Source organism: Paenibacillus swuensis (assembly GCF_001644605.1).
In the GTDB taxonomy this organism is placed as follows: domain Bacteria; phylum Bacillota; class Bacilli; order Paenibacillales; family DY6; genus Paenibacillus_N; species Paenibacillus_N swuensis.
Map to the genome: position 1 here is coordinate 1,535,001 of NZ_CP011388.1, position 57,671 is coordinate 1,592,671.

At 47.2% G+C, this 57,671-nt stretch carries 54 protein-coding genes, 1 tRNA gene and 1 pseudogene (2 of these 56 cut by a window edge); 39 read left to right on the forward strand and 17 right to left on the reverse strand.

Annotated features, from left to right (window positions below; all coding sequences use genetic code 11):
- The 8 genes from SY83_RS06640 to dnaA all read right to left on the reverse strand — a co-directional run.
- A protein-coding gene (locus SY83_RS06640) for an HD-GYP domain-containing protein (protein WP_068605386.1) crosses the window boundary here: on the reverse strand, positions 1–991 show its 5' portion. The gene continues 89 nt to the left of window position 1, outside the view; only the first 991 of its 1,080 coding nucleotides appear in the window; its start codon is at positions 989–991; the stop codon falls past the left edge of the window.
- 71 nt (positions 992–1,062) lie between these two features.
- Complete coding sequence (gene gyrA / locus SY83_RS06645) at positions 1,063–3,534, reverse strand: DNA gyrase subunit A (RefSeq protein ID WP_068605388.1); 2,472 nt, start codon at positions 3,532–3,534, stop codon at positions 1,063–1,065.
- A 61-nt stretch (positions 3,535–3,595) separates the two neighbouring features.
- Positions 3,596–5,515, reverse strand: coding sequence for a DNA topoisomerase (ATP-hydrolyzing) subunit B (gene gyrB, locus SY83_RS06650; RefSeq protein ID WP_068605389.1), 1,920 nt, complete (start codon positions 5,513–5,515; stop codon positions 3,596–3,598).
- Between the two features lie 33 nt (positions 5,516–5,548).
- Positions 5,549–5,797, reverse strand: a complete 249-nt coding sequence (gene remB / locus SY83_RS06655; protein WP_068605391.1) for an extracellular matrix regulator RemB — start codon at positions 5,795–5,797, stop codon at positions 5,549–5,551.
- A 29-nt stretch (positions 5,798–5,826) separates the two neighbouring features.
- Positions 5,827–6,939 (reverse strand): DNA replication/repair protein RecF, encoded by a 1,113-nt coding sequence (gene recF / locus SY83_RS06660; RefSeq protein ID WP_068605394.1) that lies wholly within the window; start codon positions 6,937–6,939, stop codon positions 5,827–5,829.
- Entirely contained in the window at positions 6,939–7,154 is a 216-nt protein-coding gene (yaaA, locus tag SY83_RS06665; RefSeq protein ID WP_068605396.1) for a S4 domain-containing protein YaaA, read from the reverse strand. The genes recF and yaaA overlap by 1 nt, the downstream gene beginning before the upstream one ends.
- 20 nt (positions 7,155–7,174) lie before the next feature.
- Positions 7,175–8,317 (reverse strand): DNA polymerase III subunit beta, encoded by a 1,143-nt coding sequence (gene dnaN, locus SY83_RS06670; RefSeq protein WP_068605398.1) that lies wholly within the window; start codon positions 8,315–8,317, stop codon positions 7,175–7,177.
- Positions 8,318–8,521: 204 nt separating this feature from the next.
- Positions 8,522–9,877 carry a chromosomal replication initiator protein DnaA gene (dnaA, locus tag SY83_RS06675; RefSeq protein ID WP_068605400.1) on the reverse strand — a complete coding sequence of 452 codons (1,356 nt, stop codon included), beginning with the start codon at positions 9,875–9,877 and terminating at the stop codon, positions 8,522–8,524.
- Between the two features lie 531 nt (positions 9,878–10,408).
- Between dnaA and rpmH the strand changes: the two genes are divergently transcribed.
- The 12 genes from rpmH (at position 10,409) to SY83_RS06735 (ending at position 21,197) form a co-directional block, all read left to right on the forward strand.
- Positions 10,409–10,543 carry a 50S ribosomal protein L34 gene (gene rpmH, locus SY83_RS06680; RefSeq protein WP_068605402.1) on the forward strand — a complete coding sequence of 45 codons (135 nt, stop codon included), beginning with the start codon at positions 10,409–10,411 and terminating at the stop codon, positions 10,541–10,543.
- A gap of 155 nt (positions 10,544–10,698) precedes the next feature.
- The gene (gene rnpA, locus SY83_RS06685) at positions 10,699–11,055 is read left to right on the forward strand and encodes a ribonuclease P protein component (RefSeq protein ID WP_068605404.1); all 357 of its coding nucleotides are present in this window, start codon (positions 10,699–10,701) and stop codon (positions 11,053–11,055) included.
- Between the two features lie 125 nt (positions 11,056–11,180).
- Positions 11,181–11,936 (forward strand): membrane protein insertase YidC, encoded by a 756-nt coding sequence (yidC, locus tag SY83_RS06690; protein ID WP_068610959.1) that lies wholly within the window; start codon positions 11,181–11,183, stop codon positions 11,934–11,936.
- The gene (gene jag / locus SY83_RS06695) at positions 11,933–12,553 is read left to right on the forward strand and encodes an RNA-binding cell elongation regulator Jag/EloR (RefSeq protein ID WP_068605406.1); all 621 of its coding nucleotides are present in this window, start codon (positions 11,933–11,935) and stop codon (positions 12,551–12,553) included. Before yidC ends, jag begins: the two co-directional genes overlap by 4 nt.
- 127 nt (positions 12,554–12,680) lie before the next feature.
- The gene (mnmE, locus tag SY83_RS06700; RefSeq protein WP_068605409.1) at positions 12,681–14,057 is read left to right on the forward strand and encodes a tRNA uridine-5-carboxymethylaminomethyl(34) synthesis GTPase MnmE; all 1,377 of its coding nucleotides are present in this window, start codon (positions 12,681–12,683) and stop codon (positions 14,055–14,057) included.
- A gap of 40 nt (positions 14,058–14,097) precedes the next feature.
- Positions 14,098–15,996 carry a tRNA uridine-5-carboxymethylaminomethyl(34) synthesis enzyme MnmG gene (gene mnmG, locus SY83_RS06705; RefSeq protein WP_068605411.1) on the forward strand — a complete coding sequence of 633 codons (1,899 nt, stop codon included), beginning with the start codon at positions 14,098–14,100 and terminating at the stop codon, positions 15,994–15,996.
- Positions 15,997–16,007: 11 nt separating this feature from the next.
- Positions 16,008–16,730: a 16S rRNA (guanine(527)-N(7))-methyltransferase RsmG gene (gene rsmG / locus SY83_RS06710; protein ID WP_068605413.1), complete on the forward strand. Its 723-nt coding sequence runs from the start codon at positions 16,008–16,010 to the stop codon at positions 16,728–16,730.
- Between the two features lie 138 nt (positions 16,731–16,868).
- A complete protein-coding gene (noc, locus tag SY83_RS06715) occupies positions 16,869–17,687 on the forward strand; it encodes a nucleoid occlusion protein (RefSeq protein ID WP_068610960.1) in 819 nt (272 codons plus the stop codon).
- 133 nt (positions 17,688–17,820) lie between these two features.
- Positions 17,821–18,582: a ParA family protein gene (locus tag SY83_RS06720; RefSeq protein ID WP_068605415.1), complete on the forward strand. Its 762-nt coding sequence runs from the start codon at positions 17,821–17,823 to the stop codon at positions 18,580–18,582.
- Positions 18,575–19,429: a ParB/RepB/Spo0J family partition protein gene (locus SY83_RS06725; protein WP_068605416.1), complete on the forward strand. Its 855-nt coding sequence runs from the start codon at positions 18,575–18,577 to the stop codon at positions 19,427–19,429. The genes SY83_RS06720 and SY83_RS06725 overlap by 8 nt, the downstream gene beginning before the upstream one ends.
- 90 nt (positions 19,430–19,519) lie before the next feature.
- Entirely contained in the window at positions 19,520–20,677 is a 1,158-nt protein-coding gene (locus SY83_RS06730) for an aminotransferase class V-fold PLP-dependent enzyme (protein ID WP_068605417.1), read from the forward strand.
- A gap of 7 nt (positions 20,678–20,684) precedes the next feature.
- The gene (locus SY83_RS06735; RefSeq protein ID WP_068605418.1) at positions 20,685–21,197 is read left to right on the forward strand and encodes a DUF4446 family protein; all 513 of its coding nucleotides are present in this window, start codon (positions 20,685–20,687) and stop codon (positions 21,195–21,197) included.
- Here SY83_RS06735 and yyaC read toward each other — a convergent pair.
- On the reverse strand, positions 21,172–21,783 hold the full coding sequence (yyaC, locus tag SY83_RS06740) for a spore protease YyaC (RefSeq protein WP_068605419.1): 612 nt from the start codon (positions 21,781–21,783) through the stop codon (positions 21,172–21,174). The genes SY83_RS06735 and yyaC overlap by 26 nt on opposite strands.
- A gap of 99 nt (positions 21,784–21,882) precedes the next feature.
- Here yyaC and SY83_RS06745 point away from each other — a divergent pair, with 99 nt between their 5' ends.
- From SY83_RS06745 to SY83_RS06760, 4 genes are all read left to right on the forward strand, one after another.
- Positions 21,883–22,134 carry a putative Se/S carrier protein gene (locus SY83_RS06745; RefSeq protein WP_068605420.1) on the forward strand — a complete coding sequence of 84 codons (252 nt, stop codon included), beginning with the start codon at positions 21,883–21,885 and terminating at the stop codon, positions 22,132–22,134.
- Positions 22,135–22,145: 11 nt separating this feature from the next.
- Positions 22,146–23,009, forward strand: coding sequence for a mechanosensitive ion channel family protein (locus SY83_RS06750; protein ID WP_068605421.1), 864 nt, complete (start codon positions 22,146–22,148; stop codon positions 23,007–23,009).
- A 26-nt stretch (positions 23,010–23,035) separates the two neighbouring features.
- A complete protein-coding gene (locus tag SY83_RS06755; protein ID WP_068605422.1) occupies positions 23,036–23,242 on the forward strand; it encodes a DUF951 domain-containing protein in 207 nt (68 codons plus the stop codon).
- A 100-nt stretch (positions 23,243–23,342) separates the two neighbouring features.
- A tRNA-Ser gene (locus SY83_RS06760) sits at positions 23,343–23,430 on the forward strand.
- Positions 23,431–23,802: 372 nt separating this feature from the next.
- Here the strand turns inward: SY83_RS06760 and SY83_RS06765 are convergent.
- A complete protein-coding gene (locus SY83_RS06765; RefSeq protein ID WP_068605423.1) occupies positions 23,803–23,988 on the reverse strand; it encodes a YjzC family protein in 186 nt (61 codons plus the stop codon).
- 207 nt (positions 23,989–24,195) lie between these two features.
- Here SY83_RS06765 and rpsF point away from each other — a divergent pair, with 207 nt between their 5' ends.
- From rpsF to SY83_RS06815, 10 genes are all read left to right on the forward strand, one after another.
- Positions 24,196–24,486: a 30S ribosomal protein S6 gene (gene rpsF / locus SY83_RS06770; RefSeq protein WP_068605424.1), complete on the forward strand. Its 291-nt coding sequence runs from the start codon at positions 24,196–24,198 to the stop codon at positions 24,484–24,486.
- Positions 24,487–24,527: 41 nt separating this feature from the next.
- Positions 24,528–25,001 carry a single-stranded DNA-binding protein gene (ssb, locus tag SY83_RS06775; RefSeq protein ID WP_068605425.1) on the forward strand — a complete coding sequence of 158 codons (474 nt, stop codon included), beginning with the start codon at positions 24,528–24,530 and terminating at the stop codon, positions 24,999–25,001.
- Positions 25,002–25,054: 53 nt separating this feature from the next.
- The gene (gene rpsR, locus SY83_RS06780) at positions 25,055–25,339 is read left to right on the forward strand and encodes a 30S ribosomal protein S18 (RefSeq protein WP_068605426.1); all 285 of its coding nucleotides are present in this window, start codon (positions 25,055–25,057) and stop codon (positions 25,337–25,339) included.
- Between the two features lie 204 nt (positions 25,340–25,543).
- Entirely contained in the window at positions 25,544–28,288 is a 2,745-nt protein-coding gene (locus tag SY83_RS06785; RefSeq protein ID WP_082882366.1) for a CHASE3 domain-containing protein, read from the forward strand.
- Between the two features lie 118 nt (positions 28,289–28,406).
- Positions 28,407–28,829, forward strand: coding sequence for a CBS domain-containing protein (locus tag SY83_RS06790; RefSeq protein ID WP_068610962.1), 423 nt, complete (start codon positions 28,407–28,409; stop codon positions 28,827–28,829).
- Positions 28,830–28,998: 169 nt separating this feature from the next.
- On the forward strand, positions 28,999–29,895 hold the full coding sequence (locus SY83_RS06795) for a DUF2232 domain-containing protein (protein WP_068605427.1): 897 nt from the start codon (positions 28,999–29,001) through the stop codon (positions 29,893–29,895).
- Positions 29,896–29,917: 22 nt separating this feature from the next.
- Positions 29,918–31,879, forward strand: coding sequence for a DHH family phosphoesterase (locus SY83_RS06800; protein WP_068605428.1), 1,962 nt, complete (start codon positions 29,918–29,920; stop codon positions 31,877–31,879).
- A complete protein-coding gene (rplI, locus tag SY83_RS06805; protein ID WP_068605429.1) occupies positions 31,876–32,322 on the forward strand; it encodes a 50S ribosomal protein L9 in 447 nt (148 codons plus the stop codon). Before SY83_RS06800 ends, rplI begins: the two co-directional genes overlap by 4 nt.
- A 15-nt stretch (positions 32,323–32,337) precedes the next feature.
- On the forward strand, positions 32,338–33,696 hold the full coding sequence (dnaB, locus tag SY83_RS06810; RefSeq protein ID WP_068605430.1) for a replicative DNA helicase: 1,359 nt from the start codon (positions 32,338–32,340) through the stop codon (positions 33,694–33,696).
- Between the two features lie 142 nt (positions 33,697–33,838).
- The gene (locus SY83_RS06815) at positions 33,839–35,125 is read left to right on the forward strand and encodes an adenylosuccinate synthase (protein WP_068605431.1); all 1,287 of its coding nucleotides are present in this window, start codon (positions 33,839–33,841) and stop codon (positions 35,123–35,125) included.
- A gap of 72 nt (positions 35,126–35,197) precedes the next feature.
- Here the strand turns inward: SY83_RS06815 and SY83_RS22630 are convergent, their stop codons facing one another.
- Entirely contained in the window at positions 35,198–37,420 is a 2,223-nt protein-coding gene (locus tag SY83_RS22630; protein ID WP_157279806.1) for a carbohydrate-binding protein, read from the reverse strand.
- Between the two features lie 186 nt (positions 37,421–37,606).
- Between SY83_RS22630 and SY83_RS06825 the strand changes: the two genes are divergently transcribed.
- The 7 genes from SY83_RS06825 (at position 37,607) to SY83_RS06855 (ending at position 45,550) form a co-directional block, all read left to right on the forward strand.
- A complete protein-coding gene (locus tag SY83_RS06825; RefSeq protein WP_068605432.1) occupies positions 37,607–38,329 on the forward strand; it encodes a hypothetical protein in 723 nt (240 codons plus the stop codon).
- A gap of 177 nt (positions 38,330–38,506) precedes the next feature.
- Positions 38,507–40,024, forward strand: coding sequence for a M23 family metallopeptidase (locus SY83_RS06830; protein ID WP_068605433.1), 1,518 nt, complete (start codon positions 38,507–38,509; stop codon positions 40,022–40,024).
- 105 nt (positions 40,025–40,129) lie between these two features.
- Positions 40,130–40,855, forward strand: coding sequence for a response regulator YycF (gene yycF, locus SY83_RS06835; RefSeq protein WP_068605434.1), 726 nt, complete (start codon positions 40,130–40,132; stop codon positions 40,853–40,855).
- A complete protein-coding gene (walK, locus tag SY83_RS06840) occupies positions 40,855–42,702 on the forward strand; it encodes a cell wall metabolism sensor histidine kinase WalK (protein ID WP_068605435.1) in 1,848 nt (615 codons plus the stop codon). The genes yycF and walK overlap by 1 nt, the downstream gene beginning before the upstream one ends.
- Positions 42,699–43,988 (forward strand): YycH family regulatory protein, encoded by a 1,290-nt coding sequence (locus tag SY83_RS06845; protein ID WP_068605436.1) that lies wholly within the window; start codon positions 42,699–42,701, stop codon positions 43,986–43,988. Before walK ends, SY83_RS06845 begins: the two co-directional genes overlap by 4 nt.
- Before the next feature lie 12 nt (positions 43,989–44,000).
- Complete coding sequence (gene yycI, locus SY83_RS06850) at positions 44,001–44,753, forward strand: two-component system regulatory protein YycI (RefSeq protein ID WP_068605437.1); 753 nt, start codon at positions 44,001–44,003, stop codon at positions 44,751–44,753.
- Positions 44,744–45,550: an MBL fold metallo-hydrolase gene (locus tag SY83_RS06855; protein ID WP_068605438.1), complete on the forward strand. Its 807-nt coding sequence runs from the start codon at positions 44,744–44,746 to the stop codon at positions 45,548–45,550. The genes yycI and SY83_RS06855 overlap by 10 nt, the downstream gene beginning before the upstream one ends.
- Here the strand turns inward: SY83_RS06855 and SY83_RS06860 are convergent.
- Positions 45,519–45,725 (reverse strand): hypothetical protein, encoded by a 207-nt coding sequence (locus tag SY83_RS06860; protein ID WP_068605439.1) that lies wholly within the window; start codon positions 45,723–45,725, stop codon positions 45,519–45,521. The genes SY83_RS06855 and SY83_RS06860 overlap by 32 nt on opposite strands.
- Positions 45,726–45,910: 185 nt before the next feature.
- Between SY83_RS06860 and SY83_RS06865 the strand changes: the two genes are divergently transcribed.
- Entirely contained in the window at positions 45,911–47,137 is a 1,227-nt protein-coding gene (locus SY83_RS06865) for a S1C family serine protease (RefSeq protein WP_068610964.1), read from the forward strand.
- Positions 47,138–47,256: 119 nt separating this feature from the next.
- Complete coding sequence (locus tag SY83_RS06870; RefSeq protein WP_068605440.1) at positions 47,257–47,424, forward strand: CxxH/CxxC protein; 168 nt, start codon at positions 47,257–47,259, stop codon at positions 47,422–47,424.
- A 703-nt stretch (positions 47,425–48,127) separates the two neighbouring features.
- Here SY83_RS06870 and SY83_RS06875 read toward each other — a convergent pair.
- Positions 48,128–49,408 (reverse strand): IS110 family RNA-guided transposase, encoded by a 1,281-nt coding sequence (locus tag SY83_RS06875; protein ID WP_068604190.1) that lies wholly within the window; start codon positions 49,406–49,408, stop codon positions 48,128–48,130.
- A gap of 311 nt (positions 49,409–49,719) precedes the next feature.
- Here SY83_RS06875 and rlmH point away from each other — a divergent pair, with 311 nt between their 5' ends.
- Positions 49,720–50,199, forward strand: a complete 480-nt coding sequence (gene rlmH / locus SY83_RS06880) for a 23S rRNA (pseudouridine(1915)-N(3))-methyltransferase RlmH (RefSeq protein WP_068605441.1) — start codon at positions 49,720–49,722, stop codon at positions 50,197–50,199.
- Positions 50,200–50,433: 234 nt separating this feature from the next.
- On the opposite strand, the gene SY83_RS06885 is transcribed toward rlmH, so the two are convergent.
- Positions 50,434–51,534, reverse strand: a complete 1,101-nt coding sequence (locus SY83_RS06885) for an Abi family protein (protein WP_068605442.1) — start codon at positions 51,532–51,534, stop codon at positions 50,434–50,436.
- A 432-nt stretch (positions 51,535–51,966) separates the two neighbouring features.
- Here SY83_RS06885 and SY83_RS06890 point away from each other — a divergent pair, with 432 nt between their 5' ends.
- The 3 genes and pseudogenes from SY83_RS06890 to SY83_RS23030 form a co-directional block, all read left to right on the forward strand.
- Positions 51,967–52,596 (forward strand): TetR/AcrR family transcriptional regulator, encoded by a 630-nt coding sequence (locus SY83_RS06890; protein WP_068605443.1) that lies wholly within the window; start codon positions 51,967–51,969, stop codon positions 52,594–52,596.
- A 31-nt stretch (positions 52,597–52,627) separates the two neighbouring features.
- Complete coding sequence (locus SY83_RS06895; RefSeq protein WP_068605445.1) at positions 52,628–53,509, forward strand: alpha/beta fold hydrolase; 882 nt, start codon at positions 52,628–52,630, stop codon at positions 53,507–53,509.
- A gap of 687 nt (positions 53,510–54,196) precedes the next feature.
- Positions 54,197–54,490, forward strand: a pseudogene (locus SY83_RS23030) (serine hydrolase); the annotation flags it as partial.
- 659 nt (positions 54,491–55,149) lie between these two features.
- On the opposite strand, the gene SY83_RS06905 reads toward SY83_RS23030, so the two are convergent.
- The 3 genes from SY83_RS06905 to SY83_RS06915 form a co-directional block, all read right to left on the reverse strand.
- The gene (locus tag SY83_RS06905) at positions 55,150–56,004 is read right to left on the reverse strand and encodes a glycosyltransferase family 2 protein (RefSeq protein ID WP_068605446.1); all 855 of its coding nucleotides are present in this window, start codon (positions 56,002–56,004) and stop codon (positions 55,150–55,152) included.
- A gap of 80 nt (positions 56,005–56,084) precedes the next feature.
- On the reverse strand, positions 56,085–57,281 hold the full coding sequence (locus SY83_RS06910; protein ID WP_082882370.1) for an MFS transporter: 1,197 nt from the start codon (positions 57,279–57,281) through the stop codon (positions 56,085–56,087).
- A 12-nt stretch (positions 57,282–57,293) separates the two neighbouring features.
- Positions 57,294–57,671, reverse strand: partial view of a TrkA C-terminal domain-containing protein gene (locus tag SY83_RS06915; protein WP_068605450.1) — the 3' portion only. It continues 324 nt past the right edge of the window; 378 of the gene's 702 nt are visible here — the last part of the coding sequence; its start codon lies off the right edge, out of view — the gene reads right to left on this strand; it ends in the stop codon at positions 57,294–57,296.

The window sequence follows — 57,671 nt, forward strand, 5'->3', positions numbered from 1 at the left end:
GATGCGTCCTGTCAGAAAACACAATTTCTCCAACCCGGTTATCATTCAACCTTACCAAAGTGCCGTTCCCAAACTGAGTTACCTTGTAAATAAACGTTTGGACTAGCGCCGGATCCAATTTCCCGAATGACTCTGAAAACAACTGCTCCAGGACCAAGTAAGGCGAGATGGCTTCCTGATGAGCCCTCCTGCTTGTCATGGCATGGAATATATCAGCTATTGCTACTATCCTGGCATACATATGAATTTTCTCATCACGTAGCCCTTGAGGATACCCTGAGCCGTCGATCTTCTCATGATGCTGCAATGCCGCAAGTTTAACACCATCGTTAATCGCAGCCACGCTTCTAAGGATCTGATATCCGTTCACTGTGTGTTTCTTCATCTCTTCGAGCTCATCGGATGTTAACTTTGAAGGTTTATTTAGAATACTTTCATCGAGCTTAATATTCCCTATATCATGAAAAAGCCCCGCTAAGGCCACCTGCATTAAGTCTTTTTGTTGCAGCCCGTGCCATTTGGCCAGTTGATATGAAGTTAGAGCAACCATAATCGCGTTATGATACATATATTCCGTTAGAACTGTAGTTTTAGGCGGGACATAGGTAAGGATATTATAATGTTCTATGTAGCGAATGATCGTTTCTAGTTGATTCCGAATATCCAAAATAGGGATACCTACGCCGCCATTAGCCTTGTTAATCGATTTCTTTAACAGATTGATCATTATTCCATACTCTTCATTGAACTTGAGCGTTGGATTTAGCGGTTGATGCGCCGTGTTCTGGGTTATTTCTGTTCTGGATGAAGCTCGCTCCTCTTTGCCATCGATAGAAACTGAAACTGAAGGAATCAAGAAAGCCTTAAGAATTTCTAGATCGCGTAGCGTAAGCACTTTTCCTTTATACAAAAGAGTTCCACCCAGAGCTGTCAACACATTCTGATTTAACTTTTCCCCGGATTTCAGCAGGTTCACCGCAACAACAGCCAATGATCTCTCCCCCTCTATAAACTAATTTAAAAAAAAGGATTGGAGTATAACCTCCAATCCTTCAGTTCTTCTTAATCTTCAAACTCTTCTTCCATACCGTCTTCATTCAAATCCAACTCTTCACTCTTCTCGACTCGAGTCAATGTTGCTACTTCATCATCTTCTTTAATGTTAATCAGGCGGACACCTTGAGTGTTACGGCCCATAGTGGAGATTCCAGCCATGTCCATACGAATCAAGGTTCCTGAAGCGGTGATAATCATAAGATCCTCATCGTTCTTCACAACTTTAAGACTTACGACAAGACCGTTCTTTGTGGTAACATTCAGGGTTTTGATCCCTTTACCGCCGCGGGATTGGGTTCTGTACTCCGAAATCGGTGTGCGCTTGCCGTATCCCTTGGTTGTCACAATAAGAATATCATTAGTTTCCTCGATAATATCCATATCGATTACTATATCATTCTCACTTAAGGTAATACCTTTAACGCCGGTTGCGGAACGTCCCATGGCGCGAACATCCGTTTCAGGAAAGCGAATGGACATTCCGTCGCTCGTACCCATGACGATTTCCTTAGTCCCGTCGGTCAACTTCACGCCCACCAAGGAATCCTCTTCGCGCAAATTAATGGCAATCAGACCGCCTTTGCGAATGTTGGAGTAATCGTCCAATGGTGTCTTCTTCACAATACCGCATTGTGTGGCGAAGAAAAGATACAAATCCTCTGACATCTTATCTACAGGAATGACGGCGCTGACTTTTTCGCCCTGCTCGATTTCAATCAGGTTGATAATCGGAGTTCCCCTTGCCGTACGGCTTAAATCAGGAATCTCATAAGCTTTAATGCGGTATACTTTACCTTTATCGGTAAAGAACAATAAATAGTTATGAGAATTGGTAACGAACAGATGTTCGACGAAATCATTCTCTTTAGTATCCATTCCTACAACACCGCGACCTCCGCGTCTTTGGCTGCGATAGGTAGTAACCGGCAGACGTTTAACATATCCGCTATGTGTTACTGTAACGACAACCTCTTCTTGCGGAATAAGATCCTCGTCAAGAATGCTTTCTTCACCGACCGTAATCTCGGAACGGCGCGGATCCGCGAATTTCTCCCGAATTTCATTCATTTCTGTTGAGATGATATCCAATACCAATTGCTCATCTCCCAGAATGGCTTTAAATTCAGCGATTTTCTTCAATAACTCGGCATACTCCGCCTCAATCTTCTCGCGCTCCAAACCGGTAAGACGTTGCAGCCGCATATCCAGTATGGCTTGAGCTTGCTCCAGGCTTAACTGGAACCGAGAAATTAATCCCTCGCGGGCTTGCTCTGTAGTTTGCGATGCGCGAATCAAGGCGATGACTTCATCCAAATGATCAAGGGCTATACGCAATCCCTCGAGAATATGGGCACGGGCTTCCGCTTTACGCAGTTCAAATTCGGTACGTCGCCGAATAACTTCAATCTGATGTTGTAAATAATAGTACAGAGCATCTTTCAGATTCAATACACGCGGTTCGCGATTGACTAGAGCCAGCATGTTGATACCGAAATTCGATTGCATTGACGTTTGTTTATACAAATTATTGAGGACTACATTAGGATTTACATCCCGTCTTAGCTCAATAACGATACGCATACCGTTACGGTCAGACTCATCACGCAGATCTGTAATACCATCGATTTTCTTCTCACGAACCAGTTCAGCAATCTTCTCAACGAGACGAGCTTTGATAACTTGATATGGCAATTCGTGGACAACGATGCGAGCCTTGGTGTTACCTTCTTCAATCTCAGCCTTGGCGCGCATCGTAACAGATCCGCGTCCTGTTTGGTACGCCTGACGAATACCTTCGCGACCAAGAATATAACCCGCTGTCGGGAAATCCGGACCTTTGATATACTCCATCAACTCAAGAGGAGTAATGTCCGGATTCTTAATTAAAGCTTGTACACCGTCAATGACTTCACCCAGGTTATGCGGAGGAATGTTCGTTGCCATTCCCACCGCGATGCCGGATACACCGTTTACTAACAGGTTGGGATAACGCGCCGGCAATACAGCAGGCTCGGATTCTTCTCCGTCATAGTTCGGGTTGAAATCAATCGTTTCTTTGTTAATGTCACGAAGCAGCTCCATGGCAATCTTGGACAACCTTGCTTCTGTATAACGCATGGCTGCCGCAAAGTCTCCGTCAATGGAACCAAAGTTCCCGTGACCATCTATCAGCATATAACGCATCGAGAAATCCTGCGCCATCCGAACCATAGATTCATATACGGCTGAATCACCGTGCGGATGGTATTTACCGATAACTTCGCCTACAATCCTTGCGGATTTCTTATAAGGTTTATCCGGAGACATACCGAGTTCCGACATAGCGAACAGAATTCTTCTATGAACGGGCTTCAAACCATCTCTGACATCCGGCAGGGCACGGCTTACAATGATGCTCATCGCGTAGTCCATGAACGAATCGCGCATTTCTGTGCTGATATCTCTATCTCTAATCGAGGAATGTATTTCTTCCGCCATGCTGAACCTCCTGAGTCATTTCTTGCGAAAAACCGTCCTTTACGGACGGTCTTTCTCTTAATTAAATATCCAAGTATTTCACATATTTAGCATGCTGCTGTATAAATTCACGTCGCGGTTCAACGTTGTCACCCATTAAAGTGTCGAAGATCAAATCCGCGTCTATTGCATCCTGGATCGAAACCTGCAACATGGTCCGGCTTTCCGGGTCCATTGTAGTTTCCCACAACTGTGTCGCGTTCATCTCGCCCAGTCCTTTGTAGCGCTGGACATTAACTTTAGCGCCTTCTCCAAATTCAGCAATGATTGAATCGCGCATCTTCTCGCTATCCGCATAACGGATCGTCTTGTTCCGCTCAATCTTAAACAGGGGAGGTTGAGCGATATATACATAACCTGCTTCAATAATCTTCTTCATGTAGCGGTAGAAGAACGTCAATATCAAAGTGCGAATATGAGCTCCATCCACATCCGCATCTGTCATAATAACGATCTTGTGATAACGCGCTTTGTTAATGTCGAAATCATCACCAATTCCCGTACCGAGCGCTGTAATCATCGCACGTATCTCAAGATTAGACAGTATCTTGTCCAATCTGGCCTTCTCTACATTCAGGATTTTCCCTTTCAAGGGTAGAATTGCCTGGAAGTGACGATCACGGCCTTGCTTGGCGGAACCGCCGGCCGAATCACCTTCGACGATAAAGATTTCGCTGACCGAAGCGTCCTTGGAAGAACAATCGGCAAGTTTACCAGGTAAGGAACTGACTTCCAGCGCGCTCTTGCGTCGAGTTAATTCGCGGGCTTTGCGGGCAGCTTCCCGTGCCCGGGAGGCCTGTAAACCTTTCTCGATAATCTTCTTGGATACGGCCGGGTTCTCGTCCAGGAACTCCTGGAACTTCTCGGCGAAGAAGGATTCTACAATCCCGCGGACTTCACTGTTACCCAGCTTCGTCTTCGTCTGTCCTTCAAACTGAGGTTCCGGGATCTTGACGGATATGATAGCCGTAATCCCCTCACGGACATCATCGCCGGAAAGATTGGAGTTACTGTCTTTAATGACGCCCTGTTTCCGGGCGTAATCATTGATAATCCGTGTTAAAGCGCTCTTGAATCCGGATTCATGCGTTCCGCCTTCATGTGTGTTGATATTATTGGCGAAGGAGTAAATGTTCTCGCTGTAACCGTCGTTATATTGCAAAGCAACCTCTACGTGAATGTGATCTTTCTTACCTTGCACGTAAATCGGGGTTTGGTGGACCGCTTCACGGTTACGGTTCAAATATTCAACGAAAGAAACAATTCCTCCGTCGTACTTAAACGTATTGCTCACATCAGTACGTTCATCGGTCAATGTAATCTCAATACCGCCGTTTAAGAAAGCAAGCTCACGAATTCTGGATTGCAAAATATCATAATCATACTCTGTCGTCTCTGTGAAAATTTCGGAATCCGGTACGAAAGTAATGGATGTTCCGGTATCAGCGGTCTCTCCGATTACCTTCAAATCATATTGCGGCGCTCCGCGGCGATATTCCTGTTGATGAATTTTCCCTTCGCGTTTAACGATAACGTTAAGATTCGAAGACAAAGCGTTAACAACAGAGACACCTACCCCGTGAAGACCACCGGAAACCTTATATCCTGACTCTTCACCGCCGAATTTCCCCCCCGCATGCAGAACGGTCAGAACAACTTCTAACGCTGGTCGTTTCATTTTCGCATGCTCACCCACGGGAATACCGCGGCCGTTATCGGTGACGGTGACGCTGTTATCTTGATGTACAGTAACATCAATCTTGGTGCAATACCCAGCCAAGGCCTCATCGATACTGTTATCCACGACTTCCCATACCAGATGATGAAGACCTCTTCCGCTGGTAGAACCGATATACATACCCGGTCTCTTCCGAACGGCCTCAAGACCCTCCAGGACCTGGATCTGACTCTCATCGTACGAATTCTGTTGTTCCAAAGACATGAACTTCACCTACTTGTTTATATTCGAATGCGTCTACATCGTAATGAATTGATTGGCTCGCTTCTTCAGCGTAGTGGATGAAATAGGTGAGTAATACACTCTGTCATGCGTAACCACGATTGACTTCGCTTCCTCTTCACCGATGGTTTCCATCTGTTTGTTGCTTTCGGCAAAATCAATAAACTGCTTGGAGATTTTCGAGGAACTCTCGATCATAATGTCAAAAATAGCGATTAGTTCCGAAGAACGAATGATCTTTTCGCCGCCCAAATGGATAAACACCCTCTTCTCCCCTCCAAGACCGCCCAATATTATTGCATAATGCTTCCGTCGCGAACTTGAAATATCTTCGCGGCTTTCAGCTTGTTCAGGTTTACGCTCTCAATTCCGGTTGTGGTAATGAACGTCTGTACTTTGTTCTGGAATGTCTCAATCAATTGAGTCTGTCTAGACTGATCCAGTTCCGAAAGCACATCGTCAAGAAGCAGAATCGGATATTCTCCCACTTCCTCGCGGATTAATTCGATCTCTGCCAATTTAAGCGATAATGCGGTTGTTCGCTGCTGTCCCTGAGAACCGAAGGTCTGCACGTCTTTTCCGTTAATCGAGAAGACGAGATCGTCCCGGTGCGGACCCACAAGAGTCATACCGCGCCTGAATTCCTGATCTTTCACTTGTGATAATTTTAACATAAATTGTTCAAAAACAATAGTTTCGTCTCCAATGTCCTTACTTCCGAAGGAGGGCGCGTAGTCAATGCGGATTTGTTCTGTTCCTCCGGTTATTCCTGAATGAATTCGTTCTGCCCATATCTGCAGCTTATTTATAAAGTTTTGACGCTTTTTCATAATTTTAGTACCGTAGGACACCAATTGTTCATTCCACACGTCCATAAGCGCCTGATTAGAAGCTCCGCCGGGATTCATGGCTTTAAGCGCATTGTTGCGCTGCAACAAAATCTTATGATATTGCGACAGATCATGGAGATAGGCAGGCTGAACTTGTCCGATTTCCATATCAAGAAAGCGTCTCCGGATACCGGGGGCGCCTTTGACAATCTCTAAATCTTCCGGAGCAAACATAACCACATTCAAAGCTCCGATAAAATTGCTCAATTTTCTCTGTTCCAACCCGTTAATCTTGGCTTTCTTCCCCAGAGCGGATATGGATAAATCCAACGTAACAGCTCCATACTTCTTCTCTATTTCACTGTGCAGCTGCGCAGCGGAACCGTTCCAGGAAATGAGTTCCTTATCCTTGGAGGTGCGGTGGGATTTTGTTAAAGCCATCACGAAAATAGCTTCGAGAAGGTTTGTTTTCCCCTGCGCGTTAGGCCCGATAAATATATTCACATTCGCGTCTGTTTCAATCTGCACGTTATCATAATTGCGATAATGCTGTAAGGCCATTCGTTTAAGAAACATTAGCCTCGTGTCACCTTGTACTGGCCATGCCCCTCAACAACAACGGTATCCTCGGGATAAAGCTTCCGGCCCCGGCGATTCTCAGCCTCTCCATTCACATGGATAGTTTCTTCCTGAACAAAAAATTTAGCTTGTCCACCTGTGGATATCACATCAGCCAGCTTTAGAAATTGTCCAAGGGTAATATATTCGTCTTTAATGCCAACGCTCTTCATACTTCACGGATCCTCTCGGTTTAGTTCGTTGTCCGGTATGGAAGGATTAGGTAGAGACTGTTTACATGGTCATTCGGTTTAATAATGATCGGACTCATGGCGCCGGTAAATCCGATGTGTATAAATTCGCTGTCGATTACTTTTAATACATCCAGCATATATTTAGAGTTAAACGAGATTTTTAGTTCCTCGCCTGTCATGGTTTCCACTTCAAGCTGCTCTGTAAACTTGCCTAGTTCGGATGAGCTTGATGAAATCTCAACATTCTTCTCGTCTTGGGTAATGAGCTTAACAATATTGGTTTTCTCTTCTCTGGACAGCAAGTAAGCACGGTCAATGGCATCCGTGAACGCTTTAGTTCTTAAGACGAGTTCTGTTTTGTACACTTGCGGAATAATCTTGGAAGTATCCGGATAGGTTCCGTCAAGAATACGGGAATAGAACAGAACGTTGTCTATTTTGAACAGAACCTGGTTGTCTGCAACGACGATATCTACTAACGTATTTTGATCCGGGATAATTTTACTGAGCTCATTCAAAGTTTTCCCTGAAATAACAATGTTATTAAAGTTAAGGTCTGAATCGGCTTCGATAGCAGCTTCACGAGTAGCTAAACGGTGACGGTCTGTAGCCAAAAGTTTAAGGGAGCCTTCAGCCATTTTCCACAGGATACCAGTCAGTACAGGTGTGGATTCATTAGTTGAGACGGCAAATCCGGTTTGTCTGACCATCGTTTTTAGTAAATCACCAGGAACGCTTAACACATGGTTTTCTTCAATACGCGGAAGAATCGGAAACTCTTCGGGATCCATGCCGACCATTTGGATATCAGAGGAACCGGACCGAATGGAGATTTGGAAAGAGTCGTTTACCTCGATCTCAATATTTTGGGAAGGCAGTTTTTTGATGATTTCAATGAAAAATTTAGCAGGAAGAACAATGCTGCCCGCTTTAGTAACTTGAATAATGGTTTCGTTATCTTTATCTATCGGAATAAAACTCTGGATGGATATGTCGGTATCGCTTGCGGTTAAGGTTAAGCCTTGATATGTTGCCTCAATCTTAATTCCTGTAAGAATGGGTATCGTGGTACGGCTAGAAATCGCTTTGGATACATGCCCGATGGCATCGTTTAATTCATTTTTTAATATCGTCAATTTCATAATAAGTCACTCCTAAGAAATTCATAACGGGCATAGCCGTACATCACGCCGCATACCCTATTATATACTTTTATTTTATTAGTAATAGTAGTAGGGGCACTGAATATGTGGATAAGTGAAAAAAACATATATGAGATAAGCCTATCCACATGTGAATAGATTGTGCATAGGCTTATACGTATTTCTATTCAGCTGTGTATAGATTTAAGAAGAATTTTTGATCTTCTCGGTAATGTTGTTAATAATTTTGAACAGTTCCTGATCCTGCTTCATCGCCATAGCAATTTTGTCATGAGCATGGATGACCGTAGTGTGATCCCGGCCACCGAATGCTTCACCAATCCGCGGTAAAGAAAAATCGGTAAGTTCCCTCGAAAGATACATGGCTACTTGACGGGGAAAAGCTACGGCTTTCGTACGTTTCCGTGCTTTAAATTCCTCAAGTTTCATACCGTAAAACTCAGAAACCTTTTGTTGGATATCAAGAATAGTAATAGCTTTAGGACGGCTGGAAGGAATAATATCTTTCAAGGCTTCCGCAGCCAGGTGAGACGTTACATCCTCATTAATCAGAGAAGAGTAAGCTACAACCCGAATCAACGCGCCTTCCAACTCGCGAATATTGGAATCAATCTGATTGGCGATATACATCATCGCTTCATTCGGAATGTCCAGATTCTCCGCTTTGGCTTTCTTCCGAAGAATAGCGATCCGTGTTTCCAAATCAGGGGGTTGAATATCGGTAATCAGGCCCCATTCAAACCTGGATCTCAGCCGTTCCTCGAGTGTGGGAATTTCTTTAGGAGGCCGGTCGCTTGAAATAATAATCTGTTTGCGTTCTTCATGGAGAGCATTAAAAGTATGAAAGAATTCCTCTTGCGTCTGCTCTTTGCCGGCCAGGAATTGAATATCATCGATGAGCAAAATATCAATATTTCGGTATTTATTACGGAAGCTTTCCCCGCGGTTATCTCGAATGGCATTGATAAATTCGTTGGTGAATTTCTCTGAGGAGATATATAAAACCCGGCTCTTCGGGTTATTGTCGATAATGTAATGTCCGATCGCATGCATTAAATGAGTCTTTCCAAGACCTACACCCCCATATAGAAATAAAGGGTTGTAGGCTTTAGCCGGTGCCTCCGCAACAGCCAGCGAAGCGGCATGGGCAAAACGGTTGCCGGAGCCGATGACGAAAGTGTCGAATGTGTATTTGGGATTCAACATATGGTTGAAGCCTTCCTCATGAACGATCGGCGAAGTCGGCTGTATGACCGGAGGCATGGAGGTTTCCACATCCTCGGGACTGTTCTCTTCTATAACAAACTTCACGTCTACCTTATAACCCATGTATTCCTGGACGGTAGATTTCACAAGCTTCGTATATCGGCTTTCTAGCCACTCTCTCGCAAAAGTATTCGGCGCACAAATAATAAGCGTCGTTTCGTTAAATACCTTTGCTTTTGTTGATTTCAACCATGTATCAAAGCTGGGTTTGCTAAGCTTTGTCTGGATGACAGACAACACCTGCTGCCATAAGTCATTCTTCTGGCCTTCCACAGAATGTATCCTCCTTTAAGAAATTGCGATGTGGCTAGAGCCATGAAAATACAGTATAGGACAAAAAACGAAAAATGTCGAATGTTATCCACATAGTTAATAGATTACAAATGGAATGATACAGAACCGGACACAGTGTTCGTAAAGTTATCCACAGACTGTTAATAGTTTGGGGAGAACTTTAAGATATCCACATTAAAATCAATCTAATAATATCAAAATGAGGCTTGATTATCAACGAACTTCCTTGTTTTATCCACAATTCCTATAGGTTGTGTATAATAATTATGAACAACACAAGATATTGTTTATAATTTGTTAAAAAAGCTAAAATGCTGGCGAATTTTGTTGAAAAGTTGTGCACAGGCGATCTGCTGTGAATAATTATTAGGATGTGAATAATTTTTTAAAGAGGCTGTTGATAATTTTTAGCGAAGGATAGCAAGTGGGTTGACTTTTGCGGCGTAGGATGTTTTAATGTATAAAGGCATTTTATGCGAAAAACGTAATTCCTTGAGGGGGTGCAAATAAATGAGACCTACTTTTAAACCGAATGTAAGCAAACGCGCTAAGGTTCATGGTTTCCGTAAAAGAATGAGCACGAAGAATGGCCGTAAGGTTCTTGCTGCTCGTCGTCAAAAAGGCAGAAAAGTTATCAGCGCTTAAGTCATGATTCGGGCCACTCCAGGTGGCCTTTTTGTTTTTCTTCTTCTATATAGGCTTCTTGATGGAAGCTTATTTGGCATGCCTTCAGGTTTATAATGAAGCGCGAATGCCCAAGCTATAATTAACAATGAATACAGTTGCCGGTGGAGATTAATGTGCAGAAAGAAATGCGTCTGACCCGTAAAGAAGATTTCAACAAAGTGTACCGATACGGAACTTCCTTTGCGAATCACCAACTAGTGGTCTATATGTTGCCGCAGAAGTCGGTTGAAACCGTCAGAGTTGGGATCTCGGTTAGTAAGAAGATCGGCAATGCCGTCATCCGTAATCGCATGCGCCGTTTAATTAAAGAAATAACAAGACATCATGAAGAAGCATTAAAACCGCATTATGATCTTGTTTTCATCGTCCGAAAACCGGCGGTGGACATGGAATATGCACAGTTGGAGAAAAGTCTGCTTCACGTCCTTCGGAAAGCATCCCTTCTTAAACCTCGGGGTCGAACTACATAAGGAAGAAAGCCCTTTCGAGTCATTTCCATTGTGTGCTATTCTATGCTATATTTTAAGGGATAGTATAAGAGAGGAGTTTTTGTGTGTCTCGTCGTAAATGGCTTATATTTGCTCTAATTTCTGTAATGCTCCTGCTTTCGGGGTGCGGTAATCCCGCCAACAAGCCAATTAATCCGGATGGCGGCATTTGGGACAAATATTTCGTGTATCCGTTATCTCAATCTCTTGATTGGTTCGCCAGCGTGTTTGGCGGAGAATACGGATTATCTATTCTAATAGTAACAATTATTATTCGGTTGATTATTCTGCCGCTTACGCTGAAACAGTATAAGAGCTCCAAACGGATGCAAGAGATTCAACCTGAATTAAAGAAAATTAAAGAGCAACACAAGGATAATCCGCAGAAACAGCAAGAAGAAACGATGAAGTTGTTCCAAGCGCAAGGCGTTAATCCGTTGGCGGGCTGCTTGCCGATCTTCATTCAGATGCCGATTCTGATCGCATTATATAATGCGATTGTCCGTAACGGCGAAATCAGCAGTCATAGCTTTCTATGGATGGAATTAGGCGAGAAGGATCCGTATTATATCCTGCCATTACTGGCCGCGTTAACTACATTCATCCAACAGAAGATGATGTCATCCCAGATGACACCGCAAATGCAGAGCTTAATGTTTATTTTCCCTGTTCTGATCTTCGTGATGGCGATGAACTTCGCTTCCGCGTTGCCGTTGTATTGGGTATACAGCAATATCTTCACAATTGTTCAGACGTACTTTATTTATGGAAAGCCAGGAAAGTCTAATCCGGAAGTTGTCGTAAGTGACAATTCGAAAGGCAAACCTAAAAAAGGGAAACCTAATGGAGCGCGAAATAAATGATAATTGTCGTTCAAGGAAAGACGATTGAAGCTGCGAAACTCGCGGGAATCCAACAATTGAACGTTACCGAGGATCGGGTAACCGTCCGTGTGCTGGAGCAACCCACCAAGGGTTTCCTTGGTTTCGGCGCCAAGGCCGCGAAGGTGGAGCTTACGCTTCTGCCTGAGCCTCCGGATCCTGTTCATGAAGCGATGACATTCCTTCAGAATGTCACTCGCGCCATGCAACTGGACGTTTCCTTAGAACGACAAGAATCTAAAGAAGGCATCACGTTGAATGTAGTCGGTCAAGATTTGGGCATGCTAATCGGCCGCAGAGGGCAGACGCTGGATGCGCTGCAGTACCTGGTCAACATTGTGGGCAACCGATATGCCGCGAAGCATTTCCGCATTACATTGGACGCGGAGAATTTTCGTGACCGGCGTAAGCAAACATTGGAAGAGCTGTCGCAGCGGTTAGCCAACAGGGTCATTAAATCGAGGCGCGAGGTCGTGCTTGAACCGATGCCGTCCCAGGAACGCAAGATTATTCATGCGCAGCTCCAGAATCATTCTAAAGTGAAAACATACAGCAAAGGCGACGAACCTAATCGCCGGGTTGTAATCGCAATACGATAAGATGAATGCAATGACTTCCCGTGTCTGGATGCGAAGTCATTGCTTTTTTTGTAGAGACCCAAGAAATGGTCGATCTTGTTTTAGGGTATTCTAAAGCAAGACTGGCCGCGAGGAAATGAGGTGCACCATGATTTCTGACACAATTGCCGCCATCGCCACCGCGGTAGGCGAAGCCGGGATCGCGATTATTCGAGTAAGCGGACCGGATGCCGTGCAGGAAACGGCGAAACTGTTTCAATCCAAGATCCCGCTTACCGAGGTTTCATCCCATACGGTAAATTACGGTCATATTATAGATCCGCTTGACGGGAGTCGGGTGGAAGAAGTATTGGTATCCGTCATGAGGGCGCCGCGATCTTTCACGGTGGAAGATGTCGTGGAGATTCATTGCCATGGCGGGGTAGTATCCGTGCGAAAAGTCATGGATTTACTCTTGCAACGGAATATACGCCTGGCGGAACCCGGTGAATTTACGAAACGGGCATTCATTAACGGCAGGCTGGATCTATCCCAGGCTGAGGCCGTCATTGATTTGATTCGTTCCAAGTCGGACCGCGCGTTTAACATTGCGCTTAAACAGGTGGACGGGGCTTTGTCCAAACGAATCAAGGCCATGCGTTACGACTTGGTGGAGTTGATGGCTCACATTGAAGTGAATATCGACTATCCGGAGCATGATGTACAGGAAATGACGAGCACATTAATTCAAAATAAATGTTCAGCTGCTTTGCAAGAAATCGAACAACTGCTGAAAACAGCAAGCGAAGGCAAGATTCTGCGAGAAGGCATCACAACTGCGATTGTCGGCAGGCCGAATGTAGGTAAATCGTCATTGCTTAACGCTCTGGCTCAAGAGAATAAAGCGATTGTAACGGACATACCCGGCACAACACGCGATGTCATTGAGGAGTTCGTGACCATTAACGGGATTCCGTTGAAACTGCTCGATACTGCGGGGTTGCGGGAAACAACGGATTTAGTAGAACAAATCGGTGTGGAGAAATCGCGTAACGCGTTGGAACAGGCTGATCTTATTTTGTTTGTGGTAAACTATAATGAGAAACTTCATGACGATGAACTGTTACTCCTTGAGAAGCTGAAAGAGAAACAGACCATCATCATTGCCAATAAGACTGATTTACCGCAGGAGCTGGACTTGAAATCCATTTACACTCATTTCCCCGCGCAACAGATTGTTACGATGTCGGTGAGGGAGCAAGAAGGATTAGATCAGCTGGAGAAATCAATATCCAGTCTGTTCTTCAGCGGAGAGTTGGAGAGCAATGATCTCACCTACGTAAGCAACGTGCGACATATTGCCTTGTTGAAACAAGCTAAAGTCTCTTTGGAAGAAGGCAGAGACGCCGCGGAGGCTTTTGTACCCATTGATATGATTCAGATTGATATCCGGTTGGCATGGGAAAGACTCGGTGAAATTATCGGAGACAGTGTGAGCGAGTCACTGATTGATCAAATTTTCTCCCAATTCTGTTTGGGTAAATAGTCTATAGAGGATTAAGGAAGGTAAGAAGGAGGTAATGGTTATGAGTTATGCCGGCGGTCAATATGAAGTGATCGTGATTGGAGCAGGGCATGCCGGATGTGAGGCCGCATTGGCATCCGCCAGAATGGGCTGCAATACACTGTTGGTGACCATTAATTTGGATATGGTCGCGTTTATGCCTTGTAATCCTTCCATCGGCGGACCTGCTAAAGGTCATGTCGTCAGAGAAATCGATGCTTTGGGCGGCGAAATGGGTAGAAATATTGATAAAACCTATATTCAAATGCGAATGCTGAATACAGGTAAAGGTCCTGCCGTGCACGCATTACGCGCTCAAGCGGATAAATTTCTATATCAGCATATGATGAAGGAAACGATTGAAAAGCAGGACAATCTTACGTTGCGTCAAGGCATGGTGGAGCAACTGATTGTTGAAGACGGTGTATGTGTGGGTGTCGTCACGAAGACGGGCGCGGAATACCGAGCGCAAGCGGTCGTGCTTACAACCGGTACCTATCTGCGCGGAAAAGTGATTATGGGAGAGCTGATGTATGAGAGCGGACCTAATAATCAGCAGCCTTCCATTAAACTATCCGAGCATCTCAAAGATCTGGGGCTGGAGTTGGTTCGGTTCAAAACTGGGACGCCTCCTCGTGTGCACAAAGATACCATAGACTTTTCAAAGACCGAAATTCAACCGGGGGATGCGGAGCCGAAGTTTTTCTCTTACGAGACTACAGAAGGCCCTACAGCGGAGCAATTGCCATGCTGGTTGACCTATACTTCCGGCGAGACCCATCAAATTATCAACGATAACTTACATCGGGCGCCTATGTTTTCGGGTGCGATTGAAGGAACGGGACCCCGATATTGTCCTTCGATTGAAGATAAGATTGTTCGCTTTAGCGACAAGCCAAAGCACCAAATTTTCTTGGAACCGGAAGGCCGGAATACGGCTGAATACTATGTCCAAGGCTTATCTACGTCTATGCCTGAGGATGTTCAATTGGGAATCTTGCGTTCCATTCCCGGTCTCGAAAAGGTAGAAATGATGCGAACAGGCTACGCTATTGAATATGATGCTGTAGTACCTACGCAACTATGGCCTTCTCTGGAAACAAAGCATGTCAGCGGGTTGTTTACGGCAGGACAAATTAACGGTACCTCAGGTTATGAGGAAGCCGCCGGCCAAGGTGTTATGGCTGGTATTAACGCGGCGCGAAAAGTTCAAGGGAAAGAAGCTGTAGTCATTGAGCGCTCTCAGGGTTATATCGGCGTTCTGATTGATGATTTGGTTACCAAAGGTACCAGTGAGCCTTACCGCTTGCTTACTTCCCGAGCGGAATATCGGCTGTTGCTTCGCCATGATAATGCGGATTTAAGGTTAACGCCTATTGGGTATGATATTGGCTTAATTTCGCAGGATCGGTACGACCGTTTTGCGGACAAAAGAGAGCGTGTAAACGCGGAGATCGAGCGCTTGAAAACCGTTAAAGTAAAACCGGAGGAACGCGTCTTATCCGTATTGGAAGAAGCGGGAACCGTTGCAATCACCCAGGGAACTGATGTTCTCTCCTTGCTTCGTCGTCCTGAAATTACTTATCAACATGTGGAAAAGATGATTTTGCCTGAAGAATATGCACAGTTAACAGATGAAATGAAGGAACAAGTAGAAATACAAGTGAAATACGCAGGGTACATCGAAAAGCAACAATTACAGGTGGAGCGCATGCGTAAAATGGAAAAGAAGCGAATCCCTGAGGATATTGTCTACGAAGAGGTACACGGGCTTGCAATGGAAGCCAAGCAAAAGCTGGCCAAAATACGTCCAATCTCCATCGGTCAGGCTACAAGAATTTCGGGTGTAACCCCTGCAGACATTTCCATATTGCTTGTATATTTAGAACATTATAATCGAGTTATTGCGGCAAGAGGGTAGAGGAACTGAGTATGGATAACGTTAAAGAACAATTTACATCATTACTTGCTGAACGCGGATTAATCCTTAGCGAAACCCAATGGAATCAATTCGAAATCTATTTGCGTGAGCTAGTATCCTGGAATGAGAAAATGAATTTGACCGGAATTACGGAACGGAGTCAGGTTTATCTTAAACACTTCTATGATTCAATCTCACTAGCTTTTTATGTCCCGATGGATGCCGTGAAGAATCTGGCTGATATTGGATCGGGTGCGGGGTTTCCCAGCATTCCCCTAAAAATTATGTTTCCTCATGTACAAGTTACCATTGTGGACTCGCTAAATAAGCGTATTCAGTTTCTAAAACATTTAGTCAGCGAAATCGGCTTGGATGGGGTACAATGTGTACATGGGCGTGCAGAGGATCTAGCTCGCAAACCTGAGCTAAGAGACGCTTTTGATTTAGTTACAGCCAGGGCTGTAGCGAGAATGAATGTGCTGAATGAATTCTGTCTTCCTTTTGTATCTAAACATGGTCTGTTTGTTGCTATGAAAGGTTCGGATCCATCAGAGGAAGTTGCTGAGTCCAAGGGTAGTTTGATTAAACTTAATAGCCGATTGAAAGAAGTTCATTCATTTAAGCTTCCTATTGAGGAATCGGACCGACATATTATAATTGTCGATAAGCTGGATCGTACACCTAAAGCCTATCCTCGTAAGGCGGGTACGCCGCTGAAAGAACCTTTAATGTAAACTTAAATGTTCCACGTGAAACAAATAAGAATTATTTGAATGTTTTTACGCGTCAAAGCAGGAAACGACCTCTGTTCTGGAGAATTATTGTGGATACGGAGTTCGATGTTTACTATAGAGCGGGTGGTATGGATCGCTATGAAAGATCAAATTTCAAAGCTATTTGGCTTAAATGAGAAAACAACAACTAACGATGAAGTGCGAAATTTGCCAGTTGATGAAATTGTCCCTAGTCCGTATCAACCCCGTACGATCTTTGACGATGATCGCCTGGAGGAGCTATGCCAGACGATTCGGACTCATGGTGTTATTCAACCCATTGTTGTAAGGGTTCGTAACGGTGGGTTTGAATTAATTGCGGGCGAACGCCGATTGCGTGCAGTGAAGAAATTAGGTTTAGAAACAATTCCGGCTATTGTAAGAGACTTTAATGATTCTCAAACCGCATCCATCGCATTAATTGAAAACCTTCAAAGAGAAGGGTTAACTTCTATTGAAGAAGCCAGCGCGTACCAACAATTAATTGAGATGCACAGTCTGACCCAAGAGAGTCTTGCTCAACGATTGGGGAAGAGTCAATCTACCATTGCCAATAAAATTCGTTTACTTCACTTAAGCGAACCGGTCAAGGCTGCATTGCTAGAACGTAAAATTTCCGAGCGTCACGCCAGGGCTCTGTTATCACTGGATAGCGAAGAGTTACAAGTTCGAATCCTTGAAGAAATCATAACCAAGGAGCTCAACGTTAAACAAACTGAAATGCGCGTTAACTTTTTGAAAGAATCAACTAAGATTAAAAAAGCTAAACGTATTTCCTTCTCTAAAGATGTGCGTCTTGCTTTAAATACGATACGTCAATCTGTTGAAATGGTCGTAGGGTCCGGTCTAGAAATTAAGACGGATGAGAAAGACTACGAAGATCATTACGAAATTGTTATTAAGATTCCCAAGAAATAAGCTCATGAATCGCTAAGGGGCGGCGGAGAGCCGCTTTTTCTGTTTTTACGCATGCTTCCTATCTTTTGAATCATAGATTATCTTCATAGTTTCATAGGTATGTATTGCGAACAATGATTGAGGTGAACTCCGATTGTCTAAGATTATAGCTATAACAAACCAGAAGGGCGGCGTTGGGAAGACGACGACTTCTGTTAATTTAGGGGCTTCTCTTGCCGCCTTGGGGAAGAGAGTGCTGTTGGTTGATATTGACCCTCAGGGAAATACTACAAGCGGAATCGGGATCAACAAAGCCGATGTGACTTATTGTATTTACGATATCATTATTAATGATGTGCATCCGAAGGATGCAATTTGTGATACGAATATCGAGAACCTCAAAGTAATTCCGGCAACCATTCAGCTGGCGGGAGCTGAGATTGAGTTAGTTCCGACCATCTCCAGAGAGGTCCGGTTGAAGAAGTCGCTCTCCTTAGTGAAGCATATGTTTGACTACATACTCATTGATTGTCCGCCGTCTTTAGGTATACTGACCGTAAACTCGCTGACTGCAGCCGATTCCGTTATTATTCCGATTCAATGTGAATACTACGCTTTAGAGGGCTTGAGTCAGTTACTGAACACAGTTCGATTGGTTCAAAAGCATTTAAACACTTCGCTGCAAATCGAGGGTGTTCTGTTGACGATGTTCGATGCCCGGACAAATTTGGGAATTCAAGTTATTGAAGAAGTGAAGAAATACTTCCAACAAAAGGTGTATCAAACCATCATTCCACGTAATGTGCGTTTAAGCGAAGCGCCGAGCCACGGTCAATCCATCATAACTTATGATTCCAGATCAAAGGGCGCTGAAGTGTATATGGAACTTGCCAAGGAAGTGATAACTTATGAGTAAGCGATTGGGAAGAGGACTAGACGCTCTTATTCCGTCATTAAACGTAAATGAAGATGATAAAGTAGTGGAAATCCCTATGAATCAACTTCGCGCCAATCCTTATCAGCCTCGCAAAACATTTAACGATGAAAGCATTCAGGAATTGGCCGCATCCATCAAGGAACACGGGGTGATTCAGCCCATCATCGTGCGAACGGTACTGCGCGGTTATGAAATCATTGCAGGAGAACGCAGATTTCGTGCGTCTCAAGCATGCGGAAAGACCACTGTCCCCGCGGTTATTCGGAAGTTTACAGATCAGCAAGTCATGGAAATCGCACTCATTGAGAATCTTCAAAGAGAAGATCTCAATGCGATTGAAGTAGCTATAGCCTATCAGTCGCTGATTGACCAATTTACATTAACGCAAGAAGAACTATCTGTTAAAGTGGGGAAGTCCAGATCACATATCGCCAACTTTCTACGGTTACTGCAATTGCCCGAAGAAATCAAAAACTATGTTTCACGTGGAACATTATCCATGGGTCATGCCCGAGCGATTGCCGGCCTTAAAGACGATAAAGCCAAGAAGGATATCGCTGAGTTAGCCATCCGCAATCAATGGAGCGTGCGAGATCTGGAAGAAGCCATCCAGCGTAAAGAGGAAGATGCTTCCAGTCCCAAGGAGAAAGCAATCCAAAACAAAATGAAAAACAAAGATCCGTATATCAATGAAGTGGAAGACGGGCTGCGTGATAAATTTAAAACAACGGTGAAGATTAAACACGCTAAGGATAAAGGAAAGATAGAAATTCTATATTTTTCCAAAGATGACTTAGAGAGATTGCTTCATATTTTGCAACAATAAGTGGTGATTGCTCGTCAACATGAAAGAAAGCATGCCGTTAGGTATGCTTTTTTGTTCGAAAAGAACCCGTAAGCGGAAGGAGAGCATACAATGCAACACGTATACTTTGATAACGCGGCCACCTCATGGCCCAAGCCGCCTGGCGTAGCGGAAGCGATGTTGGAATGCGTGAAGGATTATTCTGCCAATCCGGGCCGAGGCAGTCACACGATGGCGGTGAGGGCGAGCAGGGTTCTTTTTGAAACGCGAAAAAGCTTGGCAAAATTGTTCCATGTACGCAATCCGGTGGATATTTCCTTTGCTTTAAACACTACAATGGCGTTGAATCAAGCGATAAAAGGGTGGGTACGACCCGGAGATCATGTAGTTTGTACCGCGCTTGAACATAACTCGGTGCGAAGGCCTCTGGAGTTTTTAAAAGCAACGCAAGGAGTTAAAGTGAGTTACATCGAAACCGACCTTGCCGGAAGATTAATGCTGAGCACTCTTGAGGATACCCTTCAACCAGAGACCCGATTGGTCGTATGTAACCATAGCTCGAACTTGCTGGGATCTATTTTGCCTATGGAAGAAATTTCAGAATTGATTAAACGAAAATCTCCGCATGCGAAACTGTTGGTGGATGCAGCTCAGAGCGCAGGTGTGATTCCGATTGATGTGGAAGCGATGGGCATAGATATGCTTGCGTTTCCGGGGCATAAAGGGTTGTTAGGGCCACAGGGCACGGGAGGCCTGTACTTGCATCCGGAAATCATTATGGAGCCGCTCATGCATGGAGGGACAGGCAGTCAATCGGAAGCGATTGAACAACCGACGGTAAGACCGGATCGCTATGAAGCGGGTACGCTAAACACGCCAGGAATCGCAGGATTAAATGCAGGTGTAAAGTTTGTGTTGGAGCAGTCCGTGGAACAGATTCACACCCATGAGTGGGGTCTTACGCAGCGGTTCATGGAGGGCTTAAGCCGATTGGACAAGGTTCAGTTGCTTGGTCCTGAATTAGGGCAGGTGCGTACAGGGATTGTGGCATTTAATTTGCCGGGAAAAGATTCATCAGAGGTAGCCTTTATGCTGGATAGACAGTACAATATAGCAGTAAGGGCCGGTTACCATTGTACGCCATTGGCGCATCAGAGCGCGGGTACACTGGGGGCAGGAGCAGTACGTGCCGGGATGGGGTATTTCAATACCGCAGAAGAGGTGGATTACGTCCTGGAATCCATAAGAGATATTCAACAAAAGGGTTAAGCACATCATGAGTAAGGAGCTAGCGGGTATGGAAACGATTTTGAATGTAGAGGCGGATTTATTAGTAGGTGCAGTGCTTCTGTTCGTGGCATTATTGTTTGTTCTTTGGATTTCCAACGCGATACGGATTTCAAGAATGAAGAAGAGATACAAGAAGATGATGGGTGAGAGCGGTATGCCCAACCTTGAGGTGCTCATGACTGAGATTCAGGAAGAAGTCCATAAACTCCGTCTTGAAAATGAACAACAGAGGAATAAAGTGAACGTGATGGAGCGCAAACTGAAGAGTATGAAAGGGCATGTCGGCGTACATCGCTACAATGCATTCGCGGATCGGGGAAGCGACCTTAGTTTCTCTGTCGCCATAGTAGATGACGAGCTGAATGGGGTTGTACTTAGCGGTCTGCATAGCAGGGAAGATACCTATGTATACAGCAAACCGCTCACGAACGGAGATTCCGCCTATCCTTTAACACCGGAAGAGAAACAAGCCATCAATCAAGCGATACATAAGGCTTAGCCGAATATCCGCGATGAGCCCGATGGAGAGTGACCTCGATCGTACGCGAAATGATATCCGCCATCTTCATAACCAGGCTTAACCGGGTGTTCTGCAGGACAAAATACTCCATAAATCCGCCTACGTTTACGATTCCGGTAATATGGATGTTTCCGACAGGAGGCAGTTCCTTGTTTACGCCCGCACCGGGCTTTACAGGTCCATGACCCAGCTGGATGCAACCGACACTGGCGAGTTGTCCGAGACACGCGTCTACGGCGATCACGAACGGGTTATTGTAACGATCTTGAATGACTTGCAAGATTTCATTGAGGTTCATCGCATGAACAGGGTCTTCCAGCGTTCCATATACGGAAAAGGGTTTCCCTTCGGAGCGGGACAAGTTCGTACCTACCAAGGGCCCCAAAGAATCCCCGGTGGAACGGTCCGTGCCCACACAGACGACCACAAGTTCCTGACCCGGACGTACGCCTGACAACAGTTGCTTGAGCTGTTCCGTCAGAATGCCCAACACATTGGGTTCTGTATATGAAACTTTTACTGACGTAGGTTCTTTTCTATTAGGCATTTTAAATGGGAAGGTCATTGAGGTTCCTCCATATACGGACGAATTGATATTACAGTATACGGACAATCTAGCAGTTTTATACGTAGAAATATTTTGAGAGATAGGGGGTAGGTAGAGATGGCTTGGGATATGCTCATTGCATTCGATTCCACACAGCAAGCGTTGCGCACCGAAATGTTGTTGGAGTATGCCGAGATCGACATCGATACTTGCCCGACACCTAAGGAGATTACGGCAGGCTGCGCGCTCTCTATTCAATTTCCTAAAGAAGATTTGGACCAGGTGGTCCGCATTATTCGTTCCGAACAGGTTGAGGTCCGCGGGGTTTACACAAAATCGGACAATGGGTATGATAACATTCATATGTAAGGGAGGTTGTCATGGTGAACAATGTAGGCAAATGGACGCCCCAGCAATTCTGGACAAGTTTAACCGACATCGGCACATGGACTCTGATCGGATGGGTCGCGTTAAAGATTATTCTGATGATCGTGCTGGGACGCATTCTCGTCGGTATCGTCTTTAAAATTCTGGATCAAGCCATGAAAGAACGCGATGTAAAGCGAATCAAGATCGACACGAGGCGAACCCAAACCATCGTTAAGTTGGTCAAAAATGTCGTGTCATCCACGGTATATTTCATTATTATTCTCATGGTACTAGCGGAGATTGGATTGGACCTGGCTCCATTATTGGCAGGAGCGGGTGTGCTCGGTTTAGCGATCGGATTCGGGGCGCAGACGTTGGTGAAAGATATTATAACCGGCTTCTTCATTATTTTTGAGGATCAGTTCGCGGTGGGGGACACGATTCAAGCCGGAACTTATAAAGGCACGGTAGAGATGATCGGATTACGCACAACGAGATTGAAGAGCTGGACAGGCGAGGTTCATTTTATCCCGAACGGTTCGATTGTGCAGGTTACGAATTATTCTCTGAACAACTCCATCGCTGTGGTGGACGTGACGGTACCGATCGATCTGGATGTGGATACGTCGATTGAGTCCATAAAGACTACGGTGCAAAGAGAGTTTGATAAAAGTGAAGACATGGTGAAACCGCCGGAGGTATTGGGCATTCAATCCGTAGGTACGGCCGATGTGGTCATCCGGGTTACCGCCGAGTGCAAAACAAATACGCACCTTGCCGTATCCCGATTGTTAAACGCGGAGATCAAGCGTGCGCTGGATGATGTCAAAGCTAATGCGGCCGCATCCGCAGCAAACAAAGGCGATGTGTATTAAAGCTTGAAACCGGGGAGGTCATGGGAATGGAACCGAAGCAATTCCAACTGGGCGATGTAGTGATGATGAAGAAGCCTCATCCTTGCGGCACGAACGAAATGGAGATCATCCGCATGGGAATGGATATCCGGGTTAAGTGTGTAGGCTGCAAGCATAGCGTGATGATTCCCAGAGCCCAATTCGAGAAGAAGATGAAGAAAGTGCTTCGATCGGCGCCGCCTAAGGAGCAGTAAAATCAGCTAGAAAATCCTAATAAAAACAATTGCACACCGAGTCGGCGCTGTGGTACAATATCCTTTGTCCACTGTTTAAAGGGACGGGCCGTTTTAACTCGGAAAGGTACCCAAGAGGCCCAAGGGGGCTGACTCGAAATCAGCTAGGCGTCGCAAGGCGTGCGTGGGTTCGAATCCCACTCTTTCCGTAATACATACCTATTAAAGCATCCCTCGGGATGCTTTTGTTGTATAAGGATTGAAGAGTGGGATGAGAGGTTCGTCGGAGCATCATCATCGGAAGCATAAACTTCGCAGTCTCGCCGTAAGGCGAGTACCCCACCCGACTTTCCGTAATACATACCTATTAAGGCATCCCTCGGGATGCTTTTGTTGTATAAGGATTGAAGAGTGGGATGAGAGGTTCGTCGGAGCATAAACTTCGGAAGCATAAGCTTCGCAGTCTCGCCGGAGGCGAGTACCCCACCCGACTTTCCGCCATACATAACGAATCAGAGCATCCTCCGGGATGCTCTTTGTTGTATAAGGATTGAAGAGTGGGATGAGAGGTTCGTCGGATCTTAATGTGTGCCTTTGCGGCGCCACTTGCGGTTATGGTTGGTCAGCTCCGGAAACTTGTCGCCTTTGCTGAGCTCCACTTGCTTGGGGTTGTTAATATTCATATGAAAATCGTCTTCACCGACTTCATAGTAAATGCCGTTGTTCGGCGCTTTTTGCCCAGGTTCAAACAGGGATTGTTCACCCATCGGTACTTCACCTCAACTATATAAAGTTATGTTGCACGCTATAGTATGTCCGTTAATGAACATTCCTTATGTACGGTCAAAAGTAAAATGTTGGATTCCCCTTGTGTCGGGTGGGCGGATTTGATATAATACTCGGGTATGCGAGTTAACACTCGCTCCTTGCTCCCTTGAGTGGGGGCCGTTTAGTCCAAGAGGAGGTGAAAATCAATGCGCAAATATGAAGTCATGTACATTATCCGTACGGATATTGAACAGGAAGCTATTCAATCCACAGTTGAAAAATTCCAAGGCATCATCACCAACAACGGTGGCGAAATTACCAAGCACGATGTAATGGGTAAGCGCCGTCTTGCGTATGAGATCGAGAAGTTCCGTGACGGAGTTTATGTTCTGGTTAATTTTACAGCAGAACCATCCGTTGTCGCTGAACTTGAGCGTGTAATGAAGATTTCCGACGAAATCATTCGTTACCTGATCACTCAAGACGTTACTGCTTAATAGCCTATGTGCTGTAATTCCATGCTGAGGAGGGGAATCACTTGTTGAATCGTGTTATTCTAATCGGTAGATTAACGAAAGATCCGGAACTGCGTTACACGCCGGCTGGCGTTGCCGTAACCCAGTTTTCGCTTGCGGTTGACCGTAACTTTAAAGATCAGAACGGTGAAAGAGAAGCCGATTTTATTAATATTGTTACTTGGAGACAACTTGCGGAGACTTGCGCGAACTATCTGCGTAAAGGCCGTTTAACCGCGGTTGAAGGCAGAATTCAGACGCGCAACTACGACAACAACGAAGGTAAACGCGTTTACGTAACTGAAGTCGTAGCTGATAATGTTCGCTTCCTGGAATCGAATAAGTCAGAAGGCGGCAACAGTAACAGTGGCGGATTTAATCGCGAAGAAGGATCAGGCGGAAGCTACGGAAAAGGAAACAATTCGCGAGGCAATCAGGATCCGTTCTCCGACGATGGCAAACCGATTGATATATCGGATGATGATCTGCCATTCTAGCACCGCTGGAATGCAGAACTTGAAATTTATAAACAGAAAGGACTGAATAAACGATGGCTTTCCAAAAAAGAGAAAACAACAATGAAGAGCGCGGCGAGCGTAAGTTCGGCGGTCGTAAAGGCGGACGTAACAAGCGTCGCAAAGTTTGCTTCTTCACTGTAAACAAAATCAAGCACATTGACTATAAAGATACAGACTTGCTCAAGAAGTTTATCAGCGAACGCGGAAAAATTCTTCCTCGCCGTGTAACCGGAACAAGTGCTAAATATCAACGTGCGTTGACGATCGCGATTAAGCGCTCCCGTCAAATCGCTTTGCTGCCTTACACAACTGAGTAATCAGTTCTATAGAAACAGTCGGATGCTATCCGGCTGTTTTTTTATACCCACCATTCTTATATCTGGAATAATTTTTCATTTTTACCCTCCAAAATGGGGATTGCTCACGAATGTATAGATATAGATATGTTATAATTAAGGAATAGAGAATATAAAGAATGATCGCACGCGAGAACCTATAAAGCGATAAACGGAGGACACCTTTTGAAAAACTTAAGAATGAGCCTGCGTGCCAAAATTATAACGAGTTATTTATTACTCATTGTCTGTCTATCGGGGTCTGTCATTTATATTGGGTCCCAAATGCAACATTTAAGCAAACAAGCAGAATCGTTAGAGAATCATTTGAAATATACAACCCAGCTTACCTACAACTTGGAGAAACACTTGCTAGAAATTGAAACGGGCATGAGAGGTTACTTGCTTTCAGGGGATATGGCTTATCTGGAGCCTTATAACGACGGAAAATCCCTATGGAGCGGCGATTATAATGCTTTGGTCAGCGAACTATCCGAAAACCCGGAACAACAGCGAAATTTGGAAGAATTGAAGAAGGACGCCGATGCATGGATCAACGACGTTGTGGATCCTCTGATTTTGCTTAGACAAGAGGGCAACTCAACAGAAACATTGAAAAAATTCAGAACAAATAGCGGACTCCAAGAATTCGAGCAATTACGGATCCAACTTCAATCTTTTAAAGAAAACGAAGAGGCAATAACAGGTCAACAGGTAGATGACTTAAACAAGGCAAACCAAGCGATGGTTCTCGCTTTTTATGCCAGCTGGTTCGGTATCATTATCTTAGTACTGATTGTTGCTTATATCACATCCAGAACGGTGGTAGGAACGATTGGTCAAGTAACCCAGTTAATTAACGACATGACAACCTCAGACGGTGGAAGACGAGCAAGGTTAACTTTGAAAACCAACGACGAGATCGGTGATTTGGTTCAAGCGACCAACCGGCTATTCGATAAATATGAACAAGAGAATTGGGTAGAGAAGAAGAGCAATGAGTTCGCCATGATGTATTTTGAAATGAAAGACACCACAGAACTAACAGACGCCTTTATCCGCACGCTATCGGCTGAACTCAAGCTGCCTTATGGGGCGGTCTATCTCTCCACTGTCACAGACGGACATGAATATGTAAGGACTGCAACTTATGCGGGTATCCAGCCGTTGATCGATAAAGATACCGTTGCGTTCACACTTGGTGAAGGGCTTGTAGGACAGTGTGCGCGAAACCGACAGGTAATCAAGGTAGAGGGTAATCTTACAGACACGAAAATCGTCTCCGGACTAGGACATACTACGCCCAGAAGTTTGTTATTATCTCCGATCGAATTCGATGGAAGTATTCTGGGCGTGGTAGAGCTCGCCAGTTTACAAGAGTTCACTGAGATGGAGCAGGAAATGGTTCAGCGTGTGGTAACGGCTCTGGGAATTACACTGCATAACGTACAAAGAGGCATGGAATTAACTTCACTCTATAGTGAGTCACAGACGATGAATGAAGAGCTCATGACCCATACAGAGGAGCTTCAAGCGCAATCGGAGGAGCTTCAGGTGCAAGCGGACCAATTGCAGACGATGGTGAATCAGCTGGAAAACCAAAAGCAGCTGCTGGAAACGCAATCCGCGGAAGTCGAAGAATCAAAAATGGAAATCGAGAAATACGCAGAGCAGCTAGAGGAAAGTTCCCGATATAAATCGGAATTTCTGGCGAACATGTCACATGAGCTGCGCACTCCGTTGAATTCCATGCTGATTCTGGCGCAATTTCTATCGGATAATTCAAACGGCACGCTCACTGAAGATGAGCTTGATTACGCCAAGCATATTCATTCGTCGGGAACGGATTTAATGATTCTAATCAGCGATATACTGGATATATCCAAAGTAGAGGCGGGGAAGCTGTCTATGCAGATTGCTCCAGCCCTGCTGGTTGAAACGATGGAAAGCTTGGAGCGTGACTTCAGACCGGTTGCTGATAAGAAGAAACTGCAATTTCATGTTCAAACGCAAGCCGATTTGCCGGAGACGATTCAGACCGATCCGATGCGATTGCAACAAATCTTGAAAAACTTCCTCTCCAACGCTATGAAGTTTACTGAACAAGGGAGCGTTACCCTGAACCTTCGTGAAGCTCACTCACATGAGCTGGAGATATATGCCTTGTCAGCCGAAACACAACCTTACCTGGCCTTCGATGTCATTGATACCGGTATCGGTATCAAGGCAAGTGAGCAAGGTGCGGTATTCAATGCTTTTGAACAAGCGGATTCGGGAATTGAACGGAAGTACGGGGGAACCGGATTAGGGTTGTCGATTTCCAAGGAATTGGCAAGATTGCTGGGCGGCATGATTTATCTGGTTAGCAAGGAGGGGGAGGGCAGCACATTTACGTTGTTGCTCCCTGTGGATTCTAATGTTGCGATTGCCCGCCAAGAGGATGCTGAGGCGCGGAACTTGCAATCTAAAGCACCTTCTGAACCGATATATGAACAGAGTGCGGCGGCATTAGAGGTCGTGGAAGAAGCACCGGCGGAGCGGCTTGTTCATGCTAAAGGCAACCATGTGTTGTTGGTGGACGATGATCCTAGGAATATCTACGCCTTAACGCAACCACTGCTGGCTAGGGGCTTGCGAGTAGGCACAGCGGGGACTGGTAAGGAAAGCATAGAGTATCTTAAAGAACACCCTGACGTATGTTTGGTTCTTATGGATATGATGATGCCCGAAATGAACGGTTATGAGGCTACACGTGTTATCCGCACTGAATTGGGGCTGGATTTGCCGATTATCGCGCTTACAGCGAAAGCGATGAAACAGGATCGGGAGAAGTGTCTGGAAGCGGGAGCGTCGGACTATATCAGCAAGCCCATTGATACGGCGCAATTATTTTCACTCATGGCAGTATGGATATCGGGGTCATCGAATTAAGGTTGGTTTAAGGTATGGACGTCGGAACTATGCTAAAATGGGCTTGGGATCGGATAAGTTAAAGTTAAATTTAGCTTGTGGCGGTTACCAGTTTGAGTACTTTAGGAGATTGAACATGATGAATATTGCTTTTTTTCTGTTACCTAAGAAAGAAGTAGCCTGTATGTCCATGGAATCGACACTACGTCAGACGCTGGAACGCATGGAATACCACAGATACACGGCCGTACCGATTCTGAATGAGAACGGGGAATACGTGGGCACTGTAACGGAGGGCGACTTGCTATGGTTTATTAAAAATACAGCCGAGCTCTCATTCCATGAAGCTTCACGCTATCATTTGTCAGATGTCCCTTTACGTCTGCAGAACAAAAGTGTTCGCATTGATGCCAATATGGTCGACTTAATCAATTTGGTTAAATTACAGAATTTCGTACCCGTTGTAGATGACACTAATAAATTTATAGGTATCGTTCGGAGAAGTGACGTTATTGATTATTGTGCCAAATTCGCATTGAAAGAACTTTCCGCGAAGGCTTAATCAAGAGCGCATAAAGAAAATCAACAGTGAGGAGCAGCACGTCTGCCCTTGCTGTTTTTAATGTGAAGGTCAAGAGCTCCCGGCTTTCGGCAATGGATAGAGTTTTGTGATATAATCTACAATAACGCTTAAGTTTCATGTAGCAGTATTCACATACGAGGTGAACCCGTTGAATAATCGTTGGAAGCCCTATCTATGGGCATTTATTTATGTAGCCTTACTATTGCTGATGCTGACGCCGTTTAATTTCGTCGCGATGAGCTTGCTTCTGGTACCTTTACTGAGCTTGTTCGTTCTGTTGGATGTGAAGCGGTTCGCGGTCGTTCTGATCGCACTGTGCGGCATTCCGTTCTTATTGCTGCAATCGGTGGGTTTATTTACGTTAATCCTCACCCTGTTCTTTGCTATTCCCGCTGTGGTCATGGGCACGCTCTATAAGAAGGAAAAGAGCGCGATGATGGTATTAACTTCGGGTATTATCACGGTATTGGGTGTTATGGTGGCAGGCTTCGCCATAAGCGGGTTGCTGGGCTTTAATATCGGTCAATCTGTTTCCGGTCTGGTGGAAGAAACGATGAAGGCATTGCCTTCCGTGTACGACACGGTTATGCCGGAGGGTTACGCGCAGGACTTGGCTGGATTTATCATTCAATTGATCCCGTTGTATATGATTCTGGGATCGTTCTATTTTGTCAGCATTGGTCATACGGTTACTCGACGTCTGTTGCTCAGACAGGGCATTGTTCTGCCGAAGTTGCCTCCGTTCCGGAATTGGATGCTGCCGAAGGCGCTGGTATTCTATTATTTAATTGCTATGGTTCTTAATATTTTCATTTCACCCGACGATGAATCGACGCTTTCCGTCGTTCTGGTTAACATGATTCCGCTGCTGAATATTGCTTTCTCTATTCAGGCCTTTAGTTTTCTGTGTTTCGTGGCTGACTTAAAAAAATGGAACAAGTTCTGGTTGGTGCTTGGTTTGGCCGCTGTTCTCTTCTTCCCTCCGCTGAGCTTGCTCGGTGTATTCGATACGGCGTTCCCGATCCGGCAGAGGTTGAAAAATTAATGGGAAGCAGAGGCGATTTGTAATGCCCAAATTTTTGCTAACCCGTTGGCACGGACTTCATATGATATGGACTTTCATTTTCATGCTGGCGTTAACGATTGGGCTCGCGATATTCCGTCTGGAGCTGGGTTTAGTCGCTTTATTGATTAGCGGTTTGCTTGCATACTACACCTTGGCCGCGGAGAAGGCATTCAGACAAGAATTAAGTGATTATATCGGAACGCTATCCCATCGGGTGAAACGGGCCGGCAATGAAGTGATGAACGAATTGCCAATCGGAATACTGTTGTACAACGAAGATCGAACGATTGAATGGCATAATCCCTATGTTGCGCGCATGGCTGATAAAGAATCCTTGATCGGTGTTCCTATGGATGACATATTTCCACTCCTTAAAGGTAAGAAGGATAAAGAATCTTCATATGAAATTTCGCTAGGCAGCAAAGTTTATCAAATTCATATGAAAGCCGAAGAACGACTGCTGTATTTCAGCGATGTTACCGAATTGCGCACGATTCTGAAGCAATACGAGGAAGAACGCATTGTCCTAGGTATTGTCATGATGGATAATCTGGATGAAGTGACGCAAGGCATGGATGATCAGAGCCGCAGTCTGATGATGTCCAAGGTAACCAATCAGATCGCGGATTGGGCCCAAGAATACGATATTTATATTAAACGGATTACTTCCGATAAATATTTACTGGTTATGGATCAAGGGACGTTGACAAAGTTGGAGCAAACCCGGTTTGAGCTCCTCGATGAGATTCGGGAGATGACCGCGGAGCATAAACTGCCTGTAACGGTCTCAATGGGGATCGCCGGGGGCTCGACCCATCTGATCGAGCTGGGTCAGTTGACCCAGACCAGCTTAGACATGGCGCTAGGCCGGGGCGGTGATCAGGTCGCTGTGAAAATTGGCCAACGCTTATCGTTCTACGGCGGCAAATCCAATGCGGTAGAGAAGCGCACCCGCGTCCGCGCCCGGGTCATATCGCACGCGCTGCGCGATCTTATCCAAGAGAGTGACCGTGTCGTAATTGTCGGTCACAAAAATCCGGATATGGATGCCATCGGGGCAGCCATCGGGATGCTCAAAGCCGTTCATCTGAGCGGCAAGGAAGGCTACATCGTATTGGAAGGGATTAACCCTTCCATTCAGCGGCTCATGGCCATCCTTACGGAAGATGAACGCATCAGCGCAAGCTTCATCACACCTGAAGAATCACTCCAGATTGTTGAGCCGCGTAGTCTGGTCATTGTTCTGGACACGCATAAAGCTTCTATGCTGAAAGAGCCGAGGATTCTGCAACAGACGCATCGCATCGTCATCGTGGATCACCATCGTCGCGGCGAGGATTTCATCCAGGACGCCATATTGGTCTATATGGAACCCTATGCTTCCTCCACTTGTGAACTGGTGACTGAGCTCTTGCAGTACTTCCATGATCCGATGGATCTGGATGCGCTCGAAGCCACAGCGCTGCTGGCCGGTATAGTCGTCGACACGAAGCATTTCTCCGTGCAGACGGGCGCAAGAACATTTGAAGCGGCATCCTATTTACGCAGACATGGAGCGGATTCCACGATGGTCCAGAAGCTGCTTAAAGAGAATCTCGATGATTACATGAAGAAAGCCGAAATTGTAAAGCAAGCGGAAATCTACAAAGGGCATATCGCGCTCGCGGTATCCGAACCCGGACATAAAGCGCCCCAACTCATGATTGCGCAAGTAGCGGATACGCTGCTGAATATGAATGATATCCTGGCGTCCTTCGTCGTCAGCGAGAGACCGGACGGGATGGTCGGGATCAGCGCCAGATCCACGGGACAGATCAACGTTCAGGTGATTATGGAACGCCTGGGCGGCGGCGGGCATCTGACGAATGCGGCAACCCAGATGGAATGCACCTTGCAAGCGGCCGTATATAGATTGAAACAAGTATTAAATCAATTGGAAGAGGAAGAGGGGTTGTTCGAATGAGAGTTATTTTTCTGAAAGATGTAAAGGGTCAAGGCAAAAAAGGCGATATTAAAGAGTTATCCGAGGGATACGTTAACAATTTCCTGTTGCCGAAAGGCTTGGTTAAAGCCGCTTCCGAAGGCAATGTAAAGACATTGGAACTACAGACGGTTGCCGAAGGCAAGCGTAAAGATAAAGAGAAGCAAGACGCTCAAGATCTGGCGGCTAAGCTGGAAGCGATGACGATCGAGATTCGTTCCAAAATCGGGGAAGGCGGTCGCCTCTTCGGTTCCATCACAAGCAAGCAGATCGCAGAAGCGCTGGCTGCCAAAGGCTACAAGATTGATAAGCGCAAAATTGAACTAAACGATCCGATTCGCACCCTCGGCGTAACCCAGATGCCGGTGAAGCTGCATCCGGAAGTGAAAGCTACGCTCAAGGTTCAAGTTTCGGAAGAGAAGTAAGGGAGCGGTCATTCCATGAACGGGGAAATGTTGTTCGACCGAATCCCGCCGCAAAATATGGAAGCCGAGCAAGCGGTACTCGGCGCCGTGCTCTTGGACGGCGAAGCGTTGATCACATCGATGGAGCGCATCCGCAGCGAGGACTTCTACAGCTCCGCCCACCAACGCATCTACGAGGCGATGGTGGAGCTGGGTGAGGGCAACCAGCCTGTCGATCTTGTCACGCTGACGTCACGTCTGCAGGACAAGAAAGAGCTGGAGGATATCGGCGGGGTCAGCTACCTCGCCAAGCTTGCCAACGCCGTCCCCACGGCGGCGAATGTGGACTACTATGCGCAGATCGTCGAAGAGAAATCCATGCTGCGCCGTCTCATCCGCACCGCCACCCAGATTGTCAGCAACGGGTATGGCGGGGCGGAGGACGTCAGCGGGATTCTTAACGAAGCGGAACAGCGCATTCTGGAGATCTCGAACCGCCGCACGGGCAGCGGGTTCATCTCGATCCGGGATGTGCTCATGGAAGTGTTCGACCGGGTGGAGATGCTCAACCAGAGTAAAGGCGACATGACCGGCATCCCGTCCGGGTTTACGGACTTGGACAAGATGACATCAGGCTTCCAGCGGAATGATCTGATCATCGTGGCCGCGCGTCCGTCTGTTGGTAAGACCGCGTTCGCGCTGAATATCGCGCAGAACGTCGGCGTACGGTCCAAAGAGACCGTAGCGATCTTCTCGCTGGAGATGTCAGCCGCGCAGCTCGTACAGCGGATTATCTGCGCCGAGGCGAACGTCGATGCCGGGCGTATGCGTACAGGCGTCCTGGAAGGGGACGACTGGGAGAAGATGACGATGGCGATCGGATCCTTGTCCGAAGCCGAGATTTACATCGATGATACGCCAGGGATCACGGTATCGGAGATTCGCGCCAAGTGCCGCCGTCTCAAGAAAGAGAAGGGGCTTGGCATGATTCTGATCGATTACCTCCAGCTCATTTCCGGACGGGGGAAAGCCGGCGAGAACAGACAGCAAGAGGTATCGGAAATTTCCCGTACATTGAAGCAGATTGCCCGGGAATTGTCCGTGCCGGTCATCGCGCTTTCTCAGCTTAGCCGGGGCGTAGAGCAACGGCAAGATAAACGTCCGATGATGTCCGACCTTCGGGAATCCGGTTCGATTGAGCAAGATGCGGATATCGTTGCCTTCTTGTACCGGGATGATTACTACAATCAGGACTCCGAAAAGAAGAACATCATTGAGATTATTATCGCCAAACAGCGGAACGGTCCCGTAGGTACGGTAGAACTGGTGTTTCTGAAGAACTATAATAAATTCGTTAGTCTGGACCGAAGTCATCAGGAGATGTCGGTCGGATAACGCTAAATCCCGAACAATAACTTTTTTGATAATCGTTATTGTTCGGGATTTTTATTTGACTTTAGCACTGTAGATTGATAAAATGAGTACGCTGTGATGAACGGCTAATTTGGTGTGACAAGCACCCGACGGGGGTATGAACATGTCAACGGTAGTTGTAGTAGGAACCCAATGGGGAGACGAAGGTAAAGGCAAGATTACGGATTTCCTGGCAGAAAGCGCGGAGGTTGTCGCTCGTTATCAAGGCGGTAACAATGCCGGCCATACCATCATGATTGATGAGAAAAAATATAAATTGCACATGATTCCATCCGGAATTTTCTATGATAATAAAATTTGTGTGATCGGCAACGGCATGGTGATCAACCCGGCTGCCCTGATTGAAGAAATTAACTATATCCATGACAATGGGTTCAAAACAGACAATCTGCGCATCAGCGACCGCGCACATGTTATTATGCCCTACCATATGGTGCTGGACGGCCTGGAAGAGGACCGTAAAGGCGCGAATAAGATCGGAACGACCCGCAAAGGAATCGGCCCGGCATATATGGATAAAGCAGCGCGGAACGGGATTCGTATCGCGGATCTGATGGATGCCGCCGAATTCGAAATGAAGCTGCGCCGGATTATGGAAGAAAAGAATCAACTGATCGAATCCGTTTACGGAACGCGCGGTCTGGAAGTGGATCCGATTCTTGAAGAGTACCTGGCGTTCGCCGAGATCCTTCGTCCTTATGTGACCGATACTTCGGTCGTGTTGAACGACAACATTGACGCGGGCAAGCGTGTGTTGTTCGAAGGCGCGCAAGGCGTCATGCTGGATATTGACCAAGGTACGTACCCGTACGTAACTTCATCCAATCCGACAGCCGGCGGCGTGTGTATCGGCGCAGGCGTTGGACCGACGAAGATTCGCCAAGTCATTGGGGTCGCTAAGGCTTACACGACCCGTGTCGGAGACGGCCCGTTCCCGACCGAGCAAACGAACGAAACCGGTGACTGGATCCGCGAGAAAGGCCATGAATACGGCACAACTACAGGACGTCCGCGCCGTGTAGGCTGGTTTGACAGCGTCGTTGTGCGTCATGCTAGACGCGTCAGCGGTATTACAGGCTTGTCCTTGAACTCCATTGATGTCATGACTGGACTTGAAACGGTGAAAATTTGTACCGGCTACAAGTATAAAGGAGAAGTCATCGACTACTACCCGGCTTCCCTGAATATGCTGGCGGAATGCGAAGCGGTGTATGAGGAGCTTCCGGGCTGGACGGAGGATGTTACAGGCGTTCGTTCCTTGGATGAGCTGCCGGCTAACGCCCGTCATTACCTGGAACGCGTATCGCAGCTATCCGGTATTCCGATTGCCATCTTCTCGGTAGGACGTAACCGTGAACAAACGAATCAGGTTCGCCCGATTTACGTATAGGTTGAGAAAGCCCCCATCCGCAGCCGCGGTGTTGGGGGCTTATTTTTGTTCGTTCGCATCAGCAGGGGCTGCTTACAGCTTCGGTAAGGTCGGGATCGTTTGAGCGCAGGAGCCCGCCAACGGCAAGTTGTTGCACACATATTGGCCCGCGCTGTTCTCGGTGGCGGCACCTGCCGGAGCAGGCTGATGCACCCGCTGCTTCCATAATTGCCACATCATAAAGCCGTCGGACGGACGAGCTTTATTCTTCATGTACTTCACCATGGTTTCCACGTTGTAATACGGAGAAGCCACGTTGTTCTGACCGGTCAGCATATCAGCGTCATAGACCGTGCCTGCAGGAGCGAGAAGTTCTAATATGGCCCCGCCGGAGCCTTCAGGTGCAATCTCCATACCCATGTTAATCGGTCCATTGTAGATGGCGCGATACGATTCATAGCCTTCACGAGGGTCGTAATAGTCTCCCGCATCATAGGACATCAGATTGATCATATCGATCTTCCCGCCATGGTTCTTCACCAGACTGTACATGGTGCCGCCGAACGGAGAGCCCCACTGCACTTTACCTTCTTCAAAAGGGGTCCCTTTCACGTAATAGGCGCCAGTGGACCAGCCTGCGATGGAGATTTTCAGGGACGCTCCGCGCGCCTTAATCTCGTTGTACAAGCTATTGATGATGCCTCCGATTTCGCCGTCCTTCGTGCAACTGAACTGGTCCGCAGTCAGCTTGTTACAGTTGCTGGTGCTGGATTCCCAGTCAATGTCTACGCCTGTAGCGCCAAGATCCAGTGCCAAATCAACCACACGCGGCGCGCTGAAGGAGGACCATTGACTGCCCTGACTGTAATCCCAGCCGCCGACAGACACCCAGACACCGGTTCCCCGGGATTTCAATGCGGCGATATTACCGCGTAAATCCTGCGCTTGCTGTGCCGTGAATTTCTTCTGTCCGGTTGAACCCGTCTTCCCTTCCACAAACTCAAAGCCGGCAACCGCTTGATCGAATGCGTAAGAACCTTTCACATAGGCGGTATCCGGTCTGGCAAAAGCGAGGTTGATATCGGTAATATAGTTCGGAATGTTCGCCGTGGTCAGATCATAAATACTTGTGTTCCATGAGCTGGCGTAGCTTACGAACTTACGTGTGCCGGGCTGGGTTGTTCCAGTCTGTGTTTGCACAGAGACGGCTGAGCTCGACGCTGACAGGTTGCCCGCCGCATCCTTGGCCCTGACCGTGAACGTGTACGTTGTGGAAGCTGCCAGACCGACAACGGTGGCGGAGGTTCCGGTCACGCTTACGGCGAGAGCCGACCCATTGTAAACGTTATAACCGGTAACGGCCGTATTATCGGTAGAAGCGTTCCAGGACAAGGAAACACTGTAGCTGGTCGCACCTGCAGATACAACTCCTGTAGGGACGGAAGGAGCCTGAGTGTCATTCGTTACCGAGCAATCGCTAATATACTTCCAGGGGCCGGATTCACCGCCCTGATCAGGATGGTTTCCTTGCGTCCACCATTTGGCTTCGTAAATCTTGCTGTTGTGAGAAACTCGCGCGCCGCTCGTATACACAGCCGTTGAGCTCCAGGCCGGCGTCTGTCCGCAGCTGCTGCCGCCGGATCCTCCAGTCTGGGTTGTCACAGTAACCGCGGAACTGGCCGCAGAGATGTTGCCTGCGCCGTCCTTGGCTTTCACCGTGAAGGTGTAGGCTGTGTTGGCCGATAAGCCGCTCACCGTTGCGCTTGTGCCGGTTATAGCTACGGCTAGGGATGCGCCGCTATACACATCGTAACCGGTTACAGCTGTGTTGTCGGTGGAGGCCGTCCAGGAAAGGCTCACGCTGGAAGCGGTCGTGCCTGTGGACGTCAAGCCGCCCGGGGCGGATGGAGCTTGCGTATCCGCGTCGCCACCGCCGCCAGTGCCTTCCAGCCATAAGGAAGCGACGTTAGCCGGCTCCCAGCCGGGAAGGGAATGATGCGCCTGGCGGCACTGATAGGTTTTGCCTGCGTAAGTAACGGTATCGCCGACAGCGTAGTTGGTGTAGGTTGCCCAAGCACCGCGGTCGGCGGCCTCGGCTGTCGTGCTGAAGATCGGGAGTAAGCTTAGAAGAAGGGCGGCAATCAGAGCGAGTAAGAAGGGTTTGGTAATGAATGCGGAAGCGGGACCGGAAGCATGAGCAGAAGGAGCAGCAGAAGCGGAACCAGAGGCGGAAGCGTAACCGGCAGCAGAGTCAGAAGCAGAAGCAGAGTCAGAAGCAGAGCCAGGAGCAGAAGGACGAAGGTTGAGCACGTTCATGAACAATCTCCTCTCATCTTTTTGAAATTGGGTGATAACAATATTTTCCTGTAGGTCAGAGCTTTTCTCAAGGATACATTTACACGATTGAGGGAGAAATTTATCCAAGCGTACATAAACCATGTCTGAAAACCCTGCAACTCCGTCCATACTGAAAAGAGAGGATACGAGAGGCGGGAAGAGAGCATGAAATTTATACAATGGCTGGGAAAGACCGTACTGACTACGTTGTTGGTGTGCGCGTTATCGATTTACACGTCTTATTTCGTCATCAATATGTATGTGGAAAAAGTGTTGAGCCAGTTCAACATCAAGCTGTCCGGGGGCGCTCTGCAGTTGCCGGAGTTGATCAGCAGTATGGCCGGCGGGGTTTCTGGCGGGCTGACGGGGAGCGGGAACAACGGGAATAACGGGAACAGCGAGGACGGCAAAGCCAACCCGGGAAGTGCAGAAGCTGACGGGTCTGTAGATGGTACGAACCAGAGCAGGGATGAAGGCACAAACCCAAGCGCGAACCAAGGCACCGATCAAGGAGGCTCGAACTTCGGAAGCGGCACAGGCGCGGAAGATTCCCCGGTTGCCGGAAGCGGGACGGAAGGAGCCACCGGGGGCGCGGGCGCTTTTGACGAAGAGGCGGTGGAAGTCTGGAATCAAGAAAGCGGGGAGCAGGACGAAGTTGTTATGTCTCCGGATGAACTTCAGAAAAAGAAGGACAGTCTGAGCTTTGAAGAGAAGGCCAAGGTGTTCGAGCTCATGCAGAAAAAGCTGCCGCCCGAAGAGATGCAGCGCATTTCCGGATTCATGGAAGACGGCATCACGGAAGCGGAGCTGGGCAGTGTGAAAGAGCTGTTGGCCAAATATTTCACAGACGCCGAATATGCGGAATTGATCGTGGTTTTTGGCGGGTAGACTGGGGATTTTCCTCTTCTTGGATCGAACGGAGCGGCCCTTGTAAGGTTGCCGTGCCGACAGAGGCTGTGGTAAAGTAGTCAAAGTGAACCGCTGACGACAGGTAAATAACCCGAGATCCGGTTTTTTTCATTTTACTTACTACAATCACAGCAATGAGCTTACAAGGAGAGAGATATGTCCGTATTCAAAGGAAACCGTTGGCTGAAACGTCTGCAGAAGCGCACCGAGCAACAAGCGCAACCCGCGGAAACATCCGCTGACAGCAACAATGAACACAAGGCTCCTTCCCGCAAGAAATGGGTTGCGGCCACCGGAGCGGCAGGATTGATCGCTTTAGGATTTATGCTCAGTAATCAATACGTGAAAGCTAACACGACAGAAGTGTTCCACGTTTCCGTAGCAGGTAAACAAGCCGGCATTGTGAATGACAAGAAGCTGGTCGAGCGCTGGGTCAGCACACGCAACGCAGCCCTTCGGAAGCAGCATCCGAATGTAAATATTGCGCTAAACCGCGGCGACATTGCCGTGAAAAGCGAGAAAGTTTATAAAGCAACCTATGATAATACCAAGGCGCTGTCCCGATTGGACCAGATGTTGAAGCCGGCAGTGCAGGGCGTTCAGGTGAAGGTAAACGGGAAGGTTATCGGAACCGTGAAGGATGAGCAAACCGCGCAGTATGTCATTCGCAGATTACATAGTAAATATGTGCCGGTCCACCTGGCTAAACAAGCGTCTCAGCCGAGGCTGCAATTAGCCTCCTTGAGCGCGACCAGAGCAACCCCTGCGATCGGGCGTACGGTGAAGTACGTCAAGGTGATGGAGCAGGTTGACACCACCAACGTGATGACGTCTGACCCGGAGCAAATTACGGATGCGGGCACCGTGCTGAAACAAATGTTTGGCGGCACCGCCAAGCAGGTGAAATACACGGTTAAGGAAAACGACTGTGTGGGCTGTATCGCTAACCGGTTCGATATTCCGAAGGAACAATTGTACCGCAATAACCCCTGGATCGTGGATGATATGATTAAAGTCGGCGATGTGCTGGACCTCACGGTGAACAAGCCGGCCATCAACGTGAAGACGATTGAACAGGTGGTCGAACGCCACGATATCGCGCACAGCGTAGTTTATGTGTACGACAAGTCGCTTAAGGCGGGTAAGATGAAACGCGTGCAACCCGGTCAGGACGGCTCCAAAAAAGTCATCTACAAACTGACGAAGTTGAACGGTATGCTTTTGGACGAAGAAATTGTGGGACAGGTCGTCGAGAGCAAGTCGATACCCGAAATCATTCGTAAAGGTACGAAAGTCGTGATCGAAGACGGCACAGGCGTATTCGCATACCCGGTGTCCGGCGCTCGGCTGACCAGCACCTACGGTCATCGCTGGGGCCGACAGCATAAAGGCATCGATCTCGTAGGCAGCTCCACCGTGAAAGCCGCCGATAACGGCCGGGTCACTTTCGCAGGCGTGAAGAGCGGTTACGGCAACGTTGTCATCATAGATCACAATAATGGCTATGAGACGCTCTACGGACACCTAAAGAGCATTAGCGTTTCTGAAGGAGCCAAGGTTGGAAAAGGCAGCAAAATCGGCGTAATGGGCAATACAGGCCGCTCGACGGGCGTGCATTTACACTTTGAAGTTTACAAGAACGGCGCTGTGAAAAACCCGCTGAGCTATTTATAAATTTGAATCATTCCCACGAACGCCGCGGCTTGAAATAAGCCGCGGCGTTTCTCGTTTTTTGCCATGAAAACTGGTACAATTAATAGAAAGGGCGGTGAGTGCGAGATGTACGGCAAAATCCTCGTAGTAGACGACGAACAACCGATAGCGGATATCCTCAAATTCAACTTGGAGAAGGAAGGTTATCAGGTCATTTGCGCTTTTGACGGCGGTGAAGCGGTGGAGCTTGCATTCCGTGAAGAGCCCGATCTCATTCTGCTGGATCTCATGTTACCTGTGAAAGACGGGATGGATGTATGCAGAGAAGTGCGCAGCAAGATGGACATTCCGATTATTATGCTGACCGCCAAAGATTCCGAGATTGATAAAGTGCTAGGTTTGGAGCTTGGAGCGGATGACTACGTAACGAAGCCTTTCGGCACGCGGGAACTGCTGGCAAGAGTGAAAGCCCACCTGCGCCGCCAGAACAAGAACAACACGGCTGCGCCGGAAGAAGCCTCAGGGCAACCGGTGAACGGTTTGCGGGTGCATCAGCTGCTGATCGATACGGATATGTATGTAGTATATAAAGAAGGCGAAGCGCTGGATTTGACCCACAGAGAATATGAGCTGCTCTATTATATGGCCAAAAATTCTAGTAAAGTCATGACCCGGGAGCATTTATTGCAAGCGGTGTGGGGCTTTGAATACTTCGGTGACGTGCGGACTGTGGACGTTACGATTCGCCGGTTGAGAGAGAAGATCGAAGACGATCCCAGCAAACCGGAGTACATTACGACAAGAAGAGGTCTGGGGTACATGATGCGCAGCCCTAAAGCAGGAGGATTCTGATGAAAGGCCTTCGGTTCCTGCAGACGATTCAGCTGAAGCTGATTATTATTTATGTTTTGCTGATCTTGATCGCGATGCAGTTGATTGGGGTGTACTTCGTATCTACGTTGAAAAATTCCCTGATCGACAACTTTACGAGAGAATTGACCAAGCAAGCCGATTTCCTGTCGGTGTATGTAGGACCCAAGATTGCCGAAAGCCTCGGCGAGGACAAGACCAAGAAGCTGCCTGCCGCCAAGAAGAATGAGGGGCTGAACCCTTATGTGCAGGACCTGCTGAGCATCGGTGAGGCCGAAATTCAGGTGATCGATACGAACGGGATCGTCATCGCGGTGTCCAAGCAAACCCAGCAAGCTTATATCGGCCAAAAGGTGACGAAAACCCTGGTCAGCCGCGCGCTTCAAGGGATCGAGGACAACGAAGAGGAGATCGTGGACAGCGACAACATCCGCAAGAAGGTTATTGCGAAGCCGGCCATGGACGAAAGCGGGCGGATTGTCGGCGCGGTGTACCTGGAAGCCTCGATGAAGAACCTGTACGAGGATATGGATGACATCAACCGAATCTTCATCTCCGGTACCATCTTCGCCCTCGTACTGACCGCGTTGCTCGGTATTGTGCTGTCCCATATGATTACGAACCCAATCAAGGAAATCACCAAGCAGGCGACCGCCGTGGCCGAGGGGAACTTCGACCAGAAGGTCAACATCCTCGGCAGCGACGAGATCGGCCAGCTTGGCGAAGCCTTTAACTATATGACGAACCGGCTGCAAGAGGCGCTGTCGATCAACGAGGAAGAGAAGGAGAAGCTCTCCTCCATTCTGGCCAACTTGTCCGACGGCGTGGTCGCTACCGATACGCTCGGGCAAGTCATCCTGATGAACCGGCGCGCGATGCAGATGCTGAAGGTGGCGCCAGGCCGCGTTGAAGGCACCCGGCTGGCCGGCCTGCTGGGTATGGCGCCGGAAGCGATGCGCCCCTTCTTGCAGGGAAACCGTTCCACGGTGCCTCTGGAGCTGCACCCGGAGGAAGAGCCGCTGCTCGTGCGCGTCACGTTCACGCCGATCCAGAGCCGCGAGAAAGGCGTGACCGGCTCCATCGCGGTGCTGCAGGACGTCACGGAGCAGGAAGAGCTGGAGCAGTCCCGCCGCGAGTTTGTCGCGAACGTATCGCATGAGCTGCGGACGCCGCTCACGACGATCAAGAGCTACCTCGAGGCGCTGGATGACGGCGCCATGGAGGATGCGACGCTCGCGAAGCGATTTATCGGCGTGACGCGCAACGAGACGGAGCGGATGATCCGCCTGGTGACGGATCTGCTGCATCTGTCCCGGCTCGACTCCAGCAAATCCGCCATTCAGCGCGAAGAGACGAATGTGCTCGAGATGCTGGAGGAGGTCGCCGACCGCTTCGCCTTCCAGCTGAAGCAGAAGTCCATCAGACTTCGCGTCATTCGGGGCGAGGGCGTGGAGCGGGCGCGGATCGACCGCGATCAGGTCGATCAGGTGTTGGACAATCTCGTGTCCAACGCGATCAAGTATATGCCGGACGGCGGTCAGATCGAGCTGTCCGCGCGCAAACCCGATGCGGCTACCGTGGAAATCGCGGTAAAAGATACCGGCATCGGCATCCCCAAGAAAGATCTGGGGCGAATATTCGACAGGTTCTACCGTGTCGACAAAGCCCGTTCCCGCAACATGGGCGGCACCGGTCTCGGGCTGTCTATTGCCCGGGAAATTGTCAAAGCCCACGGCGGCACGATCGCATTGGAGTCCGAGATTAATCAGGGCACCAAAGTAAGCTTCACGCTTCCGGTCGGTACGGAAGGGAGCGAGTCGAACGCATGAGAGAGAAAATCAAGTCAGCGCTGCTAATATTACTTGTGGGGATGAGTCTGCTGCAAAGTTATTTTCTGGCCTACAACATCCCCGACTTTAACATAACGAACGAAGCTGAAAGCAGTTATATCCAGACGGACCTCAAAGGAACCGAGGAAACCGTAGGCAATTTGTTGCAGCCGGAGCAGATGATTCTGCACTTCGGGGAAAATCGACATACCCTGCTGTATCCCGAGACGCAGTTCTACGATCTCATTTTTCAACGGCTCAAAGGGAGAACGTTTGACGGGTTTCAACGGCTGTCGTCCATCCGTGTCGACTGGAAAGAAGTACGCGCCGATTTCAAAGGGGTCGAAATCCGTTTTAATCAGGGAATTCCCATGAATCTCCTATCCCAAATGATGCAAATTCAGGGCGAAATCGCTCTGGAATCTGATACAATTAACCGTATATGGATTTTTATGAACAACAACAAGGAAGATGATGTGCGCACGCTGTTTGGGAACGAAGAAGGGACCTTTATCTACGAATCTACCAAAGCCGATTTAACGGTGAAAGACCTGGAGGAGTTCGTGGGTTTCGGCGAGTACCAGACCCCATATACATGGGAGATCGGCGATTATTACTTGCCAACGGAGCCTGTGAAGATCGTGAAGTACCGGTTGCCTTATGAGGAGTTTACGCCCGAGCAGATGCAGAAGAGTCTGTTCCCGGATCCCGAGACGACGCGCGCGTTGCCGGAGCAGGACGGTTCAGTGATCTATACGGATAGCAAAAGAGGGCTCAGGGTCAAGACAGCCACCAAGTGGATTTCCTACACAGATCCGATCGCGCCGGTGGACAGTCGTAACGATATCCCGCAGAACCTCGTTGCTTCCGTCCAGTTCGTGAACCGCCACGGCGGATGGAACGGCAAGTTCCTGCTCCGGGACACCGCGGGAAATGACAATATGGGAGACGGCAATGAGTTTGTGTTCCAACAGTACTACGGCTCGTATCCGATCGTGTCCGACGAGAAGACGGACTTCGGGTATATGCGTCTGAACGCGCAAAAGGGCGTAGTTTCAGCCTACGAACGCTCTCTGCTGACGATGGAGAGTCCTGTCGTCGAGAAGATGCAGATGACGCTGGTCGGGGGCGATGTGTTGAAGAATCGTATGCTTCAGCAACCGACCGCATCGCCGGTGCGATTCGTGTACCCGGCCTATGTGCCGCGGTTGACGAAAGAGTTCATAGAGTTGACACCCGCATGGGTCGTGGAATCGCCGGACGGAACCCGGCACATCTTACGTTAGGAGGCGAGCGGGATGGATTGGGGAAGAGCCAAGACCGTATTGATTCTATCTTTTCTTCTGCTGAACGTCCTGCTCGGCTTCCAGCTGTGGAATGATTACAAGGAAACCGGGCCCGCCACCGCTTTTGACGGATTGACCGAGGAAACTCGCGCGGTGATGCAGGAAAAGAAGATCCGGATGGATACGAATGCGAAGATACCGAAAGGGACGCCAAGCCTTCAGACGACGGTGAGTTTCAATCAAACGCTGAACTCGGCGGAACGCGTCCCCTTGGTGCCACCGGTGGAAAGCAAAGCGGTGCTGCTGTCCCGCAACAACTTCGAGGAGAAGTTCAAAGACCGGATTGATCAGGCGGAAGATTATGAGCTGGACCCGATTACGAGTTCGGGGAAGGTGTTTATTTTGCATCAGATGTACGGAGGGTATCCTCTCTTTGAAATGACGCTAAAGCTGTATTACGAGAATCAACAGATTAACGCGTTTCAACAAAGCTATGCTCAAACCCCTTCGGGGGCGGAGGAAAAGGAACAGCCGGTGCTGCCCGCCTACACGGTTTTGGGAATTCTGGTAAAGAATCATCTGCAGAACGGGGCCGTTATCCAGGATGTGCGGCTCGGCTACCACGGGCAATCCTACAACTCTCAGGTGCAGGTGTTTGCGCCGTATTGGCGGGTTGCGATTGAGGGCGACAAGATTTTCTATGTGCACGCGATTAACGGTGCCGTTGAGGATCCGTCGCAGGAGGAGAAGCAAATATGGGAATAAGATTCAGCGTATTATCCAGCGGCTCGACGGGGAACGCCACGATTGTGGAGACGGAAGACGCGAAGCTGTTGGTGGATGTGGGCTTTAGCGCGAAGAAGATGGATCAGTTGTTGGCGGAGCGGGATGTATCGGCCGCGGATCTGGACGGGATTCTGGTGACGCACGAACATTCCGATCATATTAAGGGACTGGGCGCTTTTGCCCGAAAGCACGATCTCCCGATCTACGCCAATGAGAAAACTTGGGAAGAATTGAATCGGCAGTGCGGCGCGATTGCGGAAGCGAATGTGCAGGTGCTGGAAACAGGCGGCGTGCGCGACTTCGGTTCCCTGCAGGTCGAGTCCTTCGGGATCTCGCATGATGCGGCCGAGCCGGTAGGGTACACGTTCCATCAGGGTGAAGAGAAGCTAAGCCTGGCCACGGATCTCGGGTATATGAGCACCAAGGTGAAAGAGAAGATTATCGACTCCGATGTGCTCGTGCTGGAATCCAACCATGATGTGGGCATGCTCCGTATGGGGAAATATCCGTGGAACATCAAGAGGCGTATCCTGAGCGACATCGGTCATTTATCCAATGAGGCGGCAGGCGATGCGCTGGGCGAGTTGTTATCGGGACGTACGCGACGCGTTTATTTGGCTCATTTGAGCAGAGATCATAATATGATGGATTTGGCCAAACTGACCGTGAATAACATATTAGAAGAGCAAGGTATTCGGGTGTCCGACAAGGAAGTGACGCTGATGGATACGTTCTACGACAGGCCTACGCCGTGGGATAAGGTGGGTCAAAAGTAAGACGGTCCAGCGAGTTGGCTTTAGTGTAGATTTCGGCTTGGGTGAGGATTCCTTTTTCTATTAAAAGCTCCGTCAGGGCCTGTAGCACAATCATGTTCTGGTAATGAGAGTCTTTCAAATCGGCAAGCTTGGCAATGAGCTGGACTTCCTGAAGATGAGATTGGGCACGGTTCATTTACATTTCCCCTTTATGGCAGTATAGTTATTTTATAAGGAAAAAGTTGGGTATTGGAAGTTGCTAGTATTAATCTATTATAGTCATAGGGTTTAGAAATCATTCCTATGGAGTGAATAAATAGAGATAGAGGCTTGTAAGTGTCGGAAGTTGGCAAGTGGCCCACCCGAGGGGAGAGAATGGCTGTGAGTTTTTTTGATGATGATTTTTTTACGACGAACGTTCCCGTCCGGGAGCGGCTCGCGCGTTCCATTAGAAGCAAGACGTCCGGAGTCCCAATCTGGGCGGTTGTCGCTGTAACTTGCGCGTTGAGTGTGAGTATTACGGCTTTCACGGTGTCTTCGTTTGGGGATGACGGAAGCGGGAGCGGGTCAGTAATCGCAGGATCGGAGCGGTTGGCGGTAGCAGGGAATGATCGAATTATCCGCGCGGCGGCCAAGGTGAACAGCTCGGTCGTGAGTGTCATCAACAAGCAGAACACGTTTACGGAGGATGGCGAAGATATCGGCGGCGGCGAGTCCGCGCTGGGATCCGGCGTTATTTTCTACAAAGAGGGCAAGATTGCCCGAATCATCACGAACAGCCATGTGGTGGAAAACTCGGCGGAATTAGAGGTCATTCTATCCGATGGGAAGCAGAAGAAAGCGAAATTAATCGGTCAGGATCCGATTACGGATCTGGCCGTGCTTGAAGTCGACAGTGAAGGCATTAAATCGGTGGCGGAGCTTGGAAACTCCGAGCAGCTGCAGATCGGGGAATGGGTCATCGCGATTGGAAATCCGTTGGGGCTGGGTTACTCGCAGTCGATAACGTTCGGCATTGTGAGCTCCACGCACCGGGTGTTGCCGATTTCATTGGGGAACGACGGAAGTTACGATTGGGAGCAAGAAGTGATTCAGACGGACGCGGCGATTAACCAGGGGAACAGCGGCGGGGCTCTTGTGAACCTGGAGGGCAAAATCGTCGGCATCAACTCGATGAAAGTGTCCGATATGGGCGTGGAAGGGCTTGGTTTTGCGATTCCGATTAATGATGCGATGCCGATTGTGAACGAGCTGATTGAGAAGGGGAAGATTGATCGTCCTTATTTGGGCGTGTCCTCCATTGATCTGGCGAACTATCTGGGCGAAGATGGCAGCGGCGAATCGCCGGAAGAAGTACTAAAACTGCCCGAAGAAGTGCAAAATGGTATTATCGTGCTTGAAGCTCAAGGCCCCGCGCTGAAAGCGGGCTTGCAGTTTAACGATGTCATCGTGAAGCTGGATGAGCTGGAGATTACCTCGGAGCTCGATTTGCGCAAGTACTTGTACACGGAGAAGTCCATTGGCGATACGGTGAAGTTATCGTATTACCGGGACGGGAAGCTGAAGGTCGTGGACGTGGTGCTGGAAAGTCGGAAGGACGAGGAGTAAGGTGCGGTGAGCAGGTGGCTGCTGCGGGCGGTGAGGGAATCACCGTAGGTTTATGCCGCTGGCCGCGGTAACGATTATTTTTACACATCATATGACTTGCTAAAAGAGAGGTAACTTACATGTTTGTGGTTTGCAAAGATCATTTGGAGTTAGCTATCGATAAATTCGTTGACGAATATGAAGATGCGCCAGACTTGGTGAACTTGGAGGATGCTCATTTCAACGCTTGGGAGCCTCCGTCCCATTGTGATCAGTGTGCGCAGAAGGGTCAGTTTTTAGTAGTGTAGGGAGGGCTGCGGCTCTCCTTTTTTGTTGGGATGGGGCGGGTGCTGGTATGGGTGCAAGTGCAGTGCAAGTGCAGTGCAAGTGCAGGTGCAAGTGCAAGTGCGAGTGCGAGTGCGAGTGCGAGTGCGAGTGCGAGTGCGAGTTGCTGGTGCCAGTACGGCTAAGGAATCGTGGTAACACTATTTGGACATTTTGGGCGGAGTTTCAGTTCTAAGGAATCGTGATATCACTATGGTGGGCGAAACCGTGGTTTTGGAGTACATATGGGTGGAATAGCGTTAGTAGGATTCGTTACATTTTTAAAGTGGGCTGAAATGGCTAATTAGCGTTATAGGGATTCGTCCCTCGTATTTAAGGGGTTTTCTCATAAATCCTCACTCATTCGCAGGATATCATCGCTTTGAACAAACCAACATTGTAGGAATATGGGGCGATCAGCCTCGAAACATGAACTTGGGCATGCAGGAATAGAAGTCACGAATAGTGTTTCCATATAGTGCACACTCCACTTGTCCCTTGGAGGCTTACCCTCCCATGTCTCAACGGGTCACTGCCCTTACATTCCTTCGTTATGCCTGTCCAAGGCGTGGAGACCAGTCGCGTTTAGAAGATGGGTCAAAGCCCTTACGAATCCCACACTTGGTTCTCTATGCATTGTAAGATCCTGCGAATGAGTCAATATTCATAGTGTTGCGTGTTCGTGAATTAGGCTACTGCTTGGAAATGTAAATCCGAACGGTACGACTCACCGCGCTGAATCATGCCCACGATCATACGGGCAAGCTTGCCAATGAGTTTAAACACCGACACCATTTTCTTCATCCCTTTGACTTTAACATTGTGTTCATGAAACCTTTTAAAGTCCGGGTGCTGTCGGATCAGGCATAGCACTGCTAAAAAGAAATGTTTTCTTAAGGTTGCGTCTCCGCGTTTGGAAAGTTTAATTTGACCCTTATGCCTGCCGGATGTTGACTCCGCTAAATTAAGACCGGCTCGCCGCAGGAGTTGCTGTCCATGAGCATAAAGGCGAAGATCGCCCGCGCAGCCTATTATTGTTGCAATGGTCATGGAACCAAGCCCGTGAATGCTCTGGAGCTGTTCCGTAAGGGGCAGAGACTCTAGCAACGTCTCCATGTGGAGTTCTATGGCATCAAGCGCGGCTACAGCTTCATCATACGCTTTCAACAAGCATTTTATTTCTAGGCGAGCTTCTTCAGGGACATTCGCTTTACCAATACTTCTCTGAGCAACGGACAGGAGTTCTGTCGCCTTGGCTACGCCACTTACACCTCCGACTCGCTTCATTCCTTGCTCGCGCCATGTATCTAATATCTGATCCGCCGAAATGTTTACCAGGTCAGAAGGCAAGGGATAAATACGGAGCGTGGCCAGTGAACGGAGGCGAGTCCAGTCGGGAAACACTTGACTGAACTCCGGGAAGTACAGGTCGATCCAACGCGTGATGCGATTTTTGTAAGTGACGGATTGCTTTACCCAGAACTCTCGCTGACTTACCATAGCCTTCATTTGTTCAAACGTGTCAGCTTGCGGGTTGTACTCCGTATAGTATCCTCTGCTGACCACATCGGCGATGACCAATGCGTCTTTAGGGTCGTTCTTGGAAGGGCTGTTGTCGCGGTTTTCCTTGTTGCGATGAGTCGTTACAGGATTGACCAGAACGACTTTCACACCTTGCTCACGAAGCCAATGGGCGAGATTAAACCAGTAATGTCCTGTAGGTTCCAACCCGACAACAACATAGGAGAGCCCTTTCTTGGCCTGGACATCCTTGACCCACCGAAGCAATCTCTCATACCCCTCCTGGGTATTGGTAAAAGCAAGATGACGAGGGGTAAGTGCCCGACCGCGGTAGTCCGTAATTTGAGCAGCGTGTGCATCTTTAGCAATGTCGATTCCAACGACAGCATGTTTCATGGTGATTCGTTCAATCCGTTGATTTGTTTGATCTTTTTTAGTAAAATTCATTATGGAGCGCCTCCTGATGGGTTTTCTTAAGGGCTATGACCCCGTACACCCCCATCATACAAGGCGCTCCTGTTTTTTGTCCAAGCTCATTTCTTAGCTCATACAGGAATGTTTAGAATTCTTGGTGGCGTTCGGGTACATAGGTTTTGACCGGTGAATGGGGAAGTTGTTGGGCTGGATTGAGTTGGTTTGGTGGACTTTGGTGCAGGGGTTGCCAATTTGAGCGGGAGGAACGTCATCAGAGCTGTATATGTATTTTGAGCTAAAATGGGGGATATCCCGTTGACTCAGTAGAAAGGTTGGGCGGCTTTATGTTGATCCAGATTGTAGCGGTGGGCAAGTTGAAGGAGAAGTATCTGGTGCAGGGCATTGCGGAGTATGCCAAGCGGCTGGGGCCGTACGTCAAGCTGGTGCTGACGGAAGTGCCCGATGAGAAAGCGCCGGAGACGATGAGTCCGGCGGAGGAGGCGCAAGTGAAGGCGCGCGAGGGCGAGCGCATTCTTGCGCAAATCAAGAGCGAGGCGCACGTCGTCGCGCTCGCGATTGAGGGGCAGATGTGGTCCTCGGAGGAATTGGCTGGCCAGCTGGATAAGCTGGGTACCTATGGGACGAGTCACATCTGCTTTGTCATCGGCGGATCCAATGGACTCGCCGATGGGGTGTTGCGCCGGGCTCAAGCGAAGCTGAGCTTCGGGCGCATGACCTTGCCGCACCAGCTGATGCGGCTGGTGCTGGTGGAGCAGGTTTATCGCGCAGTGAAGATAAACCGGGGGGAGCCGTATCACAAGTAGAAAAATACAATTAAATAGTGTATACAGAAACAATTTATTTTTAAAAAAAATACAAAAAAAGAGCATGTCGAGAAAAGATACTTCTCACATACTCTTTATGTTTTGTAGAAGTTAAGGAAATAAAAAAGATAACCTACTGTCACGTAGAAACGTTTCAGAGTTATCTTGTGCCATATAATATGGCTCGTGATACTATTTTATAGTATATGCAAGCAAAATGAAAAAGTCAACAAGTTAAGAAAGTAATTTTTTCCAATCAGAGTAATTGTTATTACCCATTCTTTCAAGTAAACGAACATTTAGATCATATTTATTTTTTTTGAAGTTTTTATTATTAGAATAGATAATTTTTTTCAAAGGTTTTTTTAATTTAGACAACTTTTCGTATGATCCTAGTACCTTTAAAGTATCATAAAGATTTAATACAGCGGCATGCTTAGTATGTTTTTTTCCTCCATTTACTGTTACAGTTCTGATTTTTTGAGCAGGAGACATATTCAATTTATTTACTAGTATAGGCAAAATCCTAAATGTAGATGCAGTGGAAAATCGATTTATTAAAGAAAAATGAGCACATTTGTTACGTAACTCTCTGATAATATCTAAAGAATTTAAGAATAAATCCCTATCTGAGTAATTTAATCCAAAATCTTTTAAAACTTTTTCTAATACTACTTTTCTTGAATAATGACAAAATCTTTGAAGTGTGCCAAAATCAAATGTTTCGATTGCTACCCAAAGAGGGACAACAATTTGTCTACTATCCTTTTCATACAGATTACAACCTGCTGGTGGTGTGTATTGATTAGAAGGAGTGGAGAATATATTAATATCGATAAAATCATTGTTTTTGACCAGAAAATATAGAAATTGAGGTTTGAATAAAAAGAAATCATTGAATTCATCTACAACTTTTCTGTTTTGATCATGATACAAGGGATATTTATCCCCTAAAGTTGTTTTTAAGTCTATGTAGTTTTGTTTATTTGTGTACTGCATAGTGTTCTCTGGTGTCCTACAATAGGACTCAGTAAAATGTCGTGAAATTGATGTTTTTAATTTAGTTTCGAAATCATGTAAAATTGAAGTAACATGATTAGTAAGAATTTTGTCAAATTTGTGCAATCTTACGAAGTCATCAAATGATGCAGTATCATAATTTTTTACCTTATCTCCTGGTTTAACAAGCAGCAAATCTTCAATTCCATTGATTACATTAAAGTAGTTATTTTTATTAACGTAATCAATAAAGAAATCTTTGTTTTTTATAGTTAGTCCCCTAGTGATTAACAGGTTATGCTGATCCAGTGTAGATTTAAATGGCTTAATCGGCACGATACCCCTCCTTAGTCATATTATACTATATTTTGAGTTTATAAGTTGTTAGCATAGGATAAAATCATTCTGATTTGACTGTAGATCTTTGAATGGAATAATAAAAAGTCATTAAAGAAACCACTCCTTCTCAGGAGTGATTTTCTTTACAAGGAGAAGTATATGTTATGGTCAAATCGTACTTTGTGCTTAGATACATCACGGTGAACCTTATCATAAATAGGACCAATTTTTTGCGAAACATATGAGGCGGGGGCATGGACTTGAATATATGTGTGTAGGTTGAAAGGTGGTCATCATGAAAACCCCAAACTACAGTAATGACAGAGAGCATTTTGGGTTTGTCTGTTGATGAATAAGGAAAACTTTTGCAAAGTATGTTCTATTGTGTTATGTTTTGAATGAACGTTCATTCGACGGATGGGGTGGCATATGTTTTCACAAAGTCAGCAATTAAAACAGAAACTATCCGAAGGATTCGAGGAATTAGTTTCAGAAAGTGCAGTAAGACAAATAATTATTCATGCAATTGAGGTATTTTCAAGGAAAGGGTATGTAGGAGCAAAAATTAAAGATATTGCCTCAAGTGCAGGATTCAGTCAAGGTTATGTTTATACATATTTCAAATCAAAAGAAGAGATTTTCACAAAAATAGTAGAGCTTGCCTCAGAAGGAGCAGGACAAGCAGTTCAATATGCTGCTGAAATGTCCGGATCACCTCTAGAAAGAATTACTTGGCTAACTGAAGCCTTTTTGTCCCCAGATAGCATTGCAATGCAGCATTGGAAATTAATTTTAATTCAGACGGCTACCTCGGATGCAATTCCTAAAGAAGCGAATCGAATATCAAAGGAAAATATGAAAAAACCATTTGAACACCTAATTCCATTAATCATACAGGGGCAAAAAGCTGGAGAAATTATCGAGGAAGATCCATTGTTATTAGCTATAACCTACTTTTCTTTCATTCAAGGTTTGGGAATTGCCAGAATGCAAACCACAGGGCAAATTCCTTTTCCTTCAACGGAAATAGTCTTGCGATTTATGAAAAAGGAAAAGTGAATTTGCCAATAATGTGGGGAGGAAATGAATCATGGTAAAAGTGTTTAAGAATGAATCGGGTAGAACGCAAGTGCTGAGTTCATATAATCGGATCCTTGAAATGTGGTCGATAGATTTCCAAGAACATGATGTGAAAAGCAAGTATGGTACGACCTATTGTATTACTTCAGGAAGTAGGGGAAACCCTCCGCTTCTATTATTTCATGGGGTTGGAGATAACTCTGCGGTCATGTGGGTCTTAAATATTAAGGAATTATCCAGGCATTTTTACTGCATATCCGTTGATACTATTGGGGGTCCTGGAAAGAGTATTCCAAATGAGAATTACAAGAAGAACTCGTTTAACCAAACCGATTGGATTAATGAAATTGTGGAACATTTCAATATTGAAAACTTTAATATAGCGGGCGTATCCAATGGTGCATATATGGCATACAACTATACGACTGTTAATAGCGAAAGAGTTAATAAAGTAGTTTGTATGGAGGGAGGAATGGTTACTAAGCCAATTAAAACCATGATACAAACCCTACTTTTGATGTTTCCTGAAATACTGATTCCAACGCATCAAAACATGCTTAAAATTATGAAGAAACTAAGTTCGCCTAACTCCGATATTTTTGATAAATACCCCTCAATTGTGGAGCATCTAGTTCTCTTAATGAAAAATCATAATCAGCAAGCAATGTTTGTTCATAAACTCGAGAAATATGATAAAGAAAAAGGTGCAGCTATAAGAAACAAGCTTTATTTTCTAATAGCAGAACATAGAATTAATATTAGAAAAGATTTCATAAATATTCTGGATAGTGACGGATTCCGCTATAAAGTGATTCCTAACGCGGGGCATGGCATCAACCATGAACAGCCAGATATAATTAATAATGAAATTATTAGATTTTTGAAAAAGTAAATATGATTTACCATAGAATTTCCTGAACCGTACCATAAGTAAGAGCATATTTTTTTGTTAATTCCTCTGGGGGGTTGTATAAGTGGCTCACAAAAGATGAACTGTAACCCTTTTTGTGGACACGTGCGCCGGCCTTACAGTGTCGAGAGGTAAAATGTTTATGAATGCGTTGGTAGTCGTTCTTATCTGAATTATTCACGTTCTTGCCTCACAGCTTCTGCTTTCATCCAACGATAATACCCACTACGACTGACTTCAGCAACATCACTTAAATGACTCGTTAGACCTTTTAAGTTGTATTTACGAGTGGTAACCTAGCTCAAAGGTTTCTGAAGGGGTTAACGTGTGGGCTTCACCTGCCTTTCTAGATCGTCGAGCTTTTTAGGAACTCATTCTCCATCTCCAACAGCTTAATCTTAGCCTCGGCGCGCTTTAACATCTCTTCCGTAGTTACCTCCTTTGAGGATGGTCTACCTTTACTTCCCTTGCCTCTGCGGTCCATTAATAATCCCTACTCTCCATGTTCAATCCGCGCGCTGCGCGGCTTTTTTTATTAGCAAAATCTATTTTAACCATCAAATTATTTTATTTATTATACTCTAGACAGTCCTGATAGTATGATATATTATCCAATTGAGGAATTTATTATATAGCGAAGCGAGGGATTTGCCAATGAACCAAATGACTATGGGACAAACCAACAAAAGCTTCACCAAAGCCGGATTGCTCAGAATACGTGAAGTGTTGGCAGGGCATGTCGACTCCGGGAAGATTCCTGGGCTTGTCGCCTTGGTTAGCCGCAACGGGGAAACTCACGTCGAAGCGTTGGGAACCATGCAGCATGATGGTGGCGCACCGATGCGCAGGGACACGATCTTCCGCATGGCATCCACATCCAAACCGGTCGCAATCGCGCCGGCTTTAATCCTGCTCGATGAGTGCAAGCTGCGAATGGACGATCTTGTCGAACAATGGCTGCCCGGCGTAGTACCGGCAGGCGTATAATTCCATTTTATCGAGCCGTTCGACTGCAGGGACAATACCCAACCTGCGTTGGACCCGCTGTACCAATTTTTATTGCTGATAATGGCAGGGTCACCGGTAACACCAGGAGATTGGATCCAAAAAGATACGGTAAAATCGGTTGTCGTTCCGAAGGCAGTTGCAGAGGTTTTTCCCAGATCAAGGTATTGGCCGGCTTGTGTAAACTCCAGCGCTTTTCCGATCCGTCCGTTTACATACTGCGGATTACCGATAGCGGTAACCGGGACGGCATTTACAGAACTGTCTGTTACGTTGCCTTCCATTTTAAGCTCCAACGAAGGATTGGCCGGCAAGGGGCCGTTAGCGTGCGTGACCGCGACGTTTTGCCATGTCACTCCGCCTAGCAGCACCGCAGCTGACATTACCGTAATCGCTAACTTCTTGAACATTAATTTCACTCCTTGATTTGTTTTTGCCAACTGAAACCACATAAATGGACTTGTTACCATGATTATTATGTGGATTTAGTTTGACTAGTTTCATCCTACCGCTCATTCATTAACGTAACATCAAGGCAAAGTAAATAATTGATGTAATTTTCACGAGGCCGTAAAAAAGCCATGGTCAACGGATTTTCTTCCGCTGACCATGGCTTTTTAGTTGGATTCGGTTCGTGCCGACAACCGGGAACGAATGCCCTTGCCGTCCCACAACACTTGCGTGGATGCCTCTCGATTCTTCATCGCGGGTTCTTCAAGCAGGACAAAGAAATTTTTGGCGGGCAATTCGCCCAATCCGTGTTTCGCAGTTAACCGGTCCAAATACAGCTTGCGCATTTGGCCCAAATCGTTGGAAAGGTTATCTCCGCTCTGCGAGAAGCAGTACAGAACGCTTGCTACCGGCACACGCTTCGTCCGAAAACGCTCAGAGGCTCGCAGATAGAAATCCCAGTCCCAGTAATTATAAACTTCCGTATCAAACCATCCCAATTCCTCGTGTAAGCTTCGGCGGTACATACAGCCTGAAGCGACAAAAGTCGAAAATGTGCGCATTTCCCGAGGATCATCATTATAAGCAAACAGCAAGCGGCTGGTCGGAATCCGGCTGCCGTCGGCATCCGTCCTATAGTCGAATATTTCCACATCGGAGTAAACCAGATCCTGTTCCGAGAGCTGTTCTAACATCCGTTCCATATGTCCGGGCAGCAATAAATCGTCATCGTCCAGCAACAGAATAAACTCGCCTCTTGCCTTCTCCAGGGCCAGATTTCTCGCACGAACATGTTTAACGTTAACATCGAGGTTTAACAATACGATATCCAGCTCCGGATAGGCGGCAACGGCCTTCTCAACCGATTCGCCATGATCGTTCACTACAATGACTTCAAAGTTGCGATACGTTTGCCTAACTAATGATTCAAGCATTTCGGCCAGCACAGCGGGACGATTATACGTTGGCGTAATGACGGAAATCAATCCTGTTTCGCCGCCCGTCCATTTCTTCTCCTTCATTACACATCTCCCCGAGCATGTAATCGTAATCGGTTTTCATATCCTTGTTCGGCAAGCGCCTTTCGTTCTCCTGCGTGACCTCAGAATTTCTCAACGGACAAGGTGCGACGCGTAGAGGCTTTGACGGCCGCAACCAGCAGCAGCGCCATTAGCCCCATCAGACTTGCCAGAACTACAACAGACACGCCTGACGTGAAACGGTCCATCGCGTAACCCGTGAATAACGGAAGAATGGCCCCGCCGATTCCGCCCGAGGCGATTAAGAGGGAAGTGGTGCGTTCGGTGTTTCCAGGCAATACTTGATTTGCAAAAATTAACCCGATCGCAAATATGCCCGACATTAACAATCCCATGAGCAGAATCATAAAGAAGCTAACTGTAAATCCGTCCGCAAGATAAAATAGAATAAAGACCGCCACGGCGCCAAACGAGCTGACCCCCAAATACCGCGCATAACCGCTTCGTTCGGCTACGGAACCCGCAAATAAACGGCCGACAGACATGCTGGCCCAGAAGAATGACACCGCTGCCGCTCCTGTAGCCGTACTTACATTCAATTTATCAATCAGGATGGATGGCAAAAAGTTAACAAAGCTCATCTCAATGCCGACGTACAGCAGGAAGAAAGCCGCCAGAATGAACAGCACCCATTTTTTGGAGCCGCCATAAGATGAGGGTTGATTCTCTGTCAGTTCCTCTCCGCCCAGCATCGGCTTCGCCAGTAATGCGTCGGTTTGCCCGAAGGACATGAAGCTGAACAGCAGCAGACATAAGACAGAAATACCCGCAATTAAAGGGAAACTCAGCCTCCACAGATCCAAGCCAATCAAGATACTGGCAACCGCAGGCATCAACATGGCTCCCAAACCGAAGAACACTTCAAGACGGGTCATGGCCACCGCGCCGCTCTTGGCGAACTCAATAACAATCGCGCCAATGATCGCTTCCACCATACCGAATCCGTATCCTGCGAACGGAGCCGCAACCAACAACAGCGACCAGTCCGGCAGGAAGCTGTACAGCACCTGGGCCGCGGAAAGACATGCCAATGCTAAGATGATGGTACCTCTTCGTCCCAGCCTTCTGGACCACCATGGTCCGCTCAGTACGCCCAGCAGAAAACCGCTGAATTGCAGAAAAATAAGCACGCCGCCGTCTGAATACACTTTGCCGTAATGATGCAGTAAATCCTCCAGCACCGATCCGACAATGACGTGCGCTAAACCAATTAACAAATAAGCCAGACATCCGGCCCATATAAATTTCTTCATTTTCATTACCTTCCTCTGTCAAAGCAATCGCTGTGAATCCTCTTGAATCCTCTTTTCTTTCCACTTTAATTCATGATCGAAATTCCCGGTGATCTTGAGGCGATTTCCGTAAACGATCAGCACATCGCCTTCTTCTAGCTTGGTGTGCAGCCGCACGGCCCGAATGTTGGACTCTCCACGCTTAATAAAGAGGAGCTGAATGTCAGTCTCCTCATCCGTAATTTCGGTCCAACGTTTCTCAATCCAACGCGAATCCGGCGGGATGGGCACTTCTATGAACCAGTCGTTCTTATCGAGGAACAAAGCCTCTTTCACCGCGATTTCATGCAAATCGTAGTGTTCAATCAACTGGACGTGCACTAGTCGGGTGAGTCTGTCCTGTATGGCCGGTACCTT

What these genes read in the sequence shown, in the direction of transcription:
- gyrA (WP_068605388.1), bottom strand. Translation starts at nt 3,534, where the DNA reads ATGGCGGAAGAAATACATTCCTCGATTAGAGATAGAGATATCAGCACA.
- gyrB (WP_068605389.1), bottom strand. Translation starts at nt 5,515, where the DNA reads ATGTCTTTGGAACAACAGAATTCGTACGATGAGAGTCAGATCCAGGTC.
- recF (WP_068605394.1), bottom strand. Translation starts at nt 6,939, where the DNA reads ATGTTTCTTAAACGAATGGCCTTACAGCATTATCGCAATTATGATAAC.
- yaaA (WP_068605396.1), bottom strand. Translation starts at nt 7,154, where the DNA reads ATGAAGAGCGTTGGCATTAAAGACGAATATATTACCCTTGGACAATTT.
- dnaN (WP_068605398.1), bottom strand. Translation starts at nt 8,317, where the DNA reads ATGAAATTGACGATATTAAAAAATGAATTAAACGATGCCATCGGGCAT.
- rpmH (WP_068605402.1), top strand. Translation starts at nt 10,409, where the DNA reads ATGAGACCTACTTTTAAACCGAATGTAAGCAAACGCGCTAAGGTTCAT.
- yidC (WP_068610959.1), top strand. Translation starts at nt 11,181, where the DNA reads ATGCTCCTGCTTTCGGGGTGCGGTAATCCCGCCAACAAGCCAATTAAT.
- jag (WP_068605406.1), top strand. Translation starts at nt 11,933, where the DNA reads ATGATAATTGTCGTTCAAGGAAAGACGATTGAAGCTGCGAAACTCGCG.
- mnmE (WP_068605409.1), top strand. Translation starts at nt 12,681, where the DNA reads ATGATTTCTGACACAATTGCCGCCATCGCCACCGCGGTAGGCGAAGCC.
- mnmG (WP_068605411.1), top strand. Translation starts at nt 14,098, where the DNA reads ATGAGTTATGCCGGCGGTCAATATGAAGTGATCGTGATTGGAGCAGGG.
- rsmG (WP_068605413.1), top strand. Translation starts at nt 16,008, where the DNA reads ATGGATAACGTTAAAGAACAATTTACATCATTACTTGCTGAACGCGGA.
- noc (WP_068610960.1), top strand. Translation starts at nt 16,869, where the DNA reads ATGAAAGATCAAATTTCAAAGCTATTTGGCTTAAATGAGAAAACAACA.
- SY83_RS06725 (WP_068605416.1), top strand. Translation starts at nt 18,575, where the DNA reads ATGAGTAAGCGATTGGGAAGAGGACTAGACGCTCTTATTCCGTCATTA.
- SY83_RS06730 (WP_068605417.1), top strand. Translation starts at nt 19,520, where the DNA reads ATGCAACACGTATACTTTGATAACGCGGCCACCTCATGGCCCAAGCCG.
- SY83_RS06735 (WP_068605418.1), top strand. Translation starts at nt 20,685, where the DNA reads ATGAGTAAGGAGCTAGCGGGTATGGAAACGATTTTGAATGTAGAGGCG.
- yyaC (WP_068605419.1), bottom strand. Translation starts at nt 21,783, where the DNA reads ATGACCTTCCCATTTAAAATGCCTAATAGAAAAGAACCTACGTCAGTA.
- SY83_RS06745 (WP_068605420.1), top strand. Translation starts at nt 21,883, where the DNA reads ATGGCTTGGGATATGCTCATTGCATTCGATTCCACACAGCAAGCGTTG.
- SY83_RS06750 (WP_068605421.1), top strand. Translation starts at nt 22,146, where the DNA reads ATGGTGAACAATGTAGGCAAATGGACGCCCCAGCAATTCTGGACAAGT.
- SY83_RS06755 (WP_068605422.1), top strand. Translation starts at nt 23,036, where the DNA reads ATGGAACCGAAGCAATTCCAACTGGGCGATGTAGTGATGATGAAGAAG.
- SY83_RS06765 (WP_068605423.1), bottom strand. Translation starts at nt 23,988, where the DNA reads ATGGGTGAACAATCCCTGTTTGAACCTGGGCAAAAAGCGCCGAACAAC.
- rpsF (WP_068605424.1), top strand. Translation starts at nt 24,196, where the DNA reads ATGCGCAAATATGAAGTCATGTACATTATCCGTACGGATATTGAACAG.
- rpsR (WP_068605426.1), top strand. Translation starts at nt 25,055, where the DNA reads ATGGCTTTCCAAAAAAGAGAAAACAACAATGAAGAGCGCGGCGAGCGT.
- SY83_RS06790 (WP_068610962.1), top strand. Translation starts at nt 28,407, where the DNA reads ATGAATATTGCTTTTTTTCTGTTACCTAAGAAAGAAGTAGCCTGTATG.
- SY83_RS06800 (WP_068605428.1), top strand. Translation starts at nt 29,918, where the DNA reads ATGCCCAAATTTTTGCTAACCCGTTGGCACGGACTTCATATGATATGG.
- rplI (WP_068605429.1), top strand. Translation starts at nt 31,876, where the DNA reads ATGAGAGTTATTTTTCTGAAAGATGTAAAGGGTCAAGGCAAAAAAGGC.
- dnaB (WP_068605430.1), top strand. Translation starts at nt 32,338, where the DNA reads ATGAACGGGGAAATGTTGTTCGACCGAATCCCGCCGCAAAATATGGAA.
- SY83_RS06815 (WP_068605431.1), top strand. Translation starts at nt 33,839, where the DNA reads ATGTCAACGGTAGTTGTAGTAGGAACCCAATGGGGAGACGAAGGTAAA.
- SY83_RS22630 (WP_157279806.1), bottom strand. Translation starts at nt 37,420, where the DNA reads ATGAACGTGCTCAACCTTCGTCCTTCTGCTCCTGGCTCTGCTTCTGAC.
- SY83_RS06825 (WP_068605432.1), top strand. Translation starts at nt 37,607, where the DNA reads ATGAAATTTATACAATGGCTGGGAAAGACCGTACTGACTACGTTGTTG.
- SY83_RS06830 (WP_068605433.1), top strand. Translation starts at nt 38,507, where the DNA reads ATGTCCGTATTCAAAGGAAACCGTTGGCTGAAACGTCTGCAGAAGCGC.
- yycF (WP_068605434.1), top strand. Translation starts at nt 40,130, where the DNA reads ATGTACGGCAAAATCCTCGTAGTAGACGACGAACAACCGATAGCGGAT.
- walK (WP_068605435.1), top strand. Translation starts at nt 40,855, where the DNA reads ATGAAAGGCCTTCGGTTCCTGCAGACGATTCAGCTGAAGCTGATTATT.
- SY83_RS06845 (WP_068605436.1), top strand. Translation starts at nt 42,699, where the DNA reads ATGAGAGAGAAAATCAAGTCAGCGCTGCTAATATTACTTGTGGGGATG.
- yycI (WP_068605437.1), top strand. Translation starts at nt 44,001, where the DNA reads ATGGATTGGGGAAGAGCCAAGACCGTATTGATTCTATCTTTTCTTCTG.
- SY83_RS06855 (WP_068605438.1), top strand. Translation starts at nt 44,744, where the DNA reads ATGGGAATAAGATTCAGCGTATTATCCAGCGGCTCGACGGGGAACGCC.
- SY83_RS06860 (WP_068605439.1), bottom strand. Translation starts at nt 45,725, where the DNA reads ATGAACCGTGCCCAATCTCATCTTCAGGAAGTCCAGCTCATTGCCAAG.
- SY83_RS06870 (WP_068605440.1), top strand. Translation starts at nt 47,257, where the DNA reads ATGTTTGTGGTTTGCAAAGATCATTTGGAGTTAGCTATCGATAAATTC.
- SY83_RS06875 (WP_068604190.1), bottom strand. Translation starts at nt 49,408, where the DNA reads ATGAATTTTACTAAAAAAGATCAAACAAATCAACGGATTGAACGAATC.
- rlmH (WP_068605441.1), top strand. Translation starts at nt 49,720, where the DNA reads ATGTTGATCCAGATTGTAGCGGTGGGCAAGTTGAAGGAGAAGTATCTG.
- SY83_RS06890 (WP_068605443.1), top strand. Translation starts at nt 51,967, where the DNA reads ATGTTTTCACAAAGTCAGCAATTAAAACAGAAACTATCCGAAGGATTC.
- SY83_RS06895 (WP_068605445.1), top strand. Translation starts at nt 52,628, where the DNA reads ATGGTAAAAGTGTTTAAGAATGAATCGGGTAGAACGCAAGTGCTGAGT.
- SY83_RS06905 (WP_068605446.1), bottom strand. Translation starts at nt 56,004, where the DNA reads ATGAAGGAGAAGAAATGGACGGGCGGCGAAACAGGATTGATTTCCGTC.
- SY83_RS06910 (WP_082882370.1), bottom strand. Translation starts at nt 57,281, where the DNA reads ATGAAAATGAAGAAATTTATATGGGCCGGATGTCTGGCTTATTTGTTA.